The organism is Arthrobacter antioxidans (genome assembly GCF_023100725.1).
In the GTDB taxonomy this organism is placed as follows: domain Bacteria; phylum Actinomycetota; class Actinomycetes; order Actinomycetales; family Micrococcaceae; genus Arthrobacter_D; species Arthrobacter_D antioxidans.
In genome coordinates, this window is the sequence record NZ_CP095501.1 from 792,499 (window position 1) to 848,839 (window position 56,341).

Below are 56,341 nucleotides of genomic sequence, written 5' to 3' on the forward strand. Positions count from 1 at the left end.
CGGGGACACCATGGGGTTCGTGACCCCGCTGATGCGGTTGCAGGATCCCACCCAGACGAAGGTGGTTCTTGTGACGCTGGCCGAGACGACGCCGGTGCTGGAGGCCCAGGAACTGCAGGGCGACCTGGAACGGGCCGGGATCCATCCGTGGGCGTGGGTGGTCAACAACTCGATCGCCGCCGCACACCCGCAGACGCCGTTCCTGCGGGCCCGCGCGGCGAGCGAGATCGACCAGATCGCGACGGTACACACGCTGACGGACCGTGTCGCCCTGATCCCGCTGCTGTCCGACGAGCCCACGGGTGAGGAGAAGCTGGCGACGCTGACCGCACTCAGCTCCCTGCCTGCCTGACGAGGGCCCGCGCCGCTGCCCATGATGGTGTCGCTGCCCGCCCCGATCGGCGGGGACCTATAGCCTGACGGCGGGGTCTCCGAGCGTGAGGGCCGAAGCAGGCATCGATTTCATCTCTATGGGGGCATTCCTTGGATCTACTGGGCGGCGTGAGCCTTGACGTACTTCGCATCTCTCCGTGGATCGCATCCGCCGTCGTCGCACTGGGGGTCGGTTTCCTGCTTCGACGCAGTTTCCACTGGATCGCGGTGGGTGCCGTCCTGCTGTTCGCCGCGCTGAACGCGGCTGCCGGGATGTACGTCCTGAACCACTTCAGTGATGCGCGGTGGTCCCCGGAGGGGATGGCGTCGCTGAGCGCCCCATCGCTCGCCGGGACGCCTCTGGTGGGGGAGTACCTTGAACCCCTGGATACCGCGCTGGAAGGGGTCGTTGGCGGGGTGAACGACTTCCGTGCGTTCCAGCAGGCCCTCCCGATCACGCTCGACTTCCTCGCTGTGTCCGGGTGGGCCCTGCTGGTGTCGGTCCCGCTGGTCATCGTCGCCGCGTGGATCAGCTTCGCCAACGCTCGACGCCGGAAGGCCGACGTCACGACGTATCGGGCGTCTGTCGATGCGCTCAGGGACGAGCTGGAGCAGGTCAAGCGGCAGATTGCAGCCGGGTGTGCGACCCATCCGGCACGTTCCGGGGACGAAGGGGACTACCGCCTGACGGGCACGCACTGATTTCGGCAGTAGTCCCTTTCATTTTCTGCCCGCAGCAGTGCCCTGGTGTCGGAGAACAGCAGCTCTATTCACCGTCTCCGGCTGCACCGCCGACATCGAATGATCCCGAGAGATCGATCTCGGGTGTGGGTTCCGACGTGCCCGTAGAGGTCTGGCCCGAGTCGCCGGCCCGCAGAACGGCAGGATCGTTGTAGAGCGACCCTTCACCGTCGTCGGCCGCGAAGACTGTCGCCACGGTGCCCGGCGTGAGCGCTGCGGCTGCGCTCGCACCGGGAATCCATGAGGCTGCGGCGTCCGCGGAGGAGCCGGCCACCCACTCGATGCGGATGGGTATGCTCCTGCCGCCGTCGTTGGCTGTCATCTCGTCCTCGTCCTGGCCGATGCTTGTACTCCGATGATCCTCTGCTGGGTGTAGCAGTCAACAGAGGGCCGGCCGGGATCACCCGGAAGCTTCCGTCCCCTCTCACGGCGCGGGTCCTCCCTGCCGGGACGGCAGGAGATATCGGCTGAACCACTCGGCAGCCAGGGTGGCCGCCGCGGCCAGTGTTCCGGGTTCCTCGAAGAGGTGGGTGGCCCCGGGGACGGTCTCCAGCCGGGTGGGAGCCCGCATCAGCGCCATGGCCTGCTGGTTCAGGGCCAGCACCTGGGCGTCGTCTCCGCCCACGATCAGAAGGGTGGGGGCCCGCACCTCCGCGAGCCGGGGGCCGGCGAGGTCCGGGCGGCCTCCGCGGGACACGACGGCGGCAACGGTGGCGTGCGGCTCTGCGGCGGCCCAGAGCGCGGCACCCGCCCCCGTGCTTCCCCCGAAGTACCCGATCCTGCCTGACCATCCGTCCTGCAGGGTTTCAAGCCATCCGGTAGCGGCCCCGAGCCGCTCGGCCAGGAGGGTGATATCGAACACGTGGGTGTGGTCGATCTCCTCGCCCGGGGTCAGCAGATCGAGCAGCAGCGTCCCCAGGCCGGCGTCGTGAAGGACCGAGGCCACGAAGCGGTTGCGGGGGCTGTGCCTACTGCTGCCACTGCCATGGGCAACGATGACGATCCCTTCGCACCCTGCGGGCCGGTACAGGCTGCCGCGCAGCCGAACCCCTCCCGCGGCGATCTCCACGTCCTCGTCGGCGCCCTCCGCGGGGACGGCGTCCTCCTGGGAACGATGCCGTGAGCGGGTGGCGGCGTCGAGCAGCCTCACGACGTCGTCATCCTCGGTGGGCGAGAAGTCGTGGTAGTAGTAGCCCACCGCCTGGAAGTCCTGCGGTGAGACCAGGCATACGAGCTCGTCCGCTTCCGTGGACGAGGCCACGGTCCGGGCCGGCGCGACGGGGACGGCGAGGATCACCCGTGCGGCGCCGAGCTGCCTGGCCACCTGGCACGCCACCCGTGCCGTGGAGCCGGTGGCAATGCCGTCGTCCACCACGACGACGGTGCGCCCGTGGACATCTTCCCGGTTCCTTCCCTGCCGGTACCGGGTCAGGCGCCTCTCCAGGAGCCGGCGCTCCTTCCTCTCGACCGTTCCCAGGTCCTCCTCCGTGACGTGGGTCAGTGAGAGGACGCGCGCATCGAGGACTCGGGCGCCGCCCTCCCCGATGGCGCCCATGGCGACTTCCGGCTGGAACGGGACACCCAGTTTCCGCACCACGATCACGTCCAGCGGCGCGTCAAGGGCTTTCGCCACCTCGACGGCCACCGGAACGCCACCCCGGGGCAGACCCAGCACCACCACGTCCTGACCCCGCAACCCTGCGAGCCGCTGCCCCAACCGGCGGCCGGCGTCGGTCCTGTCCAGAAACTCGAACATCATCCCGGTTCCCCGTGCGGCAATCCCCCTCCAGCGGATCAGAGCGTGTCGGGGATGACGCGTCCCGGGAAGAGGGTTGCGTACTGCTTCCGGTACAGGCGGCGGCCGATGAGACGGTAGACGAGACGGACAGGGAGGGGGATCTCCTTGAAGAGTTCCTCCCTGTCGCCGGGCGGATTCGTTGCGAGGACCATCCCGAGATAGCCGACCAGGAACTTCTTGTCGAACGTGTCGATGCCGTGCTGCGCGACCTCGTCGATCTCCTTCTCGGTCAGCGCCCTGTCCACGACGGGCATCACCTCCGTGACCTCCCGGCGCAGGTGCACCTGGAGGACCGTCGACAGGTCCTCGTAGCGGTCGGCGAGGTCCTTTCCCGTGGCTGCGTCGGCCGTCTCCATCCAGTGCAGGCGGACCGGCTCGATGCTGTCGAGTCGGAGCGTGACCTGCCGATGCTGCTCCAGCATCTGCTCCACATGCAGCGCGCACACGGGTGCCCTCTCGGCCAGGCGCGGATACATGAGGAGATCCTCGCCCTCGTGATGGACGTGGAGCACGTTGTCGAAGTTGCCCAGCACTTCCCTCACGTAGAGGGCGCGGGCGGTGTCGCCCGGCTCGACGGACCGCACCAGTCCGGGCGCCTCCCCGTAGGCCCACAGGAAGAAGCGGTGGATGCGCCGCATGCCGGCGGACCCGGTGCAGAGGATGGGCCCTGCGGGCACGGGTGGCGCGCTTTCGCCGGGTTTCATGGTGAAGAAGTCGGTCATGGGATCGCCCCCGATGGAATTGGTCGAGACCAGGACCCGTCTCCGGCACGGAAATCATAGGTAGTGCAGTCGCTCCGCACAACGGCCGGAGGGCCCACCGACACCGAAGGTCCTGGCGAATCACAATGATGGTGGTCATCCCTCCCTTGACTGCTACACCCCGCGGAGGATCATCGGAGTTCAAGCATCGGCCGAAAGGACGGAGGACGACATGGCAGCCAATGATGGCGGCAGGAGCGTACCAATCCGAATCGAGTTGGTGGCCGGCTCCTCCGCGGAGGACCCCGCCTCACGGATTCCTGCTGTGATGGCAGCCGCAACACTGACGCCAGGCGCCGTGGCTACAAGCTTTGCGGCCGACGACGGCGAACGGTCGGTCTACAACGACCCTGCCGTTCTGCGTGCCGGCGACTCAGGGCAGACCTATACAGGGACGTCCGGACCGACACCGGAGATCACTTTCTCGGGACCCGTGGATGCCGGCGGTGCAGCCGGGGACGGTGAATAGAGCGTTGCCTGAGGTCGCCTGAAAGCCGTCGAATCAGGCGCTGATGTCCTGCAGCCCGGTCGCCCGGTAGGCGTCCCGTGCCGGGCCGCCCGTCAGGTGGTCGACGAGGCGTTGCGCTGCGGGCTTGCCCTGTGCGCCTGGGCCCAGGGCAATGGAGAAGTCGGTGTGCTGCTGGCACTCCTCCGGGAGCGGAACCACGGTCTCGATGCCATCGACGAACAGCAGTTCGCTGACCTGCTGGACGGCGAGATCCGCGCGACCGTCCATCAGGGCGGTGCCCGTGAAGCCGGATTCGAGGGCAGTCGCACGCGCGAGCACCTGCTCCGCGATGCCGAGTCGGATGAGCAGCTCCTGGAAGAAGATCCCGCTCTGTCCGGCACGGGAGAACGCCACGGACCGAGCGCCGAGCAGCGTGCCCACGAGGTCGCTCTCGGTGGCGATCGACGGAGCCTCGGCGCCCGGGGCCACGCCGAGCCCGAGCCCGGATCGCACGAGGGGCACCGCCCGTCCGCCGGCGAGGACGCCCGAGGCCTCGAGGTCCTGCAGTGCATCCCGGGTCCCGATCAGCACATCCGGTGTGGCGCCGGCGCTCAGCTTCTCGAGGAGGAGGGTGGTCGGAAGATAGTCGGTCCGGATCGACAGACCGGACGCCCGCCGGAAGGCCGGAAGGACGACACCGTCCAGGGCCTTGCGGACGACGAGGGAACTCAGCAGGTCGAGATCCTGGCGCTTCGGGGGAGTCGGCACGGCACGTCCTTCCGTCGGGTCCTGCGCAGCGGGCTTCCTGACGCGCACAGCCTCGCCGTCGGACCAAACTCTATATTGTTACTGCACAACATATAGAGTTGCGGAAGGTTCGCGGTGATCGACGACAACGACGTCAGACGAGGAACACGAGAATGAAGAACTCCGTAGTAGTTGTAGGTGCTGGAATAGTCGGGCTGGCCACGGCCTATGAACTGGGGCTGCGCGGTCACCGGGTGACCGTCCTCGACAAGGAACCCCGGCTGGCGGACCACCAGACCGGGAACAACTCGGGCGTCATCCACTCCGGGCTGTACTACGCGCCGGGGAGCCTGAAGGCGACCCTCGGCACTGCAGGCGCGCAGTCGATGCGACAGTTCGCGGAGGACCACGGAGTGGCAGTGGATATCTGCGGGAAGCTGGTGGTCGCCACCCGGCAGAACCAGGTTCCCGCGCTCGAGGAGCTCCACCGCCGTGGCCTCGCGAACGGGGTGCCCTGCCGGATGATCTCCCCCGACGAGGCCCGCGAGTACGAACCGCATGTCGCCTGCGTGGCAGCACTCCGGGTCGATTCGACGGGAATCGTCGATTACCGGGGGATCTGCGACGTGCTGGGACGGCTGATCACCGAGGCCGGGGGCGAGATCCGCCTGGGTACCGAGGTCGTGGGGATCTCCGCCGACGACCGGTCCGTGACCGTCTCGACCTCCACCGGCGAGATCACCGCCGATGAGCTCATCAACTGCGCCGGCCTGCACAGCGACCGCATCGCGCGGCTGGCCGGACTCACCCCCGACGTGCGGATCATCCCGTTCCGGGGCGAGTACTTCGAACTCACTCCGGACCAGTCCCATCTGGTCCGCGGCCTGATCTATCCGGTACCGGACCCGAGCCTGCCCTTCCTCGGCGTCCACCTGACGAAGATGATCGGCGGCGGAGTGCATGCGGGGCCCAATGCTGTCTTCGCCCTGGCGCGTGAGGGGTACACCTGGCTCACGATCAATCCGCGGGACGTCCTCGAGAGTGCTGCCTGGCCCGGGCTGTGGAAGCTGGGCGGGCGGTACTGGAGGGTGGGGCTGTCCGAGGTTGCACGGTCCCTGTCCCGGAAGAGGTTCCTGGCCAGCCTCCGGGAGCTCGTCCCGGACCTCGGCGACGACAGCCTCGTGCCGACCCACGCGGGGGTCCGGGCGCAGGCGATGCGCAGGAACGGTGACCTCGTCGACGACTTCTACTTCGACAGGGCGCCTCGCCAGATCCATGTGCTGAACGCGCCGTCGCCCGCCGCGACCGCCGCGCTGGAGATCGGCCGTCGCATCGCCGATGAGCTGGAGGGGCGGAACCGGTGAGCCAGGAGGATCCGCGCCGCTTCGACGCCGCACAGGTGCACGAGCAGATCGTCGCGATTCTCTGCGCCTGGGGGATGCCGGGGGACCCGGCGGCCGCCACGGCGACAGTGATGGTGGAGACCGACCTCTCCGGCATCGACTCCCACGGCGTCTCGATGCTCATGCTGTACGAGCAGCTCCGGTCCGAGAACCGCCTGAGGCTCGACGCCGTCCCCGCCGTGGTGCGCGACGCTCCGGCCTTCGCCGTCGTCGACGGCGGTGCCGGGCTGGGACATCCGGCGGGTCTCCACGCGCTGGAGCTGGCCATTCGAAAAGCCGCGGTGTGCGGGATCGGGGCGGTGGCCGTCGGCAATTCCCACCATCTGGGAGCTCTCGGCTACTACGTCCGGAGCGCTGCACAGCGCGGCCTGGTCGCCCTCATGACGACGACGACGCGGACACCCGTCGTGGCGGCCCTGGGAGGCACGACGCCGATCCTCGGGACGAACCCCGTCGCCTTCGCCGCACCCCGCGCGGGCGGAGGGGAGCTCGTGGTCGACATGTCGACGAGCGTCGTGGCGATGAACAAGGTGAAGGCCTACGCGCTCGGCGGACGGGACCTGCCCCCGGGCTGGGTCAATGATCGGTCCGGCAATCCCGTGACCGATGCTGCCCTCGCGCACTCCCTGCTGGCCACGGGGGCGGGAACGCTCAGCCCGCTCGGTGGCTCCAGCTCCGAGACCGGGGGACACAAGGGCTTCGGGCTCAGCCTGATGGTCAATGTGCTCAGCGCGGCCTTCTCAGGGGCCGCGCTTCCGTTCGACGACGCCGACAGCGACAATCTCGGGCACTTCGTCCTGGTGATCGATCCGACGAGCGTGGCGGAGGGTGGGGAGACCGCGCGCTATGTCGACGACCTCCTCCGCCTCATGATGCGGGACGAGCCCGAGGTCATCCTTCCCGGCAGTCCCGAAGCAGCAGCACGCGCCAACCGCGGCGAGAACGGCATCCCGATCCCGGAGAGCCTTCTCGAGCATCTTCGCGGGATCTGCGGCAGGGCCGGAACCGGGATGATCCTCACGCCGCTCGGTTGAGGAGCCGGCCCGGCTCTCGTCCTCAATCCTCCGAGGCGACCACCCGGCGGTCCTGCAGGGCGCGGACCTTGGCGTTCTCGATATGCACCCGGATGGCGGAGGATGCACCCTCCGCATCGCGCCTGGTGAAGGCGTCAAGGATCGCACGGTGCTCGGCCGCGGTGGTGGTGGGCGCCGTCGAGTTGGTCCTTGCATACAACCGGAAGCGCTGCGCCTGGCCACCGAAGGATCTCCAGGCGTCCTCGAGGAACGAATTGTCGGCCTGGTGGGCGATGGCCGCGTGGAACTGCTCATCCGCCCGGAGGAAGCTCGTGACCGGAGGGCTGTCGGGGACCTGGGCGCCGGTCTCGAGGTTGCCGATGGTCCCTGCCAGGCGCTCGAGAAATTCGGGGGTCACCCGCAGGGCTGCCTCATAGGCGAGGGCCGGCTCGAGGACCAGGCGGGCGTCCATGACCTTCCGCAGATCGTCCATGCTGAACAGCGGTGCCACCCGGTACCCCTTGTGGGCTTCCCGAAGCACCAGCCCTGTGTGTTCGAGCCTGGCGAGTGCTTCCCGCACGGGCGTCTGGCTGACCTCGAACTCCCGCGCGAGATACACGAGGTTGAGTACCTCGTCCGGTTTCCGTCGGCCGTCGAGAAGCTGCCCGAGCAGTGCGCTGTGGACCTGGTCGGCGAGGGGCTGCCGGGTGGCCTGACGCGGTGGTGTCCGGCTCACTCGACGGTGAAGGAGAGCTCGGCCACGCCGTCGATGCCGGCCGTCACCGTGCTTCCGCGGGTCAGCGCCCCCACGCCCGCCGGGGTGCCGGTGAAGATGAGATCGCCGGGACGCAGGGTGACGGACCGGGAGAGGTGCGCGATGATCTCGGGCACGGTCCAGATCTGGTCGCCGAGATCTCCCTCCTGCCGGAGCGCCCCGTCCACGCTGAGCCAGATCCGGCCCTGCGCGGGATGCTCCACCTCGCTGACCGGTCGAAGCGGTGAACACGGGCCGGAGAAATCGAAGCCCTTCGCGAGATCCCACGGACGCCGGAGGTTCTTCGCCTCGGCCTGCAGATCGCGTCGCGTCAGATCCACTCCGACGCCGTAGCCCCACACGAGATCGAGGGCGTCTGCCGGGTCGAGGTCGGCGCCGCCCTGCCCCAGTGCGACGACGAGTTCGACCTCGTGGTGGAGGTCCGCCGTCTGCGGCGGGTAGGGGACTGCCGGCAGGGCATCGCCCGACGCCGCCGCGGGCTGCGGCGTGAAGACCGCGTCGGCGGGCTTCAGGAAGAAGAACGGGGGTTCCCGGACGGGATCGGCGCCCATCTCGCGCGCATGGTCGCCGTAGTTGCGGCCTACGCAGAACACGCGCCGCACGGGAAAGAGCGCCCCACCACTGATCGGGAGGCTCGGGAGCGTTGGAACCGGGACGACGTACGTCATGGAGCTCCTTACAGGGTTGGTGGCCGGGTCGGTCGACGAGAGGGGCATCACAAGTGATTAACATGTTACTTATGGCAATGATGCTTTCGGCACCCCGGTCCCTCGTCTCCGAGCTCCAGGCCCGAGGCGTGCAGGATGCGCGGGATGATGCGACCTCGCGGGCCGTCTACTCGAGCGACGCGTCGCTGTACCGGGTGCGGCCGGCCGCCGTCGTCTTCCCTCGGCACCTGGACGAGGTGCTCACCACCCTCGAGGTGTGCCGGGAACGCGGAGTCCCGTTCACGTCCCGCGGTGCCGGAACCTCCCTGGCAGGCAACGCGATCGGTCGCGGCGTCGTCGTCGACTTCAGCCGGCACCTGAACCGGGTCCTCGAGTTCGATGCCGAAGCGCGCACCGCCGTCGTCGAGCCCGGGGCGGTCCATGCGACGCTGCAGAAGGTGGCGCTGGCCCAGGGCCTGCGGTTCGGCCCCGATCCCTCCACGCACACGCGCTGCACCGTGGGCGGGATGATCGGCAACAACGCGTGCGGTTCACGCGCCCTCGCCTACGGGCGCACCGCGGACAACGTGACGCACCTCGATGTCGTCACCGGATCCGGCACGCGGCTCCGCCTGGGTCCGGACGGCACCCCGTCGTCGCCGGAGACCGATGCGCTGCGCTCCCTGGTCGGGGCGGAGCTGGGCACGATCCGCACCGAACTGGGCCGGTTCGGGCGCCAGGTATCCGGCTATTCGTTGGAGCACCTGCTGCCGGAGCGCGGCTTCGACCTGCGAAGGGCACTCGTCGGCAGCGAGGGGACCCTCGCCGTCGTCCTGGAGGCGGGCGTGCGCCTCGTGGCCGACGCGCCGCACAAGACCATGGTGGTGCTGGGTTTCCCCGACATCGGGGCCGCTGGCGACGCCGTTCCCGCGGTGCTGCCGTTCGCGCCCACCGCCTGCGAAGGACTCGACTCCCGGATCGTCCAGGTGGTGCGGACCCGCAAGGGCCCGCAGGCCGTCCCCGAGCTGCCGGGGGGTGCGGCCTGGCTGTTTGTCGAGGTGTCCGGCGATGACCCGCTCGAGGTGGCCCACCGCGCCGGGCTCGTCGCCGGCATCGATGCTGCCCGGCACTCGAGGATCATCACCGATACACGGCAGGCCGCCGCCCTGTGGCGCATCCGCGAGGACGGGGGAGGGCTCGCCGGGCGGTCGCCGGCAGGCGCCCCCGCGCATGCCGGCTGGGAGGACTCCGCGGTGCCGCCCGAGAGCCTCGGGGACTATCTCCGCGAGTTCGACGAGCTCCTCCTCGCGCATTCCCTCACCGGGTTCCCCTTCGGGCACTTCGGGGACGGCTGCGTCCACATCCGGCTCGATTTCCCGTTGCAGCGCGACGACGGCGCAGCGGCGTTCCGCGCGTTCCTGACCGACGCGGCGGTACTGGTCGCCCGCTACGGAGGCTCCCTCTCGGGCGAGCACGGGGACGGGCGGGCCCGCAGCGAACTCCTTCCGTACATGTATTCCCCCGCGGCCATCGGCCTGTTCGGGAAGGTGAAGGGGATCCTCGACCCGGCCAACCTCCTGAATCCCGGCATCCTCGTGGACCCCGAACCACTGGATGCGAACGTGCGCGTGGCCGAGGCCGGACCGCTGCGGACCGGTCTCGGGTTCGGCTACCAGCACGATGCGGGCGACTTCAGCCAGGCGGTGCACCGCTGCACGGGCGTGGGCCTGTGCCGTGCGGCGCATGCGGACAACAGCGCCGTGATGTGCCCGTCCTACCTGGCGACCCGCGAGGAGAAGGACTCGACCCGCGGCCGCGCCAGGGCGCTTCAGGAGATGATCAACGGGGGTGCACCACGGGGAAGCAAGCCCGACTGGCGCGCGGCCGAGGTGCATGAAGCACTCGATTTGTGCCTGTCCTGCAAGGGCTGCTCCTCGGACTGCCCCACGGGAACCGACATGGCTGCGTACAAGGCCGAGGTGCTCCACCAGAGCTACAAGGGCCGGCTGCGTCCGGCATCGCATTACTCACTCGGCTGGCTGCCGCGCTGGGCCGGCCTCGCGGCGCGGGCACCGCGGGCCCTGAACTTCCTGATGCAGCTGCCAGGGATCCGCCAGGCCGGTCTGCGGATGGCCGGTGTGGACCAGCGCCGGACCATTCCGGCGTTCGCACCCCAGACCTTCCACGCCTGGTTCCGGGGCCGTCAGCCGTCCGAGGCGCCCGCCGCCCGGCCCGTCCTGCTGTGGGCTGATTCGTTCACCGACAACTTCTCCCCTGACGTAGGACAGGCCGCGGTACGTGTCCTCGAAGCAGCGGGCTATGAGGTGCGTCTTCCCGAGAAGCCGCTGTGCTGCGGGCTGACCTGGATCTCCACGGGACAGCTCGACTCCGCGCGGAAGACCCTGCACTCGACCGTGGAGGTGCTGAAGCAGTCCGTCACCGAGGGCATCCCAATCGTCGGCCTCGAACCGTCCTGTACGGGCGTGTTGAGATCGGACGCCGTGGAACTGCTGGGGACCGAGGCGGCGCGTGCCGTGGCGCGGTCCACCCACACCCTCGCCGAATTCCTCGGCACCGTGCCCGGCTACGAGCCGCCCCGTCTGGACGGAACCGTGGTGGTGGCGCAGCCACACTGCCACCACCACGCCGTCATGGGCTGGAGCCCCGACGCGGCCCTGCTGGAGCAGGCCGGTGCGACCGTCCGGAAGCTGGGCGGATGCTGCGGGCTCGCCGGCAACTTCGGCGTGGAACGGGGGCACTACGAGATCTCCGTCCAGATCGCCGAGCAGCAGCTCCTGCCGGCCATCCGATCGACCACGGAGGACGCCGTGGTGCTCGCGGACGGATACTCGTGCCGGACCCAGATCGAGGATCTGAGCGACCGCCGCGGCATCCACCTGGCGCAGCTGCTCGACCCGGCGGCGCATCGGCCCGGTGAGGTGCCCTAGGCGGGCCTGCTCAGCCCGGCTCCTGGACGAGGCTCCGCGGAGCGTCCCGCTCCGGGAGTTCCGTGCTCTGCAGGAACCGGAAGTCGCACCCTTCGTCGGCCTGGGTCACCTCCGACACGTACAGCTTCCGGTACCCGCGCGCGGCGGCCGGGGGAGAGGGTAGGCCCAGCTCGTCCTCGCGCCGCATCAGCTCCTCGGAGGAGACGTCAAGGTGGATCGCGCGGCGGCTGACGCTCAGGGTGATGGTGTCGCCGGTCTGCACGAGCCGCAGCGGCCCGCCGACCGCGGACTCGGGAGTGACATGGAGGACGACGGCGCCGGCAGCGGTTCCCGACATCCGGCCGTCCGAGATGCGCACCATGTCCTTCACCCCCTGCGCGGCGAGCTTCCGGGGAATGGGGAGGTACCCGGCCTCGGGCATGCCGGGTGCTCCGACCGGGCCGATGTTCCGCAGGACGAGGATGTCCTCGGCGGAGACGTCGAGGGCGTCGTCGTCGATCCGTGCCGCGAGGTCTGCTGCGTCCTCGAAGACCACGGCACGGCCCGTGTGCTCCAGCAGATGGGCTGACACGGCTGCCTGCTTGATGATGGCGCCCCCCGGCGCGAGGTTGCCGCGCAGGACGGCGAGACTGCCTTCCGGATACACGGGGTCGGTGAGTGGCCGCACGATGTCGGAGGGGAAGCCCGGCCCCGCGGCGTCCAGTTCCTCGCCCAGGGTGCGTCCGGTGACCGTCGGCGCGTCACGGTGGATGAGGTCCCCGAGTTCGCGCAGGACAGCGGGCACGCCGCCGGCCCGATGGAAGTCCTCCATGTAGTAGGTGCCCGTCGGTTTCAGGTCGACCAGGACGGGTGTCTCGGCGCTCATCCGGTCCAGGTCCTCAAGGCCGAGACGGATCCCGAGGCGGCCGGCGACGGCGGTCAGGTGGATGATCGCGTTGGTCGACCCGCCGATGGCCAGCAGGACCCGGAGCCCGTTCTCGAAGGCCTGCTGCGTCAGCACGGTGCCCATGTCCGTGCCGCGCGCGGCGAGTGCCACCGCCTGGGTCCCGGTCCGTTCGGCGATCCGCACGCGGTCGGCCGTCACGGCAGGCGGGCTCGCGCTGCCGGGCAGGGCGATGCCCATGGCCTCCGTGAGGCAGGCCATGGTGCTGGCGGTGCCCATGACGGAGCACGTGCCGACGCTTCCCACGAGCCGCGAGTTGACGTCGTCGATCTCCTGCCGGTCGATCTCGCCGCTGCGGAACTTCCCCCAGAACGCCCGGCAGTCCGTGCACGCACCGACCCGCTGCCCGCGGTGCCCGCCGGTCAGCATGGACCCCGTGACCAGCGTGATCGCCGGGACGCCCGCGGACGCCGCGCCCATCAGCTGGGCGGGGACCGTCTTGTCGCAGCCGCCGATGAGCACCACGGCGTCCATGGGCTGCGCGCGGATCATCTCCTCGGTGTCCATCGACATGAGGTTGCGCAGGAACATGCTGGTGGGCTGGGAGAAGCTCTCGTGCAGCGAGATGGTCGGGAAATCGATGGGTAGACCGCCGGCCATCAGCACGCCCCGCTTGACGGCGTCGAGCAGTGCGGGCATGTTGCCGTGGCACGGATTGAAGCCGCTGCCCGTGTTGACGATGCCGATGACCGGCTTGTCCAGCGCGTCGTCCGAGTACCCGGCCCCCTTGATGAAGGCCTTGCGGAGAAAGAGGGAGAACCCCTCGTCGCCGTAACTGGTGAGACCCCGCCGGATTCCGGAGGCCCGGCCGGCGGGAGCAGCAGATTCCCTCATGCGGCTACCGGAACGCGGGGATGCCGGTGATGTGACTGCCGAGGATCAGCGTGTGCACCTCGTCGGTCCCCTCATAGGTGCGCACGCTCTCCAGGTTGTTCGCGTGGCGCAGCGGGGAGTAGTCGAGCGTCACACCGTTCCCCCCGAGCATCGCGCGTGCTTCCCGGCAGATCTCGATGGCCTCGCGGCAGTTGTTGAGCTTTCCCACGGAGATCTGGTGGGGTTGCAGGGTGCCGGCATCCTTGAGGCGTCCCGTCTGCAGGGCCAACAGCATCCCCTTGTTGATCTCCAGGGCCATGTTGACGAGCTTGAGCTGGGTGAGCTGGTAGCCGGCCAGCGGTCGGCCGAACTGCAGGCGCTCCAGCGAGTAGTCGAGCGCGGCGTAGTAGCTGTCGCGTGCGGCTCCCATGGCGCCCCAGATGATGCCGTAGCGGGCCTCGTTGAGGCACTCGAAGGGGCCGCGAAGTCCTTTCGCCTTCGGGAGCAGCGCGGTGCCGGGCAGCCGGATATCGGTGAGTTCGACGTCGCACTGGATCGACGCCCGCATGGAGAGCTTCTGGACGATCGGGGTGGCCTTGAACCCCGGGCTGTCGGTGGGTACCACGAAGCCGCGGACGCCGTCGTCGGTCATCGCCCAGATGATGGCCACCTGCGCCACCGAGGCGAGGCCGATCCAGCGCTTGCTGCCGTTGAGGATCCAGTCGTCGCCGTCCCGCTTGGCGAACGTGAGCATGCTGCCGGGATCGGAGCCTCCAGTGGGTTCGGTGAGGCCGAAGCAGCCGATCGCCGATCCGGCGGCCATCCTCGGCAGCCATTCGTTCTTCTGCTCCTCCGAACCGTGCTTCGCGATGGCGCTCATCGCCAGGGACCCCTGGACGCTGACGAACGTGCGCAGGCCGGAGTCGCCGGCCTCGAGTTCCATGGCCGCGAGCCCGTATTCGACGGAGCTCCGGCCCGGGCAGCCGTAGCCCTTGATGTGCATGCCGAGGAGCCCGAGTTCCGCCATGCGCGGCACGATCTCCAGGGGGAACTCCGCGCGGTCGTACCAGTCGGCGATGTTCGGCTTGATGGCGGTGTCCACGAAGCCGCGGACGCGGTCACGCAGGGCACGCTCGTCCTCGGTGAGGAGTGCGTCGATGTCGAGAAGGTCTGAACGGTCGGTCATGGGTCTACTTTCCGGTAGCGGCGGGCTGGAGGTTGGAGGTGAACGTTGCTCCGTCGTGTTCCCCGAGGAGCGGGGGCACCCGCGTGTAGCTCGCGGGCGTCTCGGAGAGGCGGATCGGGTTGGCCACCTGTTGACTGGTGCGTCCGGTGGTGGGGTCGGTGATCTCGACGACCGGGGTGAGCCCCAGGTCCTCGGCGAGGGAGAGCGCCTCGGCAATGGAATTGACCTTGCCGGCGGGCACGCCCGCCGAACTGAGGAGGCGGGCCCATTCGACGGCGCTCCTGGTGCCGAGTTGTTCCTCGAGCAGGACCTTCAGGGCGTCCCGGTGCGCCACACGCTGCGAGTTGCCCCGGAAGCGGGGGTCGACGGCGAGGTCCGGGACGCCGAGGACGCGGACCAGCGACTCGAACTGCTTGTCCGTTCCGACGGCGATCGCCACGGGGCCGTCGGCCGTGAGCAGGGTTTCGTAGGGGGCGATGCTGGGGTGGGCATTTCCCATCCGCTGGGGCGCCTGGCCGGTCGCCAGGGTGCTCGATGCCTGATTGACCAGCCCGGAGAGCAGGGACGACAGCAGGTTGACCTCCACGCGCTGGCCCTTTCCGGTGGCGTCCCTGGAGCGCAGTGCGGCGAGGATCCCCACCACGGCGTTCTGGCCGGTGACCACATCCACCAGGGCCACTCCCACCTTGCTCGGCTCGGAGTCCTGCGAACCGGTGACGCTCATCAGCCCTCCCACCGCCTGGACGAGGAGGTCGTAGCCGGGCAGGTGCGCTCCGCCGGTGCTGCCGAAGCCGGTGATGGAGCAGTACACCAGGTCCGGCCGGCGTTCGACGAGGGATTCGTAGTCCAGCCCGAAACGCTGCATGACTCCGGGGCGGAAGTTCTCGATGACGATGTCGGCTTCCAGCGCGATGGCGAGAGCCCTTGCCAGTCCCTCGTCGGTGCGGAGGTCGCAGACCACCGAGCGCTTGTTCCGGTTCACGCTGGAGAAGTACGTGCCGACGCCGTGCTCATCGACCGGGGGAACCCAGGAGCGCGTGTCGTCTCCGGCCGGGCTCTCCACCTTCAGGACGTCCGCCCCGAAATCCGCCAGCATCATGGACGCGAACGGTCCGGCGAGTACCCGCGAGAAGTCCGCGACCTTCAGCCCCTCCAGTGGCCCGGGCGTCGGGTGTCCTTCCGGTGTCGCATCGGCCGGTGGCCTGTCCGTATTCGTGCTCAATGGGATTCGTCCTCCAGGAGAGTAGGTCTGCAGCCCTAGCTGGACGCAGTGACGGGGTTGCTGAGCACGCCGACGCCGGCGACGCGGCACTCGGCCGTGTCTCCGGGGGTGACGTGGATGGCCCCCGGTGTTCCCGTGGAGATGATGTCCCCGGGATACAGCGGCATCACCTTGCTGTGGAAACTGATCAGGTACGCCGGGTCGTAGCGCATGTGGGACACCGTGTTGCTGCGCCTCACCTCGCCGTTGACCACGGTGGAGACCTCCATGTCGGCAAGCGTTCCGTCACCCACGGCTTCGGCCAGCGGCACGATCCGGGGGCCGAAGGAGAAGAACCCGGGAAAGTTCTTGGAACGGGTAAGGAACCGCGGGTTGCGTTGCAGGATGTCCTCGGCGGTCTGGTCCAGCACGGGCACGACGCCGGCCAGGTAGTCCAGGGCGTCCTCGGGTTCCACGTTACGGCAGTACCTGCCGATGACGACCGCCACCTCGGCTTCGGTGGTGGTGCGCTCGCTCTGCACGGGGATGGGGATGGCCTCGCCCGGTCCGATGACGGTGTGGTCGCCCTTGATGAACGATGCCGGCTCTTCGGGCACGCCCTCGGAGAGGTCGGAGGCGTGCTCCACATAGTTCAGCCCGATGCCCCAGAGCATCCGGGGGTGGCGGTAGGGGGCGCCGTAGACGGCGTCATCGGGATCGCTGAAGACGGCGTCGTCGGCAGTCTCCGCGGCAGCATCGAGCTCGCCGAGGAGATCCCCCGTGAGGACGTCGAGGATGTCACCGGTGAAGCCGGGCAGGAGGTCGGACACCCGCGCGAGACCCCGCCGCGGGTGGACGACGGCCGCGGCCTCGGTGCCGGTGGTCCCGGGGCCACTATCCGGGGAGGTGGTCGAACAGAGGTGCAGAATGCTGGGAGCCATGACGCTGCCCTTTCGAGTCGGAGGCGGAGGTTCTAGTAGGCGCGGACCATGCCGCCGTCGCACCGGAGCTGTTCTCCGGTGACATACGACGCCGGTGCGCTGGCCAGGAAGGTGACGACGGCGGCGAACTCGGCCGGAGTGCCGTACCGGCGTGCCGGGATGCCGGCTTCGGAGGCAGCACGCGCTTCGGCTGGGGTGGCGCCGGTCCGCTTGGCCGCGGCCGAGTCCAGGGACGCGACGCGCTCGGTGTCGATGCGGCCGGGGAGCACCATGTTGACAGTCACGCCGTCGGCGGCGACCTCGGCCGCCAGGGTCTTGAGGTACCCCGCGAGCCCTGCCCGGCCGAGGTTCGACAGCGCGAGGTTGGGCAGCGGCTGCTGCACACCGCTGGAGCCTACGGCCACGATCCGCCCCCAGCCGCGCTGCCTCATGCCGGGGAGCACCAGGGAGGTGAGCCGCAGGTGCTGGAGCAGCAGCTGGTTCACGGCGGCGAGGGCCTGCACATCGGTGATGTCGGCCGCACCTCCGGGAGGAGGTCCGCCGCTGTTGAGGACCAGGACGTCGATCGGCCCGAACGCGTTTTCCGCGGCCGCCACCAGCGCGGCCGGGGCGCCGTCGTCGTCCAGGTCCAGGGCGATCCCGACGGCGGAGGGGAGGCGGGCCGCCTCGGCCTTCACCACGTCCTCGCGGCGGGCGGCGAGGACCACATTGGCTCCCTCGGCGGCGAGGGCCTGCGCGATCGCAAGGCCGATCCCGGAGCTCGCTCCGGGCACCAGCACGTTCTTTCCCGTCAGTCCGGTGTCCATCAGGCGATCTCCATTCGTACTGCGTCGAGGTGTGCGGCGATCAGGTCCGCGAGGTCACGCGGCAACGATGGTGAGGGAGGCCGGACCGACGCGTCGGCGATGATTCCACGGCGGCGCAGGATCTCCTTGCGCAGGGCGAGGCCCACCCCGGGCTGGCCCTCGAAGTTCGCCAGCGGCAGCCACGGTGCGAAGGCGTCGCGGGCAGCGGGGAAACCCCCGTCGGCGAAGGCCGTCAACGCGATCTGCAGGCCTTCGGGATGGGAGAACCCCGTCATGGCGCCGGCCGCGCCGGCTGCGAGCTCGTCCAGCAGTCCCACGCCGCCCAGCCCGCCGTAGACGGGAACGTCCGTGGAACGGGTCAGCTTCGCGATCGCGGACGCGGTGGGGGGCGCTTCCGATTTCACGGCGACGATGAAATCGCACGTTTCGAGGACGCGCAGGATCTGGTCGGCGCTGATCTTCACGCCCGACGCCACCGGGTAGTCCTGCAGCACGATGCCCGCCCCCGTGGCGCGGTGGATGGCCGTCAGGTGGGCGGACAGCACGTCCGGGTCGCCGGTGTTCGCCTGCACCATGAGCGCGGCGAGGTTGCTGCCGGCGGCCTCGACGGCGGTGGAGGCCTGCTCGATGGCGACGGCGGTGGTGCGGGCGGACAGGCCAACCACGAGCGGGGTGCTTCCCGCCTCCTCGGCGACCGTGCGGACGATGAGGGACTGCTCGGCAGCGGTCAGCGACGCACCCTCACCGAAGACGCCGAGGACCACCATCCCGGTGGCAGGCAGCGCGGTGTACAGCTGGACCTCACGGCGGAGTGAGGCGGTATCGACATCGAGGTCCGGGCCGCTGAACGGTGTTGCCAGCACCCCCCAGAGTCCGGGGGAGAGGTGCGGGAGCTGATCGGTCATAGGGACTTTCCTTTCATCGAGGGTCCTCCACCGTTGGTGGAAGGAAGGGGAGCGGCTTCCGGCGCGGCAGCTGCCGAGCGTGCGGCGCGGATGGACCGACGGCCGAGCCGGAACGTCGCCGCGGCGAGCAGGGCGACGACGGCGGCGGTCAGCCAGGCGACGCGGTAGGAGGTGGCGGCGACAAGGAAGCCGAAGAGCAGGGGACCGGCGGCAGCGCCCAGGGAGAGTCCGGTCTGCAGGATGCCCGTGGCCGAGGCGGCACCCTGCCGGTTGTCGCGCACCACGGCGAAGTGGACGAGTCCGGGCCAGGTCCAGCCCGCGGCATAGGTCAGCAGCGCTCCGCAGAGGAATGCCGTGGAGGAGCCGAAGGCGAGGAGGAGGTAGCCGCCCACGCCGATCGTCAGCAGGTTGGCCACCAGGACGTAGGGGCTGCGGTGCGGGTACCGGTCCATGAGTGCGCCGAGCACGATGCGGATCACGAGCCCCAGGAGTGCGGCACCGGCGAAGAGGTATCCAGCCGCGCTGGGCGACATACCGGATTCCACCGCCGAATCGACGAGGAATACGCCCATCGAGGTCGCGGCAGCCGCCGCGAGCCCGGCCCCGATGGCGACGAGCACGAGCCCGCGCAGGGGTGTCCCGCGGTCGGCGGGTGCTGCGGGTCCCGACGCCGGGCGGGCCGGTCCCTGCACAGTGAAGCCGGCCCACAGGGCCAGCGCCACGGCCAGGACGACGCCCAGCGCGAAGGCGTAGCGCCAGCCCAGAACCAGCGCGATGCCCGGAACGGCGAGGCCCCCGATCAGGCCGGCAGCGGGGATGGAACACTGCTTGATGCCGAACGCCAGTCCCAGCCGGCCCGGGTTGACGGCCCGGGAGATTCCGAGGTTCGCCGCAGGCTGGGCGAGGCCGTTGGCCAGCCCGCCCACCACGAGGGCGGCGATCAGCACCGCGAAGGTCGGCGCCAGGCCGGCCCCGCCGAGGGCGATAGCGGCCAGGACGGCCGAGGCCACCATCCCCCTGGCTGCCCCGATCCGCTGCACGAGCCGGCCGAGCCGGCGCGCCGCGACTCCTGAGACCGCGAAGAGGGTAGCTGCCGCGATGCCCATCTCGGCCGGACCGATGCCCAGATCGGCCCGGATCTGCACGGCGAGCGCGCCGACCAGGAAAGCGGGCAGCACGCCGAGGGTGGTGACGGTGACGGCCTGCAGCAGGGTGCCGCTCGCACCTGGCGGCTGTGCGGATCTCACGCCGGGTCGGCAGCGCGCGGAGCCTTGCCCCCGGTGCCCGACGCCCCGTCGACGGCGACAGCGCCTGCTGTTCCGGCTCCTTCGGGGAGGCTTCTGCCGGAGGCGGTCCCGGCAGCATCCGCCGAGGAGTCCTTTCCGTGCCTCCTGAGGCCGAGGAGATGCACGACGACCCCGAGGGCGATGATCCCCACGCCGATGGCGATGTACATGGGTTCCATGACGAGCATCGGCAACGAGCCCAGCCCGAGCAGGATGCGTTCGGGCCAGCGGGCCGGGCCGAACAGCCATGCTCCGGTCGCCACGGCGAGGGCGCCCACCGCCAGGAGCGAGACGGTGAAGGCCAGGGCGATGGTGGCGATGCCGCCCTGCAGCAGCAACCCGACGCCTGGGCCGGAGAGCACGAAGATGAACGGTACGAGGAACGCCGAGAGGGTGTAGCGCCAGGTGAGCCACATGGTCTGGATCGGCTTGCCGCCGGTGATCGCGGATGCGGCGAACGGTGAGAGCGCCGTAGGAGGCGAAACCTCACTCAGGACGGAGTAGTAGAAGATGAACATCGCTGCGGCGAACGCGGGGACGCCCACGTCCTGCAGGGCAGGCCCGATGATGACCCACGAGATGATGAAGCTCGCCGTCACGGGCACGGCCAGTCCCAGGAGGATCACCGATATCGCCGAGAAGATGGCCGTCAGGAGCAGGCTCCCGCCGGCGAAGTCCACGATGATGTTGGCGAGTTTCAGGCCCAGCCCGGTCAGGGTCATGATGCCGACGATCAGCCCTGCCGCCGCCATGACGGGGATGACGGACAGCGCTCCGGTCGCCCCGGTGGCCAGGGCGTCGAAGATGCGCCGGGGAGTCATCCAGGAGTCGCGCTCGAGGAAGCTGAGGGCGAAGGCGAGGAAGGTGGCGTAGACCACGGCGCGGAACGGCGTCATGCCCATGGCCATGAAGACGACGATGGCGACGAGGGAGCTGAAGTGATAGCCGAAACGCAGCAGCAGCTTGCCCACCGGCTTGACGTCGAAGTCCACGGCCTTGGTCTTGAAGCGGCGTGCGTCCATCTCGATGGCCAGGATGATGCCGAAGTAGTAGAGCACGGTGGGGATGGTGGCCCAGATCAGCACCTGGAGGTAGGACACACCCAGGAGCGCCGCGATGATGAAGGCTGCGGCACCGAGGGTGGGAGGGGACATGATGGCGCCGATTCCGGCGGCGGCGAGAATGGCGCCGCCGTGTTCCTTCGGGTAGCCGGCCTTGCGCAGCAGCGGCCAGGAGATACCGCCGAGGGTCACGGTCGTGGCGACGCCCGAGCCCGAGACCGTGCCCAGGAGGAATCCGGCGAGGGTCACCGTGCGGCCCGGCCCGGACTTGGACTGGCCGAAGGCGGAGAAGGAGAGATCGATGAAGAACTTGGTGGCCCCCGATGCCCCGAGAACCGCTCCGTAGATGGTGAACAGGATGATGTAGGTTGCCGCCACGTCGGTGGGGACACCGAAAAGCCCCTGTGTGCCCATGACGTTGTGTCCGACGAGGCGGACCCAGTCGAAGGACGAGGTGTTGAACGGGGCGGGAACCCACGAGCCGAAGAAGGCATAGGCGAAGAAGCCCACGACCACCAGTGGCACGAGGATCCCGACGGTCCGGCGCGACGCCTCGAGGGTCACGAGAATGGCTATCACGCCCATGGCAAGGTCGAGGTAGGTGGGTGTGATCGCCCGCCGGAAGAAGCCGTCCCAGTCGGAGATGATGTACAGGAACGGCACCAGGGCCACGATCGCGAGAACCCAGTCAGCGATGCCCGGGTTGTCCCCCGACCTCTTCGCCTTGGAGGATTCCGACCGTCCCCAGCCCCGGTAGACGAGGAAGGTCAGGGACAGGCCGATCCCGAGGAACAGCGGGAGGTAGAACTGCGTGGCCATGGGGTTGAAGACCCAGTAGAGGGCCAGGAGCGAAAGCCCTGCACCGGCGATCTTGATCAGCAGGCCAGGGGTCCCGCTGAGGTGCCGCGCCGGCTTCTCCGCCTCGTACTCGGCGATCAGTGCTTCTTCGTCGATGTACTCCTCGCGCTCCAGCGGGCTGACCGGTTCGTCCTCCTTCGCCCTCGCAAGGTCCGTCTGCTCGCGCGGCGTGGATGCCTTGTGCCTGGGGGCAGAGCCGTTTGCAGGCGCCTTCACGGCGCCATTGCCGTCTGGTCGCTCGGTCATGGTGTCTCCTCGAGGTGTAACTCAACGAACGGGTTGTCGTCTTCAACTAGGCTCCACAGTTCAAGCGGCGGAGCGCCTTGCACGTGCAGGGTGCGTTGTCCGAGGTCGGTCGCCGCGATCGAGAGCTCCTCGAACACCGCGGGACGCGCCGGGTCCGGCTCCACCACCCACTCCCGGCGATCGGCGTCGCCGGCAGCTGACGGGGCTCCGGGAACTGCGTAGTACTCCTCGAGTACCGCGAGCTGGTCGGCTGCGATCTGGTCCAGGACGAAAGTGCCGTCGGGTGCGAGGGTGTAGCGTTCCTCGGCCCGGGTGCCGTACAGCGAATTGCGGTAGCTCACGGAGAAGCTGGTCCCGGCAAGCGGGACACTCGCCAGCTCGCCGTCGTCGTTGGTGATGCTGATGAAGACGTCCGGCTGGCCGGACGAATTCACGAACCCCAGACCCCCGAGAATGCCGAGGCATGCAAGGGGGACGACGACGGCGGCCGGCGTGCGCATGGCCTAGCCCGCGGCCTCGTCGAAGTAGGTCTGAGCGCCTGGGCAGGTCTCGATGTAGGAGATGTCGCCTGCGGTGGCGGCATCGAGTTCCTCGGCCGCGGGGTGGACCTGGATGAGGGCCTCCTCGTTCTCGAAGATCGTCCGGGTGATGTCCTCCTGGAGCTGTTCGTCCATCGAAGGGCTGGCCACCAGCAGGTTCGGGGAGGCGATGGCGGGAACGGCCTCGGTCTGGCCTTCGTAGGTGTTCGCGGGGATGTCCTCTGCGACGTAGTAATCGCCGAACTCGGAGGCCAGTGGCTCGGCGTATTCGCCGATGGGAACCAGCACCATGTCGCCGTCGCTCGCGAGGTCGATGAGCGCGCCCGTGGGAAGCCCGCCGGACCAGAATCCGGCGTCGATGGTGCCGTCCCGCAGCGCAGCGACGGTTTCGGCGGCGCCGAGCTGGCGGCGTTCCACTCCGGTCTCGGGGTCGATGCCGGCCGCCTCGAGGATACGCAGCGCTGCGACCTCGGTGGCGGAACCGGGCGCCCCGACGGAAACGACTTTCCCTGCCATGTCCTCGACGGACTGGATTCCGGCTCCGTCGACGCTGACGGCCTGCATGAAGTTGTTGTAGATGTTGCCGAGTGAGCAGATCTCGATCGCGTTGCCTTCGAATTCGCCGACGCCTTCCACCGCGTCGGAGACCACGTCGCCCACGGAGAAGGCGAGCTGGGCCGAGCCGTTCTGGATGAGGAGCATATTGTCCACGGAGGCGTTGGTTTCCTGCACCGTCGCGTCATAGCCTTCGATGTTGTCGCGGATCACCGTGGCGAAGCCGCCGCCCAGGGGGTAGTAGACGCCGCCGGTGCCGCCGGTCGCGATGGAGAGTGATCCTCCTTCACCGGAGTCGGCTCCGCCTCCTCCGCCGCTGGAGCTGGGCTCGGGGCTGCCGCAGGCCGAAAGGAACAGGGCGGGGGCGATGAGTGCCGCCGCGCAAAGACGCTTCCGGCTTCGTTGTTTCGTAGTCAAGGCTGTTCTCCTTTGTCGTTGATGATTGCTGGCTGGGTAGGGGGGACGGGGGGCGGGACGGTGCCGGATCGAGGGCCGGGCGCGGGGACGTCTCCGGCGGCGAGCAGCCCGGCGAGCATCCGGTAGTAGCCGATGAGCAGCGAGAGCTCGGCCACCCCCGGGTGCCCGATGTGCCCGAGGACCCGGGCATGGACCTCGTCGTCGACGGAGGTGCCTCGGAGAAGCGCCCGGGTGAAGTCGAGTGCGGCGCGTTCGGTGGCGGAGAGGGTGGGCGGCACGCTGCCGTTCTGGAGGTGTTCCAGCTCGGTCTCGTCGATGCCGACTGTCGCCGCCACCCGGCTGTGGGCATACCACTCGTACGCCGAGTCGAGCTCTGCGGAAATCGCGCAGATGATCAGTTCGCGCAGCCGCCCGTCGAGGGTCCCGCCGAAGCGCAGCACCGCACCGAGCGCCTGGACGGCGTCGCCGATCGCGGGGGCGAAGAGCATCGCGTTGAATGGGCCCGCCAGGGCGCCGTCGTCGTAGATCATCGTGAACGCGCCGTTGCCGCGCGGAGGTCCCGCGATGGAGTCGTAGACAGCGCGCTGTTCGTCGGAGAGTTCGGCTGGGGTCAGCAGTGGAAACCGCCCTGCGGCCTGGGGCCTGGCGCTTTCGGTGGTATCAGACAAGAGTCCGCCCCCCGTCCACATAGAGAACGTGCCCGGTGACGAAGGCTGCCTGCCGTGATGCGAGGTAGAGCACGGGGCCGGTGAGGTCGTCGACGGTACCCAACCGGCCGGCCGGAACCATGCCCGTATAGTGCTCGCGGACGCCCGGACGGCCAAGATGAGCGCTGGTCAGGGCCGTATCGACGTAGCCCGGGGCGATCGCATTGACCGTCACCCCGCTGGCCGCCCATTCACGCGCCATGACCCGGATGAGCTGGTTCAATCCCCCCTTGCTCGCGGCATACGGCCCATGGTCGGGATGGGCGAGCAGGCTCGATACGGAGGAGCAGTAGATCTGCCGGCCGTACCGGGCGTCGACCATGACCCGGCCGGCTGCACGACCGAGGCGGAAAGCACTGGACAGGTTGACGGCAATGATCTTGTCCCAGTCCTCGTCCGTGGTGTCGAGCATGGGTACCCGGTTGTTGATGCCGACCGCGTGGACGAGGATATCGAGGCCACCGAGTTCCGTCTGAGCGGCGTGGACTGCCTGCTCACAGCCGCTCGTGGTCGTCAGGTCGGCGGCAACGGTGCCAGCGGTACCGGCGAAGTCCGCCAGACGTTCCGCACTCTGATCCGCGACGACCAGACGCGCGCCGGCCTCGAGGAAGGCCTCCGTGCAGGCGGCGCCAATGCCGCCGGCACCGGCCACCAGCACGCGCTGATCCTTCAAACCAAGCCAGTCAGCCAAAGGAAGCATCTCCGATTCATTGGGCAGAAAGCGTGGGCACCTGGTGGTGCCGAGGTCCTTCGGTGCACCTCTCTGGAGACTGTATACAATTTTTCGACAGGATGTAACCCACATCACAAAACTTGTTCAGCAGGCTTCCTTCCGTCAGCCCTCTCGCACGGACTCGGCTTCCAGGAAGGTTCGCAGGGCCTGCACAGCGTGCTCGCGGTGCTCATCGAGCAGGAGGATGAGCTTCTCGGCGTCCCGTTCTGCGAAGGCGTCGATCATCAGGGCATGTTCATGCTCTACACGTGAGCGGTTCGAAGCCGATCCGTAGTAGACGAATCTGTAGGCATCGGTGGCGTCCCACAGGATCTTGATGATCCGTTCCAGACGCGGCATCCCGGCTGCCTCTACAAGCACGAAATGGAACCGCCGGTTCGCCTCGGTCATCTTCAGCAGGTCCCCCTCGGCGCTCGCTGTCTCGACGTCCCGGGCAGCAGCCTTGAGATCGTTTAGAACGGTGCTGCTGAGATCCCTCACCAGCGCGACCCGCGTCGCCTCTCCTTCGAGGAGCTGCCGGATCCGATACACCTCCAGCAGGTCTGTGAGGGAGAGGGTTGCGACCCTATGCCCGCGGTGGGGTTCGTAGAGGACCTGCCCCTCGGACTCGAGGGTCTTGAGAGCCTCACGGAGGGGGACCCGGCTCACGCCGAAACGTTCCGCGAGTGCGTCCTGGCGGAGCGGCTGTCCGGGCAGGAACTCCCCGGCGATAATCGCGCGTCGGAGCTCCGCGAGCACGAAGGCCTGTGCAGTCGGTGGACGTTTGGAACTCCCCGTGGCGCTGCTCGTCACGAAGCCGGCCCACCCAGTTCAGTGCTCATCGTCAGAAGTCTAGCCGGGGCGTCATCGGGCCTCGTCGCGGTGGTTCCGGGCCGGCTGGGAATGCAGGTGATGGGTATGTGTGCTGGACGTCTGGTCCACTCCTGACCCCTGAGGATGAACCTTGCGGCGGGACCGCCGGCCTTCCCGCCGGGCCCGTCCTGGCATAGCCATCCGGGAGAAGATGTAGCCATGGACAACGATGTATTGCAGCCTTCGATGATCGCGCGGCTCCTGGAGGAGATCTCGTGGGAGAAGGCCGTCAAGTACCGAGCCGGCGGCCGCGGCATGGAGAACGTGCTCACGGCAGAGGTGCTGATGGGGTTGGACCTCCTGCCGAGGGACCAGTTCTTCGGGCAGGTCATCCGGTCCGGCTCGGGTGCAGCCGCTACCCGAGCACTCCTGGCTGATCAGGCGGAATCGGCCGTGATGTCGTTGCTGCCCGGCGACATGTCGGTGAATGCGGCGGGGGCCGCAGGGCGGAAGTTCATCGTCCAGCCGGATGCGATCATCACGACGCCTGACGTCTTTACATTCGTCGAGGCGAAGCGCATCAGGACGAGCTCGTTCCAGCCCGAGCAGCTCGCGCGGGAGTACGTCGCGGTCATGAGCAATGCGGGGGAGAGGATCCCTCTTCTCTTCCTCCTCGGCGTCGAACCGCCTGTGTCGGTGCAGGGGCTGGGCAAGCTGTCGATCCTGGAAGCGATACGAACGCATCTTCCCGCTGTCCTGCTCAGAGCGGGTGATATCGGAATCGACGAAGCGGAGCTGCTTGGGAGAATCGACGACGTCCTCTGCTGGATCTCCTGGGACGGTCTTGCTGCCACTGTCGCTTTTCAATTGGCCGCATTCTCCTGTGGCGATTCAAGCACCGATGCGGCAATCGGGCGCATCGGGCAGCAGGTGATGAGTGCAATCGAGTGGCATTCGTAGCCAAGGAACCCAGCGAACCGCCGTCCTGCTCCACTGGTGGCCCGAATGTCGCGCCTTCGAACCAGTCACAACGTTGGGATTAAGGCCGCTTTGCCTGACTGTAAGTCACGACACGAGTGCGCTCGAAGCTTTAGGACTGAACAGCGGCCTAGAACGGGCCGGGATCCAAGCATCGTGCTGCTGTGGATTTACTCAAGATGAGCTTGAGCAGCCAAGCGGTAAATCGCGGCCAGATACTCCGCTAAGGCCGTTCGGCAGGTAACTGGGTCGTAGGCCTGGGGCCGGGCCTAGGGAGCAAAGGCTAGGTCCAGCACCGGTCCGCTTCGTCCCAATTGTTTAACGACCCGATCACGTCTGCAGCGGCCACAAGTAATCTGCCTGTCGGCACGGCTGTGGCCGCGTGGTGCGCGTCAATAGGCTATCGCGCATTGGCCGCGGGCATTTAGGAAAATAGCTCATGTCCTCAGACATGGCCGGTACCTCATCACGCTTTTGGCTCGACGATGATATTAAGCCTCAGCAGATCACGCGTACAACGGCTGGCCGGCCGCCTTCCGGTGGCTGGCCAGCCGCTCTTTTGCCACTCAACATGCCGAGTAGGTCATCGGCGGATATTGTTTGCGAAAATGCATATTTGAAAACTTGAACGTTGTGACGGTATTCTAGACCGCTGCGGTTTCATAGTCATCGTCGGGGTCTGTTACCAGTGCAGTTGGCAACGGCAGCCCATATTTTTCGCAAAGGAATCGTGTCTGACAGTACCGCTGAGCGTCGGCGGCCACATTGCCGAGTACTGCAGCATTCATGCCTGCCCCAATGAGGACGCCAACGAACGGTACGACTTTCGCGACGTTCTGAACTGGGACCCTTGCGCCAGCTGGCCCCAACTGTTGCATCAACTTCTCGAGAGCGGCGAGCAGGCGGTGGTCCGCGCGGAGCTTGGGTGACCAATTTACTCGCCCCTTGGCCGCCCCTGCAGCGCGCGCGACATCTCTTAGTGGCTCGACTTTTGCTGCTTGAGTCATGAACGATCGGCGTACGAGGCGTTGAATGAAAATCTGCTCCTCCGGATCCTTGGCGTCGTAGCCGTAGGAGTATGCGATACGCGTTGCAATCGAGACGCTCAGAACTTGAATGACCAGCATGTCCGCTGTCATCGCGATAGGGATGCCAGCGACAGGGACCAAAGCCAAGAGCCCCATGGCCCCACCTTCGAGCGCACCAGCCGTCCGCCACCTAAGGGTGTTCAGGGCCAGTAGCCGATCACAGACCTTCATATCCTGCTGCCGTAATGCAACAAACGAGTCGATATTTAGGCCGCGCTTACGTGCGAGTTTCTCGACGCTCGTCGGGTCATTGAGCTCGCGGGCCCAGTCATTCACCAGTTCTAGTAGTGCCGTTGCACCTTCAAGTGCCGGTCGCCCTGCCCTGGTTGCGACGGCTTCACCTGCGCGATAGACAGGTCGAGTGACAGCCCCTGGCAGCGCACCTGCGACGCGGCTTGCAGCGCTGCCTGCCACTTCGCCAGTGCGACTCAACGCTGTACTTGCCCAGTTCGGTAGACCGCGGCGATTATTACGGCGCTGCCAGTGCATGTCGAGCGTGTTCCATACCTGCCGCTCATACGTACTCATCGATATTATGCCGTCGAAGAGCGGGTCAGTGTAATTGCTCATAAGGCTCCTTGTTTATTATGGGGACTGATTTCACGATGACGCTACGAGTCGTCCTACGTTAAGATTGCATCATGGGGTGCGCAACTAAGTTGCTGCTCTCGGATTTGCCTCTTCCACTTTTGACTTCCTGCTGCCGCAAGGTGGTAAGAAGGGCCATTTCATAGGCCAGAAGCAACTTCATCAATCCCGCCGCGCGTCCTTGGAACGTGCGCTATTACGTCACTTGTGCGACTGGGCGGGACCTTCGGAGGGAGACGGAACGTATGAACGATCACGGATGTGCCCTCAGGCAGAATGTCTGGTCGAAGTAGGTGGACGCCTAAGCTTCCGGCGGATCCGCTCAGTTCTCATTTTCAGAGGACGGCTCTCGTAGTTCTGTCGGCTGGGATTTACCTACGCCCGCGCTCAACAGGGGCGGTAGGTCTTCCCGCCGGGTGCGTAGCAGCGGGGCCCTGTGTAGCCGGGATAGGGATCTGCCGCCGCAGGGGGAGCCGGAGGGACGTACGGCGCTGCGGGTGGAATGTAGGGCTCGGGTGCGGGTGGAAGATTCCGAATCCGCTCCTGCTCGGCGATTGCTGCGGCTTCGGCGGCCAGTCGATCGGCTTCGGCGCGAGCGTCGGCTTCTGCCTGAACACGTTCTGCCTCGACGCGCGCGGCTTCCGCAGCCTCTGCCTGAATGCGCTCGGCCTCGATGCGGGCGGCTTCGACCGCCTTGGCTGCTTCTGCTTTGGCGGCTGCAGCTTGGGCTGCCTCTTCTGCTTTCTCGAGAGAGGTCGCTTTGATGTTGGCGCTGGCCAATGACCGTTCACCTCTGGTGATCCGTGTGTTGAGATCACGCACCAATTCGGCAGTGCGATCGGCTCCGATGGCGAGGACGCGGACCGTGTCCTTGCCCGCTTCGAGAGTTTCCCGGACGGCCTTTGCGGTCGTCAGGGCGGCAAGAATGCCGGCAGCGGTCGCGGCGGCTGCTGATGCTGTGTCGCCGACAGGAGCCTCGGTTGCCGCAGTGAGCGCCTCCACGGCATCGGCCACTTCTGCCGGGACGGTGCACTCTGCAGCGACGTCCATCAATCCGACCTTCTGAGCGGTCGCCTCGTTGTATGCGGCTTGCACCTCGTCGTAGTACTTCTTGTTCGGCTCGATGAGAACGGGAACGCCTAGGCCCACACGTGCGATTTCTGCGTTGACCAGGGTCTGGTCCTCGATGAACACGGCGGCCAGCACGCGGTCGTACCTATCTGTCCGCTCGACGTCGAAATCGAGGCCGACCTGCGTTCCAGGTGGCGTCAACGATTCGAGCTTCTCCGTAGCCTCCAGGCCGAGGCACTCGACGGGCTTGTCAGGATGTTTCGTCTCCGGTGTGTCAACGTTTAACAGGCGGACCGTCTGGTCGTCGCCGTCGAAGTTGATGACGAGGGTGTCGCCATCGATTACCCGCACCACGGTGCCGGGTTGGAAGTCGCCCGCAGGCTCGCCGGACGGGTCGGAGCTGTTACAGGCAGTCAGAGTCGAGGCGAGAACCGCGACGGTCAAGAGGGTCGCCGGTGCGAGCCGGCATAAGCGAGCATGGGTCATCGATCTTCTTCTGCAGATATGAGTACGGACGCTACGGCGGACTGGGAGGGCGTAATCGCCCATCTATGCCAGCGGCGGGAGTGTCACCGGACGCGGCCGCCCCGAAACAAGAAGCGGGCATCACGAATGACATTAAAGATTTAGCACGAATAGTCAGGTCGGCTTGTCCAGCCCCGCCGAACCTGACGAAAAGCTGAGCTTGCACGGCATCGCAGGCGGAATTCTGCCTGCATTCAGATCCGGTTCGGTGGTCAGCGGTTCGCGCGAGTACGCTGCCCAAAGACACCGCATCAACCCTGGGGACTTTTCATCAATTCATCATTCCGCACGCCTGCCCAAAACACGACGTCACCGACCAAGCCGAAGGTGCGGACCTCGACAGCAATCGTCGCCGGTCTCGCCCTGTTCCTGGTGGTCATCGGCCTCATAGCAGGCGGCATCAGCGGGGCACTCATCATGGCTGCCACGTTCGCGCTCTTCACCGGGCTCTACACACTCCTGACCAACCGGCCGTCCTGGGCTCGCCTCGGAGGCCGGAAGGCCGGTGCGATCACCGCGGGTGCCGCCGTCGTCGCCATGCTCGCCGGATGCGCCATCGCCCCGGCCTCGGACACGGCGCCCACAGCTGTTGCTGAGCAGGCGACCGCGTCGGCCGAGCCGACGACGACGCCGAGCACCAGCGCTCCGACCGCGTCGGCAACGCCGTCCGCAAAGCCGACGCCGTCGCCCACCCCGAGCCCGACGTCGAGCCCGGCGCCCTCGGACGTCGCTCCGCTCGATTCGGAGACCGTTGTTGACGCGGACGGCACGCCCCGTGCGCCGTCGGACCAGCCCGCCTTCAACACCACAGCACTCGCGGTGCTGGAGACGCTGCCCATCAAGGGCCGCGCGCCGAAGACCGGGTACGACCGCGAGGAGTTCGGGCAGGCGTGGGCCGACGTCGACCGCAACGGGTGCGACACCCGCAACGACATGCTGAACCGCGACCTGACGGAGATCGCCTACGCCAACTCCGTTCCCTGCAAGGTGCAGTCCGGCGTGCTGGACGACCCCTACACCGGCACCGTGATCCCGTTCCTGCGCGGCCAGGCAACGAGCAGCGACGTGCAGATCGACCACGTCGTCGCGCTCTCGGACGCATGGCAGAAGGGTGCCCAGCAGCTGAGTTTCGACCAGCGCGTTGCCTTCGCGAACGATCCGCTGAACCTGCAGTCCACGGACGGCCCCACGAACCAGCAGAAGAGCGACGGCGACGCCGCCACGTGGCTGCCGCCGAACAAGGGCTACCGCTGCGAGTACGTGGCCCGGCAGGTCTCGGTCAAGGCGACCTATACCCTGTGGGTCACGCAGGCCGAACACGACGTCATGGCGACGATCCTGTCCGACTGCAACGGCATCCTCGCACCGACCAACCAGATGGCGCCGTCGATCGCAGCGCCGGCGGAACCGGTCGAGACGCCGGCACCCGCGCCCGTCGTCGTGCCGGTCGTGCCGGCACCGGCTCCCGCTGCTCCCGCACCCGTGGCACCTGCACCGGTAGCCCCGGCACCTGCGCCGGTCGCGCCCGCTCCAGTGGCTCCGGCTCCCGCTGCTCCGTACTACCAGAACTGCTCGGAAGTCCGCGCCGCGGGCGCGGCCCCGATCGCGGCGGGTTCGCCCGGTTTCCAGGCGAAGTTCGACCGCGACAACGACGGGATCGGCTGCGACAGCTAGCTGAACCCACCACAACGAACGACGGCTGGGCAGTAACCCATTGGTTTCAAGGGTTACTGCCCCGTTTGTGTCTGGTGGCTGGGCACGTGGTGATCAAGCATGGCTGTGGGGTTACGGCTGACAGGAGGGCCAGCTTTGGGCGTGGCAGAGCCATGACCGTGAACCATTTCCGGGTCCACACTGTAGTCACAGTAAGTTCGGTGAGGGCAGGCGCGTGATGGTGCTCGAGTGTGTGGGGGTCGGAGCTGGACCTGTCGGACTCGCCGCACGTGCGGCGCTGTCGCGGCTCGACATCGACCACGTTGTTCTCGAGCGGGCCCGACCAGGTGAGACCTGGCGATATCATCACCCACTCTGTGCGAGCCTATTTGAGCTCGACGAACCTCTGGCGGCCGACAGCGACAGCTGTGATGATGCGCTTCGGAAAACAAGCCAGCTATTGTTCGCCGCAGACCACATTTGACGGCAGGACTTAGAGCAGCCAGTGCCAGCCCGAAATAATGTGGGCAGTTCCCAGCAATTCGAGGACGTCCACAGGGCCGCTGCTGCTAATTTCAGTTCATGGCTGAAATTCGTGAGATCGACGTCGACTACAACTTCTTCAATGACACGCCGGCGGGTAAGGACCCTGACAGTCACAGCCCCACGCTCCGGCGATACCACCAGCTCCTATGGACCAAGCCGCTCCCTGACGGGCGACCGTTCGAGCTTCACGCTGGGCTTGCTCGCTCGCCGTACCTCGTGTACGAAGCAGCGGGCACAAGGTTTGTTCTCGGAAGCGACACAATAGCGACGCGGCATCGAAGGAAACTGCACCACCTCTACACGCAGCTTTCCGACGAGGTTAATGACGCGTTCCTGCGACGCTCGTACACGATTTGCGGCTTTATGATTTTTCCGGTTTCGCGGGGCAGTATCAACCAGAGGCGCGGAACTCACCCACGGATCCAAGATCGATGGGATTTGACCCTTGAAGCAATCCGGCGCTTCTATGAGGGCGGCACAAGCCCCTTGGCCGCGACGCTGGATCGCTACGCCGCGTTCTTCACGCTCTTCGGCTCCTTCGACGGATACATCAAACATTTCCATCTCGGCGACTTCCTCGATAATGAAGGTGCGGTGCGCTTCCTGCTCCCCTTCGACAACTTCAAGTCGGCGGTGCTGCCGTCCGATCTGCCCACTTATGCGCAATACCGCCAAGACAGTCTGGAACTGTTCGAGGCACGCCGCCTCCGCATTCTGGACGAGATCAACCGCTCGTCACTCGGCTGAACACCGGCTCCGGTAGGCGAGGCATGGTGGTTTCAGCCGGTCAATGCAAGTGTCCTGCTTGCTACCGACCCAGCGGTTGGGTCTCCAGGGGCGGCCATGACCGACGACGGCGGGGCAGCCACTTATAGTGACTGCCCCGCCGTCGTCGTTCGGGGACGTGCTACATGCTCCACAGCTCCGCGTGGATGTCCGTCTCGTCCGACCAGCGCCGGTGCAGGGCGAAGAGCTCGTCCACGATGTCCTGCGGCAGTGGCGTGATGTCCTGGCTGTAGGCGAGCAGCTCGCGCAGGTTCTCCTCGCGGCTCGCCGAACCGACGGTGGAGACCACCTGCGGGGTGCTGTGCGCGAAGCGGATGCAGAACTCGGCCCAGCTCTCGATGCCGGAGCGCTCGAAGATGGGCGCCACCTCGATGGCCCGCTCCTGCAGGTACGGCTTCCACGCGGCGCCCGGGACGTCGCGCAGCTCATGGACGGGAGCGCCGGCCACGGTGCGCATCGAGATGATGGCCTTGTCCTGCGCCAGCAGTTCGTCCCACAGCTCATTCGCCGCGAAGCGCTGCAACGGGTTGAGGTAGAAGATGTAGCCGTCGATCAGACCGTCCAGATGCCCGGCCCGCAGCGCCTTGAGCGGGGCCTCCGAGGTCCACGGGAAGATCTCGAGGACGAAGCGCCCCACGAGGCCCTCGTCCTTGATGCGCTGGAGGTCGGAGAGTGTGGGGCCGCCCGACGGCATGTCGTCCGCGAACGCACCCACACCGGTGAGCTGCCCGATGTCGATGGAGCTGATGCCCAGGGGCTCGATGTTCTCGGCGATGGTGGCGCGGACATCGTCGGCCGTCCCGCCGCCCAGTTTCACGATGACCGGCGGAACCTTGCTGCGGTCCTCTTCGAAGGCGGCACCGAGGACCTCGAGCGCGTGGTCGTACTGGCGGGACGTGTGGAGCCAGAGGCCGGCGTCGATCGCCGTGCGGGCCATGTGCGCCTGCTGCTCGTGGGGGACGTCGTCGTGCCCGAGCCGCGTGGTGCCGTAGATGAACGGGGGAAGGTCTGCCAGAGGTTTCATTGCCTCAGGCTACCGGCGGGAGGCGCCCGCTGACGGAACCCTGCCGGGACGGTGAGGCAAGGTGCGGCAGAATGGAAGCCATGGACCGGGCCGCAGAGATCTCCGCTTTCCTGCGCTCGCGACGCGCACGGCTCTCACCCACCGACCTCGGTGCTCCGTTCGACGGCCGTGTGCGCCGGGTTCCCGGGCTCCGTCGCGAGGAAGTGGCCCGCCTCGCCGGGATGAGCGCCGACTACTACATGCGGATCGAGCAGGGCCGCGGGGGTGCGGTGTCCCTCGAGATCATCGACGCCATCGCCCAGGCCCTCCGCCTCGACACCGTGGAGCGGAACCACCTCCTCAACCTCTGCGGCACCCCCACCCCGCACCACACACCCACGTACGAGCCGCAGCGGGTGCGGCCCGGGCTGTACGACCTGCTGTCCGTCATGGAGTCCGTCCCCGCGATCATCCTCGGCCGCCGCACGGACGTGCTCGCCAGCAACCGCCTGGCGCGGGCGCTGATGACCGACTTCGAGGCCCTCCCGGCCACCCGCCGTAACTACGCCCGCTTCATCCTGCTGGACCCGAAGGCGCGGGAGCTCTACGAGGACTGGGAACAGGTCAGCGAGCAGACCACCGCGATGCTCCACCTCGATGTCGGACGCTTTCCGGACGATCGCCAGCTCGCCGACCTCATCGCCGACCTTCGCGAGGGCTGCCCCGAATTCCCGCGCTTCTGGGACGACCAGAACGTCCACGAGAAGGACCAGGGCGAGATCCGCTTCCACCACCCGGTGGTCGGCGACTTCACGCTGCACTACCAGACCCTGCTCGTCCCCGGCGAGGCGGACCAGAGCGTCTGCACCTACTACGGGGCACCGGGTTCCGGCAGCGAAGCGGCGCTCGCGCGCCTGGCCCGGGCGACGACGTCGGCCCCGGCTCCCGCCTGATCGCATAGCAGGCTAGCCCCACGCAAACTAGGTCTGACGGGGAAGGTTTAGCGATGTGCGCGCATCGTCAGGGGTGATGGACTGAAGTCCGGACGAACCCCCAACGGCAGGAGCCCCACCGATGACCCAAGCACCCGAGGACCACTCGGTGCCCGCCGGCCTGCGCCTGCTCCACGAGGAACTCGTGGGTGCGGCGGACGGCCTGCAGGACGAGCAGCTCTCGGCGCTCGTCATCGAGATCCAGCAGGCGCGGCGCGTGTTCGTCACCGGGGGAGGGCGCAGCGGGCTCGCCCTGCGCATGCACGCCATGCGCCTCATGCACCTCGGCCTGACCGTCCACGTGGTGGGCGAGACCACGACGCCGGCCATCGGCGACGGCGACCTCCTCCTCGTCGCGTCGGGCTCCGGCACGACGGCGGGCGCAGTAGCCGTGGCCGAGACGGCGGGCAGCGTCGGCGCTCGTGTCGCGGCCGTGACCACCGACGGCGAGTCGAAGCTCGCGGACCTCGCGGACAGCGTGGTGGTCATCCCTGCCGCACAGAAGACGGACCACGGCGGCACGGCGTCGCGCCAGTACTCCGGCAGCCTGTTCGAGCAGGCCCTGCTCCTGGTGCTCGACGCCACCTTCCACACCCTCTGGCAGGCCGACGGCACCCCCGCCGAAGACCTCTGGCCCCGGCACGCGAACCTCGAATAGCGCGCGCCACCCTCATTCTTCATCCCAGCTAGCAAAGGACCTCTCATGAAACTGCAACTCGCCATGGACGTACTGACCGTCGAAGACGCCCTCGAGCTCTCCGGGAAGGTCGCCGAGTACGTCGACATCCTCGAGCTCGGCACCCCGCTCGTCAAGAACGAGGGCATGACCGCCGTCACCGCCATCAAGGAAGCCCACCCGGACAAGATCGTCTTCGCGGACCTCAAGACCATGGACGCCGGCGAGCTCGAAGCGGACGTCGCCTTCAAGGCTGGCGCCGACCTCGTGACCGTGCTCGGCGTCGCCGACGATTCCACCATCGCCGGAGCCATCAAGGCCGGCAAGGCCCACGGCAAGGGCGTCGTCGTGGACCTCATCGGCGTCGACGACAAGGCGACCCGCGCCAAGGAGGTCACCGACCTCGGCGCCGAGTACGTCGAGTTCCACGCGGGCCTCGACGAGCAGGCCCAGGAGGGCTATGACCTGAACACCCTGCTCACCGCGGGCACGAAGTCCGGCGTCGCCTTCTCGGTGGCCGGTGGCGTGAAGCTCGCCACCCTCAAGGACGTCCAGGCCTCGGGTGCCGACGTCGCCGTCGTCGGCGGTGGCATCTACAGCGCCGACGATCCCGCCCAGGCTGCGAAGGACCTGCGCGACGCCATCGGCTGATCGCCTCGTTCAAAGCCGGACGACGATCGGTAGGACGAAAGACCGGCCCTTCGGGACCGGTCTTTCGTTGTGTGCAGGGCGAGTCGATGAGAACCGGGCAGGAGAATCCCGAGGGACGAGATGGCGTAGAGATCCGCTTCTTCCCCTCGCCTTATCGGTTTGTTCGTCGGGACTCGAGCAGGTGTGCTCGCGTTGTGTCCGTCACACCTGATGTACTCGGGACAAGCCCTACCCGCTTCCCGGAAGGACACCATGACCATCGACACCGCCGTCCTCGGCCTCTCCGACGCCCACACCACTGCCATGCATGAGCTGTACCGGCACCTCCACGCCCACCCCGAGCTGTCCATGCAGGAGACGCACACGGCCGCGTTCATCCTCGAGAAGCTGAACCACCTCGGGCTCGAGGCGTTCATGTGCGGCGGGACCGGCGTCGTCGGGGTGCTGCGCAACGGCGACGGACCCGTGGTCGGCTACCGTGCCGACACCGACGGTCTGCCCATCGCCGAGGACACCGGCCTGGACTACGCGAGCACGACGTCGGGCCACCTCGCCGACGGCACCGAGGTCCCCGTGATGCACGGCTGCGGCCACGACACCCACGTGACCGTGGGCCTCACTGTTGCACAGCTGCTCACGGAGCACCGAGACGCCTGGTCCGGCACGGTGGTCTTCGTCTTCCAGCCCGGTGAGGAGACCGGCGAGGGCGCCGAAGCCATGGTGGAGGACGGTCTGTGGGACAAGGCGCCCATGCCGTCGATCATCTACGGGCAGCACGTGTGGCCGGGCCTCGCCGGCACCGTGAACATCAGCAAAGGCACGGCCATGGCAATGGCCGACTCCTGGAAGGTCACCGTCCACGGCCAGCAGGCGCACGGCTCGCAGCCGGACCAGTCGATCGACCCGATCGTGCTCGGCGCGCACATGGTGGTCCGGATCCAGACGATCGTGGCCCGCGAGGTGCACCCGATGAAGTCGGCGGTCGTCACCATCGGTACGTTCCACGGGGGACTGAAGGAGAACATCATCCCGGCGTCGGCCGAGTTCACCGTCAACGTGCGCACGTTCGACGTCGACGTGCGGGAGCGCGTGCTCGGCTCGCTGCGGCGCATCATCAGCGCCGAGGCTGCCGCGTCGGGGGCGCCGGAGCCCGTGATCGACGAGATCAGCAGCTTCCCGCAGTGCTACAACGACCCCTCCTCCACGGAGGACGTCATGGCCGCGCTGGGCGAGGTGCTCGGCGAGGACGCCGTCATCGAGTCCCCGCCCGTGATGGGCAGCGAGGACTTCGGACTTCTCGCCGAGGCCATCGGCGTGCCGAGCGTCTACTGGTTCTTCGGTGGGCACCCGCAGGGCCTGCTCGACGGCGACGATCCTGTGCCGGGCAACCACTCGCCGTTCTTCGCACCGGCCATCGAGCCGACCCTGACCACCGGCGTGCTGGCCGCCATGACGGCGCTGCTCTCGAAGGTGGGGACGACGGCATGAGCGGTGCGCTGCACGAGTTGTCCGCCGGCGACCTGACGGCGGCCATCCGCCGTCGTGACGTGTCCGCGCGGGAGGCGCTCGAGGCGCACTTCGACCGCATCGACGCCGTCAACGGCCGCATCAACGCGGTGATCACCGAGGACCGGGAGGGCGCCGTCGTGCTCGCCGCCGCGGCCGACGAGCTGACGGCGTCGGGCGCAGACCTGCCGCCGCTGCACGGCCTGCCGATGACCCACAAGGACACGCACAACACGCGGGGTCTGCGCACCACGCAGGGCTCCACGATCTTCAGGGATGTCGTGCCGACGTTCGACGACCTGATCATTGGGCGACTGAAGAGCGCCGGCGTGGTCACGACGGGCAAGACGAACGTGCCGGAGTTCGCCGCCGGATCGCACACCTTCAACGAGGTGTTCGGGACCACGGTCAACCCGTACGACACAAGCCGCAGCGCCGGCGGCAGCAGCGGGGGAGTGGCGGCGGCGATCGCGGCCCGGATCCAGCCGCTGGGCGACGGCAGCGACATGGGCGGCTCGCTGCGCGTCCCGGCGTCGTTCTGCAACGTGGTCGGCTACCGGCCGTCGATCGGCGTCGTCCCGTCCGTGCCTACGCGCAACGCCTGGGCCTGGCTGAGCCGCGGCGGGCTGATGGCGCGCGACGTCGAGGACATCGCGTTGGGCATGACGGCGATCGCGGGAGCCGATCCCGCGGTCCCGTACGCCTACCCCGTGCAGGGCTCCTTCGGCGTCGGGCTGCACCGGGACCTGACCGGTCTGCGGATCGGCTGGTCGCCGGACTTCGGGCTCGGCGTGCCCGTGGACGCCGAGGTGCTGCGGGTCCTCGAGCGAGAGCTGCGGGTCTTCGAGCAGCTGGGTGCGATCGTCGAGGAGGCAGCGCCGGACCTGCGCGACGCCGACCAGGTGTTCGGGACCACGCGGGCCTTCGACTTCGTGCTCAGCCTGGGCGGCCTCGTCGCGAAGCACGGGGACGCCATCAAGCCCGAGATCCGCTGGAACGTGGAGCAGGGGCAGCGGCTGACGGCTCAGGACCTGGTCGACGCCGCGCTCGCCCGGACCCGCCTCGACACCAGCGTGCGCCGCTACTTCGGGCAGTACGACGTGTTCGTGAGTCCTGCTGCGCAGGTCCTCCCGTTCGACGCCGCCGAGCGGTATCCGACCTCGCTCAACGGTGTCGCGTTCGAGACCTACCTCGACTGGATGCGTGCGGCCTGCCTGATCTCCGCGACCGGGCTGCCCGCGGTGTCGGTGCCGGCCGGGTTCAGTGCGGACGGCCTGCCGGTGGGGCTGCAGATCGTGATGCCGCACGGCAGCGATATCGAACTGCTGCAGGTGGCGTACGCATTCGAGCAGGCGACGGGCTGGGCGAAGCGGGCGCCGGACCTGTAGGCGTCGGAGGCTTCTGACGATGGCAAGAAGGTCTACCAGGCGGTCACAAGTCCCGAGGCGCAGCGCATCTACCGCCAGGCAGCTGATGCGCTCAAGAAGGTCCGCAAGAAGTAGGCGGAACACCCGTTCCCGATTCCTGCGGGATGGGTGTTCCCCTCCTTGTGCAGCTGGTCAGCGGTTGATGAGGTGCCACAGGATGACGTCGTGGGCGTGCTTGGCCTTTTCGTCACCTCGGAAGTCGGCTTCGAAGGCTTTCGATCCCGCGGAGACGGCGATCGAGGAGCTGGACGCGAACTTCCCGAGCATGGACTTGTTGGTCAGCATCGATACCGCCTGGATGTTCCGATACGGCAGGGACGTCAGCGCCACCTTGTTTCCCACGAAGCTCTTGTCCTGCAGGATGACACGCTGGTTGGTGAGTCCGATGAAGCCTGTTCCGACTCCGATGCAGTCGTAGACAGCAACGGCCTGTTCCCCTTGCAGGAGCCCTGACAGGATCATCTGGAGTTGCTCCGGCCGGTCGTGGACGATGTGGTTCATGCGGATTCCTTCTGCTGGTTGGTCCTCCGTGTCCATCTGACGACGGAGGGATCGTGGGGATCTTTGGTCAGCTGCATTCCTGCGCCTTCGGCCTGGGCATGGCACCACTTGCTCAATCCACCGGGGGCGAGATCGGACAGCTTCACGCCGCCGCTCAGGTGCTGGCCCACGAGTGAGCCGAACAGTCCGATGTGTACCCCGCTCGACCGCAACTGGCCATCCTGCAGTGCAGCGAGAAAAGCGTCCCGAAGGTGCTCCGAGCTCGGCGTGGAGGCCGGTACGAGGCGCGTCACGTGCCCCCTGAGGTGGTCCGCAGCCGGAATCTTGGCGTCATGCGGAGCCGGCGTGTGGGCGGCGGTGTTCATCGAGGGAAAGTGCAGCACGGAAGGACTTCCAGGTCGGGGTCAGAACGGCAGGACGCCCACGGCCGACGCGAGGACCGTCGCGGGCACCGCGAGCAGCCAGCAGATCCGCCGTCGTCGTGCCTGTTCCACCAGCCGGTGCAGCCCGTCGAAGGATCGGGCGACCTCCACGGGATCGCGGAGCGCCGATGGTGTGCGCCGCCAGGTCGAGGGCTGCGCGGCGGCCGCCGCCAGCAGGGCGACCTGCTGTGGCGTGTGGACGACGGGTCGTCGCGTGAGCCAACGCAGCAGCTGGCTCTCGGTGAGCACCGTGACGGACCTGTGCTTCTCCTTCACGGTGACCTGCTGCGCGCCGACGACGACGATCGCTGCCTCCGCGGTGACCGACTGGCGGACGGCCGCCGAGAGCAGCTTCCCGGCCCGGGCCGCCTCGTGGTCCGAGTTCCTGATGTAGGGGTGCCGCGTCCCGGCGACCATGAAGGTGCCCTTCGCCGTCCAGATCCTCTGACCCGGATGCCGCTTGGTGTTGAGGACGAAGACGCCCGTGGGGCCGATCACCACGTGGTCGATGTCGGCCGATCTCTCGCCGACCGGTACGGCGTGCAGGACCGTCCACTCCGGCCCCAGCGCGGCGAGGGTGCGTCCCACCGCGCGCTCGCCGAGTGCGCCCCAGTACCAGGGGCGGCTCGCGGCGTCGAGCAGGTGAAGGCCGAACGCCCGGGCGACAGGGCCCCGGGGGTCGCGGTGACCGCGGACCTCGAGCAGTTCCTCCATCACGGACTGTCCCGGGGCACGCCGCCGCAGCAGCCCCAGGCCCTCCGGCTCGGTGTAGCGGACATCGCTCTCCAGCGGCTCGGCAGCACTCATCGCGTCGTCCTCGTGCTCATCTGGTCCCTGTCCGCCTACCGCTTCGCTCACGCCTCAGTGATCCGGCGGGCTGAGCCCCGCCCGATCATCCTCAACCTATCGGCCGCGCCCCGACGCCGGGTCCCGCCCACGCGCCGGATCGCTGCAGGATTCCGTCAGCGTTTCCGCAGGCCGCAGCGGAGCGCTCGCGGGCGAAGGAGCCGATGACGGCTAGGCTGTCCGGGGCCCCGGAACGGGGGCGGCAGCTACAGGGAGTAACAGTGCACGGTCTCAATTTCACCGCGATCGACTTCGAGACCGCGAACAGCAAGCGTGGCTCGGTGTGCGCCGTGGGCCTGGCGAGGGTGCTGGACGGCGTCGTCATCGAGTCGGCGTCCTGGCTGATCAAGCCACCGCGCTCCGTCGGCGAGTTCTCTTCGATCAACGTCGCGGTCCACGGCATCCGTCCCGCCGACGTCCGCACGGCACCGGGATGGCCGGAGAGCCTGCGGCGCATCATGGATTTCACGGGGGAGGACCCGTTCGTGGCCCACAACGCGCCCTTCGACCGTTCCGTGCTGCGCGGTGCGTGTGCGGAGTCGGGGCTGGCCGTGCCGGAGAATCCGTTCCACTGCTCCGTCGCGCTCGCCCGCCGCCTCCTGGGCCTCGAGGTGAACAAGCTCCCGCACGTCGCGGAGGCCCTCGGCCTCGGCGCCTTCCGGCATCACGATGCCGGGAGCGACGCCGAGATCTGCGCGGCCGCCGTCGTCGCCATCGCGCGCCGGCACGCGCTGCACTCCCTGGACGCGCTGTGGCCGGCGGCGAGAGCGACGTCGGCCGGCAGGACGCGGGTCAGTGGGCGACGGGTCTGACGCGATTCAGGCCCCGGAGACGCCCGCCGTCACCGAGTACCGCTGCATGGTACGCGTCCGCCACCGCGTGACGGCGGCCGGCAACCACCGGCACAGCGCCCAGTAGCCCACCCCGACGGGAAGGCACCCGACCACCGCGACGACCGGCCCGAGGGGCATCAGCACGGGGTAGACGAGCCAGTGTGTCAGGTAGATGTACAGCGACGCGGCGGCGAGCCAGCCCGTCACCCGGCGGAGGACCGAGGGCACGGGCAGCGCCGGCACCCACGTGATGAGCAGCAGTCCCACCACGATGGTCACCTCGCGCAGCGGGTCGTCGAAGGAGCCCGGCACGGTCAGCGCGGCGAGGACGGACACCAGCAGGCGACGGCGCGTGGTGTCCGCGCGTGCGACTGCCCACCCGAGCATGAAGAGCCAGAACACGGGCAGGGGCTTGGGCAGGCCGGGATCCACGATGTCGTACCGGCTGAGCAGCGTGACCGCGAGGAGCCCCAGGGCGAACGTGAACGGCAGGCGGCGTTCGAGGCGGTCCAGCCAGGGGACGGCGAGCAGCGCCGTGACGGCGACGAGCACGTAGACGAGCATCTCGACGAACCAGAAGTGCCACTCGCTGGTGACCTCCTGCGGCCCCACCATCCCGTTGAGCAGGACGATGTTGGCCAGGCTGTAGTCGTCCGTGAGGACGTAGGCCACCGCGATGAACGCGACGGACGGCGCGACGATCCTCGCGAGGCTCCTGGCGTGGCGCCGCAGCCGTGCGGACCGCGTCCCGGTGAGCTGGAACCGCGCGAAGTTGAAGCCGGCGATCACGAAGAGCAGGTGCGCGGTGTGGAACGTGAACAGCTCCACGTGGGCCGCGACGATGCAGACGGTCGCGACGGCCCGCAGCACGATCGACGGCTCCAGGAAGGAGACGAGGCGACGGCGGCGACGGGGCGTGCTGCGGCCGGCCAGCTCACCGACGGGCAGGAGGTGCCAGTCGGCGGGCAACGGACCGAGCGCCGCCTCCAGCCGGACCGACAGGGCCACGTAGGAGAGCGAATCGCCGTCGAGCGTGACGAACGTGTCAGTGTCACGCACGTCCGGGCGGTCCAGGCACTCCGCGAAGATGCGCGGGACGTCGGCGGGGCCTGCCCGGCCGGGACGCTCGTCCGGCGCGGGTGCGGCCACCGCAGGGGCCGCGAGGCGGAGGACGGCGGGGTAGTCGATCTTGCCGGTGCCGAGCCGGGGCAGGCGTTCCACCAGGTGCAGCCCGACGGCGGTCCGGGGCAGCCCGAGGTCGACGGCGAGGACCTTCGCGAGCATGCCGCCGTCGTGCTCGCCCTCGACCGCGATCACCAGGCCGTCGTCGTCGGACCCGGCGACGGCCGCGACCGCACCCAGGTCGGCGAGGATCCGCTCCACCTGTCCGAGGTCCACGCGCAGGCCGGCGATCTTCACGAAGCGGCTGCGGCGGCCCACCACCTCGTAGAGCCCGTTGGCGTGCCGGCGGGCGAGGTCGCCGGTCCGCAGTTCGTGCACCTCGCGGCCGAGGGCGAAGTCCCCGGGGCTCTCGGCATAGCCGAGCATGACGTTCGGGCCGGAGTACACCAGTTCCCCGTGCGGCAGGCCGTCCACGGGGTCGATGCGGAAGGAGCCGCCGGGGATCGGCACGCCGATGGTCCCCGGGTGCTCCGCCGCGAGATCCGGCGGCAGGTAGGCCATCCGTGAGGTGGCCTCCGTGGCCCCGTACATGACGAACAGGTCCCAGCCCCGGCGCTGCCCGGTCTCCGCCCAGGACCGCACCTTCTCCGGCGCAAGCCGCCCGCCGGCCTGCGTGATGTAGCGCAGGCTCGGCAGGTCCATGTCCGCGAAGCCCACGCGGTCCAGCAGGTCGAAGCTGTAGGGCACGGCGGCGAACGAAGTGGCGCCGCGCTCGCGGACCAGGTCCCAGAAGCAGGGGTCGACGACGGACAGGTCCGTGAGCACCAGCCCGGCCCCGCGGGCAAGATGGCTGTTGATCACGGACAGGCCGTAGCAGTAGGAGAAGGGCAGGGTGGTGGCGGCGCGGTCGTCCGGGCCGATGCCCAGGTACGCGGCGATGGACCGGGCGTTCTCCTCGAGGTTCGTCCGGGACAGCCGGACCAGTTTCGGCGAGCCGGTGGAGCCCGAGGTGCTGAGCAGCAGTGCGAGCTCGGGGTGCAGGTGGTGCCGGGTGCCGGGCCGGCGCTCGTCGACGTCGAGGGACCCGCCGGCGGTCCGGAGCACCACGTCGGGATCGTAGGCGGCCATGAGGGACTCCACGGCGGCCGGCTTGTCCGCGGGTACGAGCAGCAGGGCGTGGCCGGCCGTGACCGCCGCGAGGTAGGCCACGAGCGTGTCGGTGTCATTGCGGGCCGCGAGCAGGACGAGCCGCCGCTCCGTACCCAGCCGCACCACGACGTCGTCGACCCGCGCCGCGAGCTCGCGGTACGAGAGCACGCCGTCGGCGGTGAGGATCGCGGGCCGGTCGCCGTGGCGGGCGAGGTCGGTGAACGTGGCCGCGGACAGGTCCGGGTCGACGCTCACGGGACCGCGGGGGGTCGCGGGGCGTTGCGGGGCGGCGTGGTGACGGCGCGGTCGCCCACGAGGAGCGTGGGGGAGGTGCCGGGGGCCACGGTCACGATGACCGGCGTGCCGACGGGGTGGCGGACGTCGTGGGGTTGCCAGGACCGGAGGGTCCGCCCGGAGGCCAGCGTCACGTGGTGCAGCACGAACGCGCCGTGGTACTCCACGGCCGAGACGCGGGCGGTGGCGTCCGGGTCCGGGCGCAGGGCCACCTCGTGGGGCCGGAGGACGACGTCGACGTCCACATCGCTGTCCGCCCACCCCGGAACCGTCGACACGACGCCGATCTCGCAGGTCAGCAGGGCGCGGTGCACGTGCGCCGGAAGGAAGTCGGCGTCACCCATGAAGGAGGCGACGAAGCGCGTGGCGGGCTGCTCGAAGACCTTCTCGGGTACGTCGGCCTGTTCGATCACGCCGTTGTGCATGACGACCACCCGGGTCCCCACGGACAGCGCCTCCGTCTGGTCGTGCGTGACGAGCACTCCGGTGGTGCCGGTCTCCCGCAGCGCCGCCACGGTGTCACGGCGCACCTGGCCGCGCAGCGACTCGTCGAGGCTGGAGAACGGCTCGTCCAGGAGGACGACGGCGGGACGCGGCGCCAGCGCCCGGGCGAGCGCCACGCGCTGCTGCTCGCCGCCGGAGAGCTCGTGCGGGTACCGCTCCGCGAGATGGGGCAGCTGGACGAGGTCCAGGAGGTCGCCGACGCGCTGGCGGCGCTCGCCGCGCGGCAGGCGGTCCAGACCGAATTCCACGTTCCGGGCGACGGTCAGGTGCGGGAAGAGTGCGTGGTCCTGGAACACGAGCCCTACGCGGCGGTTCTCCGGGTTCACGAACCGGGTCCTGTCCGCGATGACGTCGCCGGCCACGGTGATCCGCCCGGCGTCGGGCCGCTCCAGGCCTGCCACGAGCCGCAGCGTCGTGGACTTGCCGCATCCCGAGGGGCCGATCAGCGTCACGAGTTCGCCCGCGGGGATGGAGAGGTCCAGGGACTCCACGCCGCGGGCGGAGCCGTAGCGCTTGGTCACCCCCTCGAGGGTGAGGGCGGGAGGGGCTCCGGCCGTGCCGGGATGGGCCGGTGGCGCGCTCTGCATCTGTGCCGTCACTGTCCTTCCTTTCCGGAAGCGGTCCGGTGCAGTTCGCGCCCGCGGGTCTGGCGGACGAGCACGAACACGGGGATGATGGCCGCTGCCACGATGACGAGGGCCGGGAGGGAGGCCTTCTCCCAGAAGTTCTCGCGGGCGAGCTCGTAGACCCAGACCGACGCCGTGGTGAAGCCGAAGGGCCGCAGGAGCAGCACGATGGGCAGTTCCTTGATGGCGTCGATCACCACGAGCATGAGGGCGACGGCCACGCCGGGGCGGGCGAGGGGCAGATGCACCCGGCGGAGGATGCGGCGCGGGCCGGCCCCGAGGCTCAGCGCGGAGGACGTGACGGTGGGGCTGATCTTCTCGAGGCTCGCGCCGACGGACTGGTAGGCAGGGGCGAGGAACCGGATCACGTAGGCGTAGAGGATGCCGACCACCGAGCCGGTGACGATCAGCCCGGTGCCCCCGGGGACGCCGGCGCGCTCCAGTGCGGTGTCGAGGGCGGCGAAGGACAGCAGGACACCGATCCCGATGACGGCGCCGGGCACCGCGTACCCGAACGTGGTCAGCTGCGCCGCGAAGGACACGATGCGGCCCCCGCCCATCCGGATCGCGTGGCCGACGCCCAGGGAGATGGCGACGCACGCGAGGGCGGTGACCGCTGCGACCAGGAGGCTGTTGGCCAGGTATTCGGCGAAGCGCGGGTCGGCGAGGAAGGACGCGTCGGTGACGATCTGCCCGAACGCCCAGATCAGCAGCTGCGCCACGGGGATGAGGAACCCGGCGGAGAGGGCCGCCATGCAGGCCGCCGTCGCGGCCCAGGCGCGTGCGCCCCGCAGCCGTTCCGGCTCGAAGCCCTGCCGGCGTCCGCCCTGCTGGTGGTAGCGCGCACGACCCCGCAGTGCCCTCTCGGCGGCCAGCACGGCCACGGCGAACAGCAGGACCAGGACGGCGAGCTGCGTCGCGGCGTGGAAGTCGAAGGTGCCTTTCCAGACGAGGTAGACGCCCACCGAGACGGTCTGCACGTTGAAGTACTGCACCGTGGCGAAGTCGGTGAGCGTCTCCATCATCACCAGGGCCAGTCCAGCGGCCAGGGACGGCCGGGCGAGCGGCAGCACCACGCGCCGCAGGGCCCGTCCGCGGGTGGAGCCCAGGGTGCGGGCGGCGTCGTACGTCCCGGAGGACTGCTCGATCAGCGCCGAGCGCGCCATGAGGTAGACGTACGGGTAGAGGGACAGCGTCATCACGAGGATCGCGGCGGGCAGCGAGCGGACCTCGGGCACCCACACGTCCGTGCCGAAGACGGTCCGCAGGAGGGACTGCACGGGCCCGGCGACGTCGAACACGGAGAGGAAGATGAACCCGAGGACGTAGGCCGGAACGGCCAGCGGCAGGACGAGCAGCCATACCAGCAGGTTCCGCAGCGGGAACCGGTAGGCGGTGACGAGCCACGCCAGACCGCCGCCCACCACCAGTGCGCCGGCGCCGACGCCCAGCATCAGGGCGATGGTGGTGAGGATCATGGGGACGAGGTCCCGCGGCGGGGCGGTGCTGCCGAGGCTGCCGAGGCCGTCGATGACGACCGCCAGGACGGGCGTGGCGACGACGACGGCGACCGTGACGACGAGCGTCGACCAGGCCGGCCGGCCGACGCCGTAGGTCCGGTAACGACGGCGGGGCGGCCGCGGCTCGGCGAGCGCCGCCGTGTCCGTCACTTGTATCCGGCCTCGGCGAGCAGGTCGACGGCGTCGGCGTTGAGCGTCCCGTAGGCCTCGGCGTTGAGCGGCATGCGCGTGAACTCGCCGAAGGCGGCGATGACAGGCTCGGGCTCGACGGTCGGGTTGACGGGGAACTCGTGGTTGGCGTCGACGAAGGCGTTCTGCCCGTCGGTGGCGAGCCACTCGATGAGCCGCTGTGCGTCCTCCGCACTGTCGGAACCCTCGACCACGCCCGCGCCGGAGATGTTCACATGCGTGCCGGCACCCTCCTGGCTCGCCCAGAACAGGTCCACGTCGAGGTCGGGGTTCTCCTCGAGGGTCCGGGCCAGGTAGTAGTGGTTGTTGATGCCGACGTCGCACGTGCCGGCGTCGATCGCTTCGAGCAGCAGGATGTCGTTGCTCAGGATGTCCACGTTGTTGGCCACCCAGCCCTCGACGATCTCGAGGGCCCGCTCCCGTCCGTGGAGGTCGATCAGGCTGGCCACGAGGGACTGCGTGTAGGCGGAGGTGGCGTCCCGCATGCACAGGCGGTCCTTCCACTTCGGGTCGGCGAGGCCCGCGTAGGTCTCGGTCGCGTCGAACTCGGCGGGATCCACGGCGGCGGGGTTGTAGGTGACGGTGCGGGCGCGCAGGGCGAGCCCGTACCAGCGGCCCTCGGCGTCGCGCAGGTCCTCGGGGACGGCCTCGTCGAGCACGGGGGAGTCGATCGCGGCGAGTTCGCCCTGGCGTGCGCCGTTCCAGAGGTTGCCGGCGTCGACCGTCATGAAGACGTCCGCGGGGGTGTCGTCGCCCTCGGCCTTGAGGCGCTCGAGGAGTTCGGCGTCGTCACCGGTGATGAACTCGACGGTGATGCCGGTCTCCTCGGTGAACTGCCCGAACGCGCCCTCGAGGTCGTAGTGCCGCGCCGAGTAGATCTGGAGGTCCGCCGAGTCTCCGCCGATGGCGCTGCAACCCGTGAGGATCGACGTCAGGGCGGTCAGGCCGACGAGGGTTTTCGTCAGGGGGCGCGGGTGCATCAGGGTCTCATCTCAGGCGGGGGAAGTCGTCGGGAGAGCACAGCCCTCTGTAAGCAAGGGTAGCCTAAACTAAGTCGGCGCGGCCATTCGGTGGACCGGTCCTCAGCTCAGGATGTCCTTCGTACTGAACCGCCCGTAGGCAAGGCTCCCGAACACGGCGATGTAGCCGAGCTGCAGCAGTGCGTTGTCGAGGAAGCTGTTCCACACGATCGGTTGCCGCAGGAAGTCGGCGAAGCCCAGCCAGTAGTTGGTGAACAGCCAGGGGTGCAGCCATTCGAGCTGGGGGAGCGCTCCGAGGATCTGCGCGACGGCGGCCAGGGCGGCGGTCGCGGCCATCGCGCCGACGGGGATGGTGGTCAGGGTGGAGATGAACAGCCCGATGGCGCTGAGCCCCATGAGCGACACCGTGACGTACAGCGCGAGCAGCAGCAGCCGGCCGAAGTAGCCGGCGATGCCCACGGTGTCCCCCGACAGGAGCGTCACCGGGCCCACGGGGAACAGCAGCGCCCCGATGATCGCGCCGGTGACCACCACCGTGAGGGTCGCGACGAGGCAGAACAGCGCCGCCCCCGCGTACTTCACGAGCAGCAGCCGGATGCGCCCGGCCGGGGCGACGAGCAGGTAGCGGAGCGTGCCGAGGTTGGCCTCGCCGGCGATCGTGTCTCCCGCGACGACGCCGATGGTCAGCGGCAGGAACAGCGGGATGGCCACGGTCAGCGCCGTGAGCGAGACGAACAGGCCGTTCTGGGTGATGCTGTCGAGGAACGCGGGGCCGCGTCCGCTGGCCGAGCCGTCCGAGGAGACCCGGACGACGACGGCGATGAGGATGGGGATCAGCGCGAGTGCGCCGATCATCGCCCAGGTGCGCAGCCGCCGGAACAGGACGGTGATCTCGGAGACGACGAGCGAGAGGCCCAGGGAGCGTTCAGCCCGCAACGTCGAACCCCTCCCCGGTGAGTGCGACGAAGCGGTCCTCGAGCGAGGCACCGCTGGCCTCGAAGCCGCGGACCCGCACGTCGGCGTGGACCAGGGCGGCATTGACCGCCTCGGGCAGGAGCCCGGGGACGGCCAGTTCGGCGGCGACGACGTCGTCGCGTCCGTGGGGTTCGGGGCGGAGGCCGAGGCCGGTGAGGACCCGGCGGGCGTCGGTGACGTCCGGTGTGGTGACGCGGACCCGGACAGTGCCGCCGTCCCTGAGTGCGTCCAGGGAGCCCTGGGCCACGAGCCTGCCCGCGCTCATGACGGCGATCATGGTGCACATCTGCTCCACCTCGGCGAGCAGGTGGCTGGAGACGAAGATGGTGGTGCCGTCCTCGGACAGGGACCGGATGAGGCTGCGGACCTCGCGGGTGCCCTGCGGGTCGAGGCCGTTGGTGGGTTCGTCGAGGATCAGCAGGTCCCGGGGGGCGAGGAGCGCGTTGGCGATACCGAGGCGCTGCTTCATCCCGAGCGAGTAGGCGTGCGCCCGCTTCTTCGCCGCGTGGCTCAGCCCCACGCGCTCGAGGGCGGCGTCCACGCGCCGGTTCCGGGTGGCGGGGGAGGTGTGGCGGTCGGCGGCGTCGAAGCGCTGCAGGTTCGCCCGCCCGGAGAGGAACGGGTAGATGGCGGGACCCTCGACGAGGGCGCCGACGCGTGGCAGGGCCGTGCGTGAGTCCTTCGGCATGTCGCCGTCGAGCAGCCGGACCTCGCCACTGGACGCCGCGGCGAGGCCGAGGAGCACGCGGATGGTGGTGGTCTTCCCGGACCCGTTGGGGCCGAGGAAGCCGAACACCGTGCCGCGGGGGACCGCGAGGTCCACGCTGTTCACGGCCTTCTGGCGGCCGAACTCCTTGGTCAGTCCGCGCGTCTCGATCGCGAGCCCGCCGGCACTCACCCGCGGACCTGCACCGGCCGTGCGGGGTCCGCGGGGTTCCTGCCGGTCACCGCTGGGCTGCGGCGACGAGCTGGTCCACGCCGACGGCGCCCGCGAGGATGCGGCCGTCGTCGGTGACGAGCACCGAGACCAGGGAGGTCTGCAGGGCGCTGCCGCCCTCGACCTCGGTGAGGGCCTGGTTCAGCATCGCCTGGGCTCCCGCGACCTCCTGCGGGTCCATGCCGGGCTTGATGTCCATGATGTCGCCCATCCCGGCAGCCTCGCCGCCACCCGGGATGACCCCGAGCTTCGCGGCGGTCCCGGCGGGCAGCTCCACGATGGTGCTCCAGCCTTCGCCGAGGACCACGGGCTCGTCCGTTGCGACGGGTGCGTCCTTCGCTTCCATGCGGGCCCTCGCGTCGTCCACCGGGGCCTCGGTGACCGTGGCATCGGCGGGCGGCGTGAACGCGAAGATGTCGGCGTCGGGGGTGCCGAAGTCGACGGCGCTGAAGCCGGCCTGGAACGCGGCGTCCTCCTGGCCCCTGGCCTGGACGGTGACGCTGAGCGGGACGCCGGTCTCGGAGTCCACGGCGACGGCGATGGAGCCGATCAGGGTCGCGGTGTCCTCGGGGGTCAGCAGCAGCTCGTACGCGCTGCGGCCGGCCACGCGACTGGTGCCGTCCACGGTCACCTCGGTGGTCGGGTCGATCGTCGAGAGGAACACCTCGGCGAGCTCCGCCGGGGTGCGGGGGACGTTCTGCAGCTCGGGGTATTCGGCGGCCTTCTCCTGCAGCTTCGCCTCGACCTCCGCCTTTGCGGACTCACGGTCGGGCAGGACGGCGTGCGTGGCCTCGTTGGTGTTCGAGTCGTAGAACCAGACGTCGTCCTGGTTGACGACGACGTCGCGCTGGGCCAGCTGGTCGAGCACCTGGACGCGCGCCCGATCCGGCCCGTCGACGTAGACCTGGGCGGTGTGGTCGGCGGTCAGGAGTTCGAGCGCGGTGGAGGTGGGGTCGGAACTCGAGGTGGCACCCGGAGGGGTGGCCATGCTGATGTCGGGGAGGCCGAGGTCCGAGGACTGCTCGACGGTACCGGAGTACGCGTCATCGGTGCTCGTGGCCACGAACTCGAGCAGTTCCTGGGCGGTCTTCGCGGGGAGCTGCGGTTGGGCCTCGGCGACCGCGGAACCACTCACGGCTGCGGTGACGATGACGACCGGGACGATGCCGGCGGGGAGCCAGCGCCAGTTCTTGTTCATGATTGAGCCTTCCGAACGAATCTGTGCCCCATCTGGTACCTACGCTACACCCGCAAGCTGGACGTTCTGCGGGCACGGGTACTGGGTGAACGAGCGGACGGGCCGGCAAGTGCCGGGCGCGAAGAAGGGGCGGCCGCAGCCGCCCCTTCGTTCATGCGCGGGAGGAATCAGCGGGTGACGCGACGGCGACCCGAGAGGCTCTCGGCGACGCCGATGAGGAGCACGGCGGCGATGACCGAGACGATGAAACCGAACACGTTCAGTTCCATGATCTGTCCGGTCCCGACGAAGCTCGCGATGGTGCCGCCGATGAGGGAACCGACGATCCCCAGCAGGAGCGTGGCCACCAGGCCGAGGTTCTGCTTGCCGGGCTTGATGAGTCGAGCGAGTGCGCCGATGATGAGGCCGGCGATGATGAATCCGAACACGATGAATCTCCTTCTGAGGGCCCGCGCTGCGCGGGAAGTATGTGGTCCTGCCGATCGGGACTGTCTGCCGGCCATGCGCCGGGCGGTATGGCAAGCCCGGCATGCGCAGCCGTGGTCCTTGCCGCCGGCATCGATCGCTGTCAATCATAGAGGAATGCCAAGCTTACTGAATAATTCGAATGCATCGACCTAGGCACCGCAGGAGGGCGAACGGCTCCAGTTCCGTCGGACGGACCAGGCCCCAGGGCGCCCGTCGGGTCCTCGGCCTGGTGGTCGGCTGGCTCCTGGTGCTGGTAGGCCTCGCCGCCCTCGTCCTTCCGGGCCCGGGCCTGCTCGCGCTCGTCGCCGGCCTCGCCGTCCTGGCCCAGCAGTACGAGTGGGCGCGGCGATGGCTCCGACCGGTCAAGGAGAAGGCCTTCGCCGGGGCGGCGCAGGGCGTGAAGACCACCCCCAACATCGTCTTCAGCTTCTCGGGCGCCCTGGTGCTCGTGCTGCTCGGCGTCCTGTGGGGCGTGCAACCCCCGGCCCCGGGGTGGTGGCCCCTGAGCGCGACGTGGTGGATCCCGGGCGGCTGGAGCGTGGGTCCGGGCCTCGCCCTGTCCGGCGTGCTCGCGGCCGTCTTCATCGTGTACAGCATCCGCCGTTTCCGGCCCGGGCACTGAGAGCGGCGCCACGCACAGGACGACGCCGCGCCCTACCGGGTGCGGCGTCGTCGTTCTTCCTACCTCCTGCCGTAGTCCAGCCGTGTGCGCTCGAGGGTGCCCTGCGGCTCGGTCGGGAGAGCTTCAGGTCCGGGGTTGCCCGCTATTGCGTTGGTGGTCGCGTAAAGGTACCTGCCGTCGACCTCCACATCGGCGGGCCGGGCGACCTCACGGAAGGGCACCGCCTCCTCGGTCCCCGCCGCGATGACCGAGATCCTGTCGGCGAAGAGCTCGGCGACGAACAAATTGCCCCGGCGGTCGAAGGCCAGCCCGGTGGGCGACGTCAGGCCGGAGACGACGAGCTCGACGTCTCCCGACCTGGGATCGAAGCTGCGCACCGACCCGAGCGTCGGATCCTCCGGAGCCCCGGGCAGCGACGTCAGGTACAGCAGGCCGTCCGGACCGAACTCGATGTCCGTGGGGACGGGCTGGGAGTTGTAGGTCAGGCCGACGACACACCCGGGCAGATCGATCTGTTGCTGATCCTTGAGGTAGACGAGCAGTTCAGGCGTGACCGGCGTGGGCACCGGCTCGAGGACCGTCGCGTCGACCGTCTCGCGCCGCGTGTCCACGGTCCAGATGACGTTGGCCCCGGCGTCCGCCACGTACACGTAGCGCCCCGAGTGGGACGCCGCCGTCGCATAGGGGTGCGAGTAGACCTCGCCTCCGTGCGGGAGCAGGAAGGGGAGCAGATCCTTGGGGAGCTGGGCCGCGCACTCCTCGGGGAGTTCCTGGAACCCGTACTCGCTGTCGGCGTCGTAGTTGTTCTCGGTCTCGAGCGCGGCGAAGTCGGCGAGTTCGCGCTGCTCGCCGTCCTCGAGGACCCCGACGTTGGCGACGAACGGGTCGGGGCTGCCCGGGCCGCCCGAACTCTCGGTGAAGTACACGCGGCCCTTGTCGATGGACACGCCGCCGATCTCGATGCCGGGACGGGTGAGCAGCGTGGTGGCGGTTTTATTGCGGTCCACGCCGGTGAGTCGGCCGGCGAAGTTCTGCGAGACGTAGGCGGTGTTGTCGCGACCGATCCCCACGCGGAGCGGGCTGACGAGTCCGGTGGCCAGTTCGGTCGTGTCACCGGCCGTCACGGCCCCACCTCTGTGGGCGGAGATTGTCACCGTGGGGGACGCCGTGGCGGCTCCGGCGGTGGACAGGAGGGCGACGGCGAGTGCCGCCGCCACGATGGGCATGCTTCTACCCTGCATGATGGATGTCCTTGGGGTGCGTTTCATCACGAGACGCTGTGACCGGCCCCAGCACCGAGAAGCGGCGGGTGGGCCGCTTTCCGACGAGCGCGGCCCTGATGCCCAGGGGCATTCGCGCACCTGCCATGGTAGGACCACGCAGGGCCTGTGTCGACGGTCCTACGACCCTGAAGCGCGGCCCGGTGGCTACCGAGGGCGGCGTGGGGGGAGTCGCGGGGCCGGTCAGTCGGAGAGGGCCCGGATCTGGTCCGTGAGCTCGCGGGCCTTCTCGTCCGCACCGGCTTCGGAGTGCAGCCGCGCCGCAGCGGCCAGGTGATGGGCCGCCTGCCGGGGGGATTCGCGTGCCACGTAGTAGAGGCCGAGGCTCTCCTCGAGCTCCGTCTCGGACTCGAAGTCGAGCAGATCGCGCTGGTCGATCAGTCGTTTCAGCAGCTCGTCCGCGGCGTCGAGGTCAGCCGTCAGGAGCGCGAGCCGGGCCTGCGTGAGCGCGAGTTCCAGCCGTTCCTCCCGGGTTCCGACAAGCTGCAACCCGAGATCCGCATTGCGCAGCGATTCGCGGACGGAGTCGTCCACGAGACCGGCGAGCAGCTTGAAGTTGGCGCTGGCGCGGTGGAAGTCGGCCCAGGCCTGCAGGTCCGCCTGCGGCAGCAGCAGCTCGCTCGCGAGCGCATGGTACTTCTCGCCGACCTCCGATTCCCCGCGGCGGAAGGCGACGTTGCCGATCGCCCAGGCCCCCCGGGCGATGAGGAGCGACGGAGCGGGCGATGCTCCCTCGGTGATGTCCAGGTTCGTCGCCACCTCCCACGCCTCGTCCAGCTCCCCCTTGACGGAGAGCGCGGCGATGAGGATGAAGGCCGCGTGCAGACGGGCGGGGGCATGGTCCGGGAGCTCGGCGGCAAGCTCCACGGACCGGCGTGCGAGCTCCACGCCTTCCGCCAGCCGTCCTGCACTCCGCGCGATGGTGGACAGGCGCCCCTGGACGAGCGACTGCAGCTCGGGCGTGGCGACCATCAGCGACGACCTGTCCATGGACCGCAGGACGTTCTCCGCCTCGTCGAGCCGGCGCATGGTGATCAACGATTGTGCCTGGAGCATGGACATGTCCCACCAGGCCGGAGCGTTCCGCTGCTCGTAGGCGATACCCGCCGCGTGTTCCGCCTCGGATGCGGCCAGGGAGTTGTCATGCATGTCGCGCGCGTAGTTCGCGGCGAACATGGCGGAGGCGAGGCCCGGCTGGTCGTCGGCGGGGGGCTGTTCCACCCACCAGGTCAGGGTCAGGGCGTCCATGCCGAGCCGCGCGGCGAGATGCTGCACCATCTCGGGCGTGGGCTGGCGCAGGCCGCGCTCGAGCAGCGAGATGAAATGGGGGGAGTACACCCCGTCTCCCAGTTCCGCCTGCGTCAGTCCTGCAGCGGTGCGCGCCTGGCGCAGCATGTCCCCGAATCGCATGTCGTTCATCCCCCAGAAAAGCGGCCACGGCGGCCCGCCCCATGCAAAGGCCTGTCCGTGACTCCACTTGTCTAACAGATGCCGCGGACAATCCGGAAAACCGCCGCCGACTTCCCTCAGCCGAGCAGGCCGAGGTAGGTGGCGAAGCCCGCCGGGACCCGGCCGACCGTCCGCGACGACGTCGTGACGGTCAGCGACCCGGAGGCGGTCCATCGTGCGCCGGCCGCCTTGGCCCGCTCCACGAGGCGGACGTCCTCGTCCTGCTCCAGCGGCCCGAAGCCGCCGAGTTCCTGGTACGTGCTTCCCCTGATGCCCAGGTTCGCGCCGTGGACGTGGTGGTGTCCGTCGTCGGGCACGTAGTCGGCGGACCACAGCCGGAACCGTTCGCCGTTGTCGGGGGTCAGGGTGGGGCGGACCGTGCCGAGGACGAGATCGTGGTCGCTGCCGAGACGGTGGTGCCGGACGAGCCAGTCGCGCGGCACGGTGGTGTCGGCGTCGGTGTTCGCGATCCAGGTGCGGACGGGCAGGCTGCGGGACTTGGCGAGCGCGAACCTCGCGCCCGCGTCCCGGGCCGCACCCACGGAGCCGAAGCTGCCCGCGATCACGGCGATGCCCGGCACCGTGCGTGCTTCGGCGGCCGACCGGTCGGTGCAGCGGTCGAGGACCACGGTCACGGAGACGAGGATCCGCGGAACGGTGCGCAGGAGGTGCAGCCGGGCGGCGTCGAGCGAGGCGAGGCACGCAGCGAGCCGCTCCTCCTCGTTGCGGGCGGGGACGACGACGGCCACCTGGCCGGGGATCACACCAGGCCCTCCCGCCGGGCGACGGAGGCGGCGGGCGCGGGGACGAGGACCTCGAGGAGGAAGTCCTCCTCGGTGTGCAGGGAGAGCGTGGTGAGGCCCGACCGGTCACGGACGCGCTGGTGGACGGTGTCCCCGTCGAGCTCCCAGCCCTCGATGGGGTGGCGCCAGTGGCACAGGACCAGCACGCCGTCGTCGTCGAGCGATGCGCCGATGAGCCGGATGACGTCGTCGAGCTGGTCCGAGGACAGGAAGTAGCCGGTCTCCGAGAGCACGATCAGGTCGAAGGGCCCGTCCTCGCGCGGCCAGTCCCGCGGGACGGTGGCGAGCCGCGCGACGGCGGCCGCGTGCAGGATGACCGCCTCGTTGGTGCGGCGTACCGCCGTCTCGCTGGTGTCGAGCGCCAGCAGGTTGTCCGACACCGCGGCGAGGTCCTTCGTGAGGGCGCCGACCGAGGACCCGATCTCCAGGGTGCGGCAGAAGCGGCGCCGCGGCAGGCTGGCGATGGTCAGGGCGCGCTTGCGCTGCTCGTA

General features: G+C 68.8%; 52 protein-coding genes (2 of these 52 running past the window's edge). 15 read left to right on the forward strand and 37 right to left on the reverse strand.

Annotated features, from left to right (window positions below; all coding sequences use genetic code 11):
* Both arsA and MWM45_RS03755 read left to right on the forward strand, forming a co-directional pair.
* Positions 1-352: the 3' end of an arsenical pump-driving ATPase gene (gene arsA, locus MWM45_RS03750; RefSeq protein WP_247828270.1), read on the forward strand. Its footprint begins 1,412 nt before the window's first position; 352 of the gene's 1,764 nt are visible here — the last part of the coding sequence; its start codon lies off the left edge, out of view; the stop codon is at positions 350-352.
* Between the two features lie 149 nt (positions 353-501).
* The gene (locus MWM45_RS03755; protein WP_247828271.1) at positions 502-1,074 is read left to right on the forward strand and encodes a hypothetical protein; all 573 of its coding nucleotides are present in this window, start codon (positions 502-504) and stop codon (positions 1,072-1,074) included.
* A gap of 64 nt (positions 1,075-1,138) precedes the next feature.
* On the opposite strand, the gene MWM45_RS03760 is transcribed toward MWM45_RS03755, so the two are convergent.
* The 4 genes from MWM45_RS03760 to MWM45_RS03775 all read right to left on the reverse strand — a co-directional run bounded on the left by MWM45_RS03760 (position 1,139) and on the right by MWM45_RS03775 (position 4,888).
* Positions 1,139-1,435: a hypothetical protein gene (locus tag MWM45_RS03760; RefSeq protein WP_247828273.1), complete on the reverse strand. Its 297-nt coding sequence runs from the start codon at positions 1,433-1,435 to the stop codon at positions 1,139-1,141.
* A gap of 102 nt (positions 1,436-1,537) precedes the next feature.
* A complete protein-coding gene (locus MWM45_RS03765) occupies positions 1,538-2,869 on the reverse strand; it encodes a phosphoribosyltransferase family protein (protein ID WP_247829119.1) in 1,332 nt (443 codons plus the stop codon).
* 38 nt (positions 2,870-2,907) lie between these two features.
* Positions 2,908-3,633 (reverse strand): hemerythrin domain-containing protein, encoded by a 726-nt coding sequence (locus tag MWM45_RS03770; RefSeq protein ID WP_247828274.1) that lies wholly within the window; start codon positions 3,631-3,633, stop codon positions 2,908-2,910.
* A 541-nt stretch (positions 3,634-4,174) separates the two neighbouring features.
* Entirely contained in the window at positions 4,175-4,888 is a 714-nt protein-coding gene (locus MWM45_RS03775) for a substrate-binding domain-containing protein (RefSeq protein WP_247828279.1), read from the reverse strand.
* A 152-nt stretch (positions 4,889-5,040) separates the two neighbouring features.
* Here MWM45_RS03775 and lhgO point away from each other — a divergent pair, with 152 nt between their 5' ends.
* Positions 5,041-6,231 carry an L-2-hydroxyglutarate oxidase gene (gene lhgO / locus MWM45_RS03780; protein WP_247828281.1) on the forward strand — a complete coding sequence of 397 codons (1,191 nt, stop codon included), beginning with the start codon at positions 5,041-5,043 and terminating at the stop codon, positions 6,229-6,231.
* Complete coding sequence (locus MWM45_RS03785; RefSeq protein ID WP_247828283.1) at positions 6,228-7,304, forward strand: Ldh family oxidoreductase; 1,077 nt, start codon at positions 6,228-6,230, stop codon at positions 7,302-7,304. The genes lhgO and MWM45_RS03785 overlap by 4 nt, the downstream gene beginning before the upstream one ends.
* A gap of 22 nt (positions 7,305-7,326) precedes the next feature.
* On the opposite strand, the gene MWM45_RS03790 is transcribed toward MWM45_RS03785, so the two are convergent.
* Positions 7,327-8,019, reverse strand: a complete 693-nt coding sequence (locus tag MWM45_RS03790; protein WP_247828285.1) for a GntR family transcriptional regulator — start codon at positions 8,017-8,019, stop codon at positions 7,327-7,329.
* Positions 8,016-8,726, reverse strand: coding sequence for a fumarylacetoacetate hydrolase family protein (locus tag MWM45_RS03795; protein WP_247828287.1), 711 nt, complete (start codon positions 8,724-8,726; stop codon positions 8,016-8,018). The genes MWM45_RS03790 and MWM45_RS03795 overlap by 4 nt, the downstream gene beginning before the upstream one ends.
* A gap of 71 nt (positions 8,727-8,797) precedes the next feature.
* Between MWM45_RS03795 and MWM45_RS03800 the strand changes: the two genes are divergently transcribed.
* Entirely contained in the window at positions 8,798-11,653 is a 2,856-nt protein-coding gene (locus tag MWM45_RS03800; protein WP_247828296.1) for an FAD-binding and (Fe-S)-binding domain-containing protein, read from the forward strand.
* A 10-nt stretch (positions 11,654-11,663) separates the two neighbouring features.
* On the opposite strand, the gene MWM45_RS03805 is transcribed toward MWM45_RS03800, so the two are convergent.
* The 13 genes from MWM45_RS03805 to MWM45_RS03865 all read right to left on the reverse strand — a co-directional run bounded on the left by MWM45_RS03805 (position 11,664) and on the right by MWM45_RS03865 (position 25,642).
* Positions 11,664-13,430: an IlvD/Edd family dehydratase gene (locus tag MWM45_RS03805; RefSeq protein WP_247828298.1), complete on the reverse strand. Its 1,767-nt coding sequence runs from the start codon at positions 13,428-13,430 to the stop codon at positions 11,664-11,666.
* A 4-nt stretch (positions 13,431-13,434) separates the two neighbouring features.
* A complete protein-coding gene (locus MWM45_RS03810) occupies positions 13,435-14,595 on the reverse strand; it encodes an acyl-CoA dehydrogenase family protein (protein ID WP_247828300.1) in 1,161 nt (386 codons plus the stop codon).
* Between the two features lie 4 nt (positions 14,596-14,599).
* Positions 14,600-15,817, reverse strand: coding sequence for a CaiB/BaiF CoA transferase family protein (locus MWM45_RS03815; protein ID WP_418909724.1), 1,218 nt, complete (start codon positions 15,815-15,817; stop codon positions 14,600-14,602).
* A 35-nt stretch (positions 15,818-15,852) separates the two neighbouring features.
* Positions 15,853-16,737 (reverse strand): fumarylacetoacetate hydrolase family protein, encoded by an 885-nt coding sequence (locus MWM45_RS03820; RefSeq protein WP_247828301.1) that lies wholly within the window; start codon positions 16,735-16,737, stop codon positions 15,853-15,855.
* A 32-nt stretch (positions 16,738-16,769) separates the two neighbouring features.
* Entirely contained in the window at positions 16,770-17,543 is a 774-nt protein-coding gene (locus MWM45_RS03825; protein WP_247828302.1) for an SDR family oxidoreductase, read from the reverse strand.
* On the reverse strand, positions 17,543-18,448 hold the full coding sequence (locus MWM45_RS03830) for a dihydrodipicolinate synthase family protein (RefSeq protein WP_247828303.1): 906 nt from the start codon (positions 18,446-18,448) through the stop codon (positions 17,543-17,545). Before MWM45_RS03830 ends, MWM45_RS03825 begins: the two co-directional genes overlap by 1 nt.
* On the reverse strand, positions 18,445-19,695 hold the full coding sequence (locus MWM45_RS03835; RefSeq protein ID WP_247828304.1) for an MFS transporter: 1,251 nt from the start codon (positions 19,693-19,695) through the stop codon (positions 18,445-18,447). Before MWM45_RS03835 ends, MWM45_RS03830 begins: the two co-directional genes overlap by 4 nt.
* Positions 19,692-21,899, reverse strand: coding sequence for a TRAP transporter permease (locus MWM45_RS03840; RefSeq protein WP_247828305.1), 2,208 nt, complete (start codon positions 21,897-21,899; stop codon positions 19,692-19,694). The genes MWM45_RS03835 and MWM45_RS03840 overlap by 4 nt, the downstream gene beginning before the upstream one ends.
* On the reverse strand, positions 21,896-22,399 hold the full coding sequence (locus MWM45_RS03845) for a hypothetical protein (protein ID WP_247828306.1): 504 nt from the start codon (positions 22,397-22,399) through the stop codon (positions 21,896-21,898). Before MWM45_RS03845 ends, MWM45_RS03840 begins: the two co-directional genes overlap by 4 nt.
* A 3-nt stretch (positions 22,400-22,402) precedes the next feature.
* Entirely contained in the window at positions 22,403-23,410 is a 1,008-nt protein-coding gene (locus MWM45_RS03850) for a TAXI family TRAP transporter solute-binding subunit (RefSeq protein WP_247828307.1), read from the reverse strand.
* Entirely contained in the window at positions 23,407-24,078 is a 672-nt protein-coding gene (locus MWM45_RS03855) for a carboxymuconolactone decarboxylase family protein (protein WP_247828308.1), read from the reverse strand. The genes MWM45_RS03850 and MWM45_RS03855 overlap by 4 nt, the downstream gene beginning before the upstream one ends.
* Positions 24,071-24,817 (reverse strand): SDR family NAD(P)-dependent oxidoreductase, encoded by a 747-nt coding sequence (locus MWM45_RS03860; RefSeq protein WP_247828309.1) that lies wholly within the window; start codon positions 24,815-24,817, stop codon positions 24,071-24,073. Before MWM45_RS03860 ends, MWM45_RS03855 begins: the two co-directional genes overlap by 8 nt.
* Positions 24,818-24,952: 135 nt before the next feature.
* Complete coding sequence (locus MWM45_RS03865) at positions 24,953-25,642, reverse strand: GntR family transcriptional regulator (protein WP_247828310.1); 690 nt, start codon at positions 25,640-25,642, stop codon at positions 24,953-24,955.
* A gap of 219 nt (positions 25,643-25,861) precedes the next feature.
* On the opposite strand from MWM45_RS03865, the gene MWM45_RS03870 reads away from it, so the two are divergent.
* Positions 25,862-26,602 (forward strand): hypothetical protein, encoded by a 741-nt coding sequence (locus MWM45_RS03870; RefSeq protein ID WP_247828311.1) that lies wholly within the window; start codon positions 25,862-25,864, stop codon positions 26,600-26,602.
* 662 nt (positions 26,603-27,264) lie between these two features.
* Here the strand turns inward: MWM45_RS03870 and MWM45_RS03875 are convergent.
* On the reverse strand, positions 27,265-28,278 hold the full coding sequence (locus MWM45_RS03875) for an EcsC family protein (protein WP_247828312.1): 1,014 nt from the start codon (positions 28,276-28,278) through the stop codon (positions 27,265-27,267).
* Positions 28,279-28,683: 405 nt separating this feature from the next.
* Positions 28,684-29,853, reverse strand: coding sequence for a thermonuclease family protein (locus MWM45_RS03880; RefSeq protein WP_247828313.1), 1,170 nt, complete (start codon positions 29,851-29,853; stop codon positions 28,684-28,686).
* 366 nt (positions 29,854-30,219) lie between these two features.
* Between MWM45_RS03880 and MWM45_RS03885 the strand changes: the two genes are divergently transcribed.
* Both MWM45_RS03885 and MWM45_RS03890 read left to right on the forward strand, forming a co-directional pair.
* On the forward strand, positions 30,220-31,566 hold the full coding sequence (locus MWM45_RS03885) for a GmrSD restriction endonuclease domain-containing protein (protein ID WP_247828314.1): 1,347 nt from the start codon (positions 30,220-30,222) through the stop codon (positions 31,564-31,566).
* Between the two features lie 561 nt (positions 31,567-32,127).
* Positions 32,128-32,838, forward strand: coding sequence for a DUF6994 family protein (locus MWM45_RS03890; protein ID WP_247828315.1), 711 nt, complete (start codon positions 32,128-32,130; stop codon positions 32,836-32,838).
* 160 nt (positions 32,839-32,998) lie between these two features.
* Here the strand turns inward: MWM45_RS03890 and MWM45_RS03895 are convergent, their stop codons facing one another.
* Positions 32,999-33,901 (reverse strand): aldo/keto reductase, encoded by a 903-nt coding sequence (locus MWM45_RS03895; RefSeq protein ID WP_247828316.1) that lies wholly within the window; start codon positions 33,899-33,901, stop codon positions 32,999-33,001.
* Between the two features lie 80 nt (positions 33,902-33,981).
* Here MWM45_RS03895 and MWM45_RS03900 point away from each other — a divergent pair, with 80 nt between their 5' ends.
* The 5 genes from MWM45_RS03900 to MWM45_RS03920 all read left to right on the forward strand — a co-directional run bounded on the left by MWM45_RS03900 (position 33,982) and on the right by MWM45_RS03920 (position 39,093).
* Positions 33,982-34,833: a helix-turn-helix transcriptional regulator gene (locus tag MWM45_RS03900; RefSeq protein WP_247828317.1), complete on the forward strand. Its 852-nt coding sequence runs from the start codon at positions 33,982-33,984 to the stop codon at positions 34,831-34,833.
* A gap of 121 nt (positions 34,834-34,954) precedes the next feature.
* Positions 34,955-35,530 carry a 6-phospho-3-hexuloisomerase gene (gene hxlB, locus MWM45_RS03905; RefSeq protein ID WP_247828318.1) on the forward strand — a complete coding sequence of 192 codons (576 nt, stop codon included), beginning with the start codon at positions 34,955-34,957 and terminating at the stop codon, positions 35,528-35,530.
* Positions 35,531-35,575: 45 nt separating this feature from the next.
* Entirely contained in the window at positions 35,576-36,199 is a 624-nt protein-coding gene (hxlA, locus tag MWM45_RS03910) for a 3-hexulose-6-phosphate synthase (RefSeq protein ID WP_247828319.1), read from the forward strand.
* A gap of 252 nt (positions 36,200-36,451) precedes the next feature.
* Positions 36,452-37,687 carry an amidohydrolase gene (locus tag MWM45_RS03915; protein WP_247828320.1) on the forward strand — a complete coding sequence of 412 codons (1,236 nt, stop codon included), beginning with the start codon at positions 36,452-36,454 and terminating at the stop codon, positions 37,685-37,687.
* Entirely contained in the window at positions 37,684-39,093 is a 1,410-nt protein-coding gene (locus MWM45_RS03920; RefSeq protein ID WP_247828321.1) for an amidase, read from the forward strand. The genes MWM45_RS03915 and MWM45_RS03920 overlap by 4 nt, the downstream gene beginning before the upstream one ends.
* 171 nt (positions 39,094-39,264) lie before the next feature.
* Here MWM45_RS03920 and MWM45_RS03925 read toward each other — a convergent pair whose 3' ends face one another.
* Genes MWM45_RS03925 through MWM45_RS03935 form a run of 3 tightly spaced genes read right to left on the reverse strand, consistent with a single transcriptional unit; the run spans position 39,265 to position 40,862 of the window.
* Complete coding sequence (locus tag MWM45_RS03925; RefSeq protein ID WP_247828322.1) at positions 39,265-39,633, reverse strand: PH domain-containing protein; 369 nt, start codon at positions 39,631-39,633, stop codon at positions 39,265-39,267.
* Positions 39,630-39,998 (reverse strand): hypothetical protein, encoded by a 369-nt coding sequence (locus tag MWM45_RS03930; RefSeq protein WP_247828323.1) that lies wholly within the window; start codon positions 39,996-39,998, stop codon positions 39,630-39,632. The genes MWM45_RS03925 and MWM45_RS03930 overlap by 4 nt, the downstream gene beginning before the upstream one ends.
* A 39-nt stretch (positions 39,999-40,037) precedes the next feature.
* Positions 40,038-40,862 carry a nuclease-related domain-containing protein gene (locus MWM45_RS03935; RefSeq protein WP_247828324.1) on the reverse strand — a complete coding sequence of 275 codons (825 nt, stop codon included), beginning with the start codon at positions 40,860-40,862 and terminating at the stop codon, positions 40,038-40,040.
* Positions 40,863-41,122: 260 nt separating this feature from the next.
* Here MWM45_RS03935 and MWM45_RS03940 point away from each other — a divergent pair, with 260 nt between their 5' ends.
* Positions 41,123-41,713, forward strand: a complete 591-nt coding sequence (locus MWM45_RS03940; protein WP_247828325.1) for a 3'-5' exonuclease — start codon at positions 41,123-41,125, stop codon at positions 41,711-41,713.
* 6 nt (positions 41,714-41,719) lie between these two features.
* On the opposite strand, the gene MWM45_RS03945 is transcribed toward MWM45_RS03940, so the two are convergent.
* The 8 genes from MWM45_RS03945 to MWM45_RS03980 form a co-directional block, all read right to left on the reverse strand.
* Positions 41,720-44,260, reverse strand: a complete 2,541-nt coding sequence (locus MWM45_RS03945; protein ID WP_247828326.1) for an AMP-binding protein — start codon at positions 44,258-44,260, stop codon at positions 41,720-41,722.
* Positions 44,257-45,402: an ABC transporter ATP-binding protein gene (locus MWM45_RS03950; RefSeq protein ID WP_247828327.1), complete on the reverse strand. Its 1,146-nt coding sequence runs from the start codon at positions 45,400-45,402 to the stop codon at positions 44,257-44,259. Before MWM45_RS03950 ends, MWM45_RS03945 begins: the two co-directional genes overlap by 4 nt.
* Positions 45,399-47,099 (reverse strand): ABC transporter permease, encoded by a 1,701-nt coding sequence (locus MWM45_RS03955; protein WP_247828328.1) that lies wholly within the window; start codon positions 47,097-47,099, stop codon positions 45,399-45,401. Before MWM45_RS03955 ends, MWM45_RS03950 begins: the two co-directional genes overlap by 4 nt.
* A complete protein-coding gene (locus MWM45_RS03960; RefSeq protein ID WP_247828329.1) occupies positions 47,096-48,118 on the reverse strand; it encodes an extracellular solute-binding protein in 1,023 nt (340 codons plus the stop codon). Before MWM45_RS03960 ends, MWM45_RS03955 begins: the two co-directional genes overlap by 4 nt.
* A gap of 102 nt (positions 48,119-48,220) precedes the next feature.
* On the reverse strand, positions 48,221-49,054 hold the full coding sequence (locus MWM45_RS03965) for an ABC transporter permease (protein ID WP_247828330.1): 834 nt from the start codon (positions 49,052-49,054) through the stop codon (positions 48,221-48,223).
* Complete coding sequence (locus MWM45_RS03970) at positions 49,044-49,991, reverse strand: ABC transporter ATP-binding protein (protein WP_247828331.1); 948 nt, start codon at positions 49,989-49,991, stop codon at positions 49,044-49,046. Before MWM45_RS03970 ends, MWM45_RS03965 begins: the two co-directional genes overlap by 11 nt.
* A gap of 46 nt (positions 49,992-50,037) precedes the next feature.
* A complete protein-coding gene (locus MWM45_RS03975) occupies positions 50,038-51,228 on the reverse strand; it encodes a LolA family protein (protein ID WP_247828332.1) in 1,191 nt (396 codons plus the stop codon).
* A 167-nt stretch (positions 51,229-51,395) separates the two neighbouring features.
* Complete coding sequence (locus MWM45_RS03980; RefSeq protein ID WP_043444237.1) at positions 51,396-51,656, reverse strand: GlsB/YeaQ/YmgE family stress response membrane protein; 261 nt, start codon at positions 51,654-51,656, stop codon at positions 51,396-51,398.
* A 179-nt stretch (positions 51,657-51,835) separates the two neighbouring features.
* Between MWM45_RS03980 and MWM45_RS03985 the strand changes: the two genes are divergently transcribed.
* Positions 51,836-52,318 (forward strand): PGPGW domain-containing protein, encoded by a 483-nt coding sequence (locus MWM45_RS03985; RefSeq protein ID WP_247828333.1) that lies wholly within the window; start codon positions 51,836-51,838, stop codon positions 52,316-52,318.
* 59 nt (positions 52,319-52,377) lie between these two features.
* On the opposite strand, the gene MWM45_RS03990 is transcribed toward MWM45_RS03985, so the two are convergent.
* The 4 genes from MWM45_RS03990 to MWM45_RS04005 form a co-directional block, all read right to left on the reverse strand.
* Positions 52,378-53,559 carry a ScyD/ScyE family protein gene (locus MWM45_RS03990; RefSeq protein ID WP_247828334.1) on the reverse strand — a complete coding sequence of 394 codons (1,182 nt, stop codon included), beginning with the start codon at positions 53,557-53,559 and terminating at the stop codon, positions 52,378-52,380.
* A 222-nt stretch (positions 53,560-53,781) separates the two neighbouring features.
* A complete protein-coding gene (locus tag MWM45_RS03995; protein WP_247828335.1) occupies positions 53,782-55,008 on the reverse strand; it encodes a helix-turn-helix domain-containing protein in 1,227 nt (408 codons plus the stop codon).
* 116 nt (positions 55,009-55,124) lie between these two features.
* The gene (locus MWM45_RS04000; RefSeq protein ID WP_247828336.1) at positions 55,125-55,811 is read right to left on the reverse strand and encodes a glycosyltransferase family 2 protein; all 687 of its coding nucleotides are present in this window, start codon (positions 55,809-55,811) and stop codon (positions 55,125-55,127) included.
* Positions 55,808-56,341, reverse strand: partial view of a PIG-L family deacetylase gene (locus MWM45_RS04005; protein WP_247828337.1) — the final stretch only. The gene runs 834 nt beyond the window's last position; only the last 534 of its 1,368 coding nucleotides appear in the window; the start codon falls outside the window, past its right edge; the stop codon is at positions 55,808-55,810. Before MWM45_RS04005 ends, MWM45_RS04000 begins: the two co-directional genes overlap by 4 nt.

What these genes read in the sequence shown, in the direction of transcription:
- hxlA (WP_247828319.1), top strand. Translation starts at nt 35,576, where the DNA reads ATGAAACTGCAACTCGCCATGGACGTACTGACCGTCGAAGACGCCCTC.
- MWM45_RS03825 (WP_247828302.1), bottom strand. Translation starts at nt 17,543, where the DNA reads ATGGACACCGGACTGACGGGAAAGAACGTGCTGGTGCCCGGAGCGAGC.
- MWM45_RS03890 (WP_247828315.1), top strand. Translation starts at nt 32,128, where the DNA reads ATGGCTGAAATTCGTGAGATCGACGTCGACTACAACTTCTTCAATGAC.
- MWM45_RS03995 (WP_247828335.1), bottom strand. Translation starts at nt 55,008, where the DNA reads ATGCGATTCGGGGACATGCTGCGCCAGGCGCGCACCGCTGCAGGACTG.
- MWM45_RS03845 (WP_247828306.1), bottom strand. Translation starts at nt 22,399, where the DNA reads ATGCGCACGCCGGCCGCCGTCGTCGTCCCCCTTGCATGCCTCGGCATT.
- MWM45_RS03770 (WP_247828274.1), bottom strand. Translation starts at nt 3,633, where the DNA reads ATGACCGACTTCTTCACCATGAAACCCGGCGAAAGCGCGCCACCCGTG.
- MWM45_RS03915 (WP_247828320.1), top strand. Translation starts at nt 36,452, where the DNA reads ATGACCATCGACACCGCCGTCCTCGGCCTCTCCGACGCCCACACCACT.
- MWM45_RS03975 (WP_247828332.1), bottom strand. Translation starts at nt 51,228, where the DNA reads ATGAACAAGAACTGGCGCTGGCTCCCCGCCGGCATCGTCCCGGTCGTC.
- MWM45_RS03840 (WP_247828305.1), bottom strand. Translation starts at nt 21,899, where the DNA reads ATGACCGAGCGACCAGACGGCAATGGCGCCGTGAAGGCGCCTGCAAAC.
- MWM45_RS03930 (WP_247828323.1), bottom strand. Translation starts at nt 39,998, where the DNA reads ATGAACACCGCCGCCCACACGCCGGCTCCGCATGACGCCAAGATTCCG.
- hxlB (WP_247828318.1), top strand. Translation starts at nt 34,955, where the DNA reads ATGACCCAAGCACCCGAGGACCACTCGGTGCCCGCCGGCCTGCGCCTG.
- MWM45_RS03935 (WP_247828324.1), bottom strand. Translation starts at nt 40,862, where the DNA reads ATGAGTGCTGCCGAGCCGCTGGAGAGCGATGTCCGCTACACCGAGCCG.
- MWM45_RS03795 (WP_247828287.1), bottom strand. Translation starts at nt 8,726, where the DNA reads ATGACGTACGTCGTCCCGGTTCCAACGCTCCCGAGCCTCCCGATCAGT.
- MWM45_RS03960 (WP_247828329.1), bottom strand. Translation starts at nt 48,118, where the DNA reads ATGCACCCGCGCCCCCTGACGAAAACCCTCGTCGGCCTGACCGCCCTG.
- MWM45_RS03920 (WP_247828321.1), top strand. Translation starts at nt 37,684, where the DNA reads ATGAGCGGTGCGCTGCACGAGTTGTCCGCCGGCGACCTGACGGCGGCC.
- MWM45_RS03860 (WP_247828309.1), bottom strand. Translation starts at nt 24,817, where the DNA reads ATGCTTCCTTTGGCTGACTGGCTTGGTTTGAAGGATCAGCGCGTGCTG.
- MWM45_RS03875 (WP_247828312.1), bottom strand. Translation starts at nt 28,278, where the DNA reads ATGAGCAATTACACTGACCCGCTCTTCGACGGCATAATATCGATGAGT.
- MWM45_RS03760 (WP_247828273.1), bottom strand. Translation starts at nt 1,435, where the DNA reads ATGACAGCCAACGACGGCGGCAGGAGCATACCCATCCGCATCGAGTGG.
- MWM45_RS03900 (WP_247828317.1), top strand. Translation starts at nt 33,982, where the DNA reads ATGGACCGGGCCGCAGAGATCTCCGCTTTCCTGCGCTCGCGACGCGCA.
- MWM45_RS03805 (WP_247828298.1), bottom strand. Translation starts at nt 13,430, where the DNA reads ATGAGGGAATCTGCTGCTCCCGCCGGCCGGGCCTCCGGAATCCGGCGG.
- MWM45_RS03800 (WP_247828296.1), top strand. Translation starts at nt 8,798, where the DNA reads ATGGCAATGATGCTTTCGGCACCCCGGTCCCTCGTCTCCGAGCTCCAG.
- MWM45_RS03895 (WP_247828316.1), bottom strand. Translation starts at nt 33,901, where the DNA reads ATGAAACCTCTGGCAGACCTTCCCCCGTTCATCTACGGCACCACGCGG.
- MWM45_RS03820 (WP_247828301.1), bottom strand. Translation starts at nt 16,737, where the DNA reads ATGGCTCCCAGCATTCTGCACCTCTGTTCGACCACCTCCCCGGATAGT.
- MWM45_RS03830 (WP_247828303.1), bottom strand. Translation starts at nt 18,448, where the DNA reads ATGACCGATCAGCTCCCGCACCTCTCCCCCGGACTCTGGGGGGTGCTG.
- MWM45_RS03765 (WP_247829119.1), bottom strand. Translation starts at nt 2,869, where the DNA reads ATGTTCGAGTTTCTGGACAGGACCGACGCCGGCCGCCGGTTGGGGCAG.
- MWM45_RS03990 (WP_247828334.1), bottom strand. Translation starts at nt 53,559, where the DNA reads ATGCAGGGTAGAAGCATGCCCATCGTGGCGGCGGCACTCGCCGTCGCC.
- lhgO (WP_247828281.1), top strand. Translation starts at nt 5,041, where the DNA reads ATGAAGAACTCCGTAGTAGTTGTAGGTGCTGGAATAGTCGGGCTGGCC.
- MWM45_RS03870 (WP_247828311.1), top strand. Translation starts at nt 25,862, where the DNA reads ATGGACAACGATGTATTGCAGCCTTCGATGATCGCGCGGCTCCTGGAG.
- MWM45_RS03880 (WP_247828313.1), bottom strand. Translation starts at nt 29,853, where the DNA reads ATGACCCATGCTCGCTTATGCCGGCTCGCACCGGCGACCCTCTTGACC.
- MWM45_RS03810 (WP_247828300.1), bottom strand. Translation starts at nt 14,595, where the DNA reads ATGACCGACCGTTCAGACCTTCTCGACATCGACGCACTCCTCACCGAG.
- MWM45_RS03925 (WP_247828322.1), bottom strand. Translation starts at nt 39,633, where the DNA reads ATGAACCACATCGTCCACGACCGGCCGGAGCAACTCCAGATGATCCTG.
- MWM45_RS03985 (WP_247828333.1), top strand. Translation starts at nt 51,836, where the DNA reads ATGCATCGACCTAGGCACCGCAGGAGGGCGAACGGCTCCAGTTCCGTC.